The 57,671-nt window shown below is 44.7% G+C and carries 53 protein-coding genes and 1 tRNA gene (1 of these 54 running past the window's edge); 15 read left to right on the top strand and 39 right to left on the bottom strand.

The genetic code is table 11. The features are described from left to right. From V7M78_RS11060 to V7M78_RS11035, 6 genes are all read right to left on the bottom strand, one after another. Window positions 1-254, bottom strand: partial view of an ABC transporter permease gene (locus V7M78_RS11060; RefSeq protein ID WP_333649430.1) — the start only. Its footprint begins 802 nt before the window's first position; 254 of the gene's 1,056 nt are visible here — the first part of the coding sequence; its start codon is at window positions 252-254; its stop codon lies beyond the left edge, outside the window. Window positions 255-278: 24 nt separating this feature from the next. Then, a complete protein-coding gene (locus tag V7M78_RS11055) occupies window positions 279-1,805 on the bottom strand; it encodes a sugar ABC transporter ATP-binding protein (RefSeq protein WP_333649428.1) in 1,527 nt (508 codons plus the stop codon). Between the two features lie 338 nt (window positions 1,806-2,143). Next, a complete protein-coding gene (locus V7M78_RS11050; protein ID WP_333649426.1) occupies window positions 2,144-3,175 on the bottom strand; it encodes a PDDEXK nuclease domain-containing protein in 1,032 nt (343 codons plus the stop codon). Window positions 3,176-3,304: 129 nt separating this feature from the next. Then, window positions 3,305-4,147: a response regulator transcription factor gene (locus tag V7M78_RS11045; protein WP_333649565.1), complete on the bottom strand. Its 843-nt coding sequence runs from the start codon at window positions 4,145-4,147 to the stop codon at window positions 3,305-3,307. Window positions 4,148-4,157: 10 nt separating this feature from the next. Further along, window positions 4,158-5,648 (bottom strand): sensor histidine kinase, encoded by a 1,491-nt coding sequence (locus V7M78_RS11040; protein ID WP_333649424.1) that lies wholly within the window; start codon window positions 5,646-5,648, stop codon window positions 4,158-4,160. Between the two features lie 297 nt (window positions 5,649-5,945). Further along, a complete protein-coding gene (locus tag V7M78_RS11035) occupies window positions 5,946-6,521 on the bottom strand; it encodes a LytTR family DNA-binding domain-containing protein (RefSeq protein ID WP_333649422.1) in 576 nt (191 codons plus the stop codon). 159 nt (window positions 6,522-6,680) lie between these two features. Here V7M78_RS11035 and V7M78_RS11030 point away from each other — a divergent pair, with 159 nt between their 5' ends. Next, window positions 6,681-6,881 (top strand): hypothetical protein, encoded by a 201-nt coding sequence (locus tag V7M78_RS11030; protein WP_333649420.1) that lies wholly within the window; start codon window positions 6,681-6,683, stop codon window positions 6,879-6,881. Window positions 6,882-6,944: 63 nt separating this feature from the next. Here V7M78_RS11030 and V7M78_RS11025 read toward each other — a convergent pair whose 3' ends face one another. From V7M78_RS11025 to uxuA, 3 genes are all read right to left on the bottom strand, one after another. Beyond that, window positions 6,945-8,978: a methyl-accepting chemotaxis protein gene (locus tag V7M78_RS11025; RefSeq protein ID WP_333649418.1), complete on the bottom strand. Its 2,034-nt coding sequence runs from the start codon at window positions 8,976-8,978 to the stop codon at window positions 6,945-6,947. A gap of 227 nt (window positions 8,979-9,205) precedes the next feature. Further along, on the bottom strand, window positions 9,206-10,054 hold the full coding sequence (locus V7M78_RS11020) for an SDR family oxidoreductase (protein WP_333649416.1): 849 nt from the start codon (window positions 10,052-10,054) through the stop codon (window positions 9,206-9,208). Between the two features lie 18 nt (window positions 10,055-10,072). Next, a complete protein-coding gene (gene uxuA, locus V7M78_RS11015) occupies window positions 10,073-11,128 on the bottom strand; it encodes a mannonate dehydratase (protein WP_333649414.1) in 1,056 nt (351 codons plus the stop codon). A 187-nt stretch (window positions 11,129-11,315) separates the two neighbouring features. On the opposite strand from uxuA, the gene V7M78_RS11010 reads away from it, so the two are divergent. After that, entirely contained in the window at window positions 11,316-12,212 is an 897-nt protein-coding gene (locus tag V7M78_RS11010; protein WP_333649412.1) for an AraC family transcriptional regulator, read from the top strand. Here the strand turns inward: V7M78_RS11010 and V7M78_RS11005 are convergent. Next, window positions 12,209-12,544 carry a branched-chain amino acid transporter permease gene (locus tag V7M78_RS11005; RefSeq protein ID WP_333649410.1) on the bottom strand — a complete coding sequence of 112 codons (336 nt, stop codon included), beginning with the start codon at window positions 12,542-12,544 and terminating at the stop codon, window positions 12,209-12,211. The genes V7M78_RS11010 and V7M78_RS11005 overlap by 4 nt on opposite strands. Next, complete coding sequence (locus tag V7M78_RS11000; protein ID WP_333649408.1) at window positions 12,541-13,248, bottom strand: AzlC family ABC transporter permease; 708 nt, start codon at window positions 13,246-13,248, stop codon at window positions 12,541-12,543. The genes V7M78_RS11005 and V7M78_RS11000 overlap by 4 nt, the downstream gene beginning before the upstream one ends. A gap of 102 nt (window positions 13,249-13,350) precedes the next feature. Between V7M78_RS11000 and V7M78_RS10995 the strand changes: the two genes are divergently transcribed. Next, window positions 13,351-14,268 carry a radical SAM protein gene (locus V7M78_RS10995; protein WP_333649406.1) on the top strand — a complete coding sequence of 306 codons (918 nt, stop codon included), beginning with the start codon at window positions 13,351-13,353 and terminating at the stop codon, window positions 14,266-14,268. A gap of 727 nt (window positions 14,269-14,995) precedes the next feature. Here V7M78_RS10995 and V7M78_RS10990 read toward each other — a convergent pair. The 10 genes from V7M78_RS10990 to V7M78_RS10945 all read right to left on the bottom strand — a co-directional run bounded on the left by V7M78_RS10990 (window position 14,996) and on the right by V7M78_RS10945 (window position 24,581). Further along, the gene (locus tag V7M78_RS10990; protein WP_333649404.1) at window positions 14,996-15,649 is read right to left on the bottom strand and encodes a hypothetical protein; all 654 of its coding nucleotides are present in this window, start codon (window positions 15,647-15,649) and stop codon (window positions 14,996-14,998) included. A gap of 112 nt (window positions 15,650-15,761) precedes the next feature. Continuing rightward, window positions 15,762-16,385, bottom strand: coding sequence for an RNA polymerase sigma factor (locus V7M78_RS10985; protein WP_333649402.1), 624 nt, complete (start codon window positions 16,383-16,385; stop codon window positions 15,762-15,764). A 206-nt stretch (window positions 16,386-16,591) separates the two neighbouring features. Continuing rightward, on the bottom strand, window positions 16,592-18,454 hold the full coding sequence (ftsH, locus tag V7M78_RS10980) for an ATP-dependent zinc metalloprotease FtsH (protein ID WP_333649400.1): 1,863 nt from the start codon (window positions 18,452-18,454) through the stop codon (window positions 16,592-16,594). A gap of 24 nt (window positions 18,455-18,478) precedes the next feature. Continuing rightward, complete coding sequence (gene bilS / locus V7M78_RS10975) at window positions 18,479-18,982, bottom strand: flavodoxin family protein BilS (RefSeq protein WP_333649398.1); 504 nt, start codon at window positions 18,980-18,982, stop codon at window positions 18,479-18,481. 131 nt (window positions 18,983-19,113) lie between these two features. Continuing rightward, window positions 19,114-20,637: a uroporphyrinogen-III C-methyltransferase gene (gene cobA, locus V7M78_RS10970; protein ID WP_333649396.1), complete on the bottom strand. Its 1,524-nt coding sequence runs from the start codon at window positions 20,635-20,637 to the stop codon at window positions 19,114-19,116. An 11-nt stretch (window positions 20,638-20,648) separates the two neighbouring features. Further along, window positions 20,649-21,551, bottom strand: coding sequence for a hydroxymethylbilane synthase (gene hemC / locus V7M78_RS10965; protein WP_333649394.1), 903 nt, complete (start codon window positions 21,549-21,551; stop codon window positions 20,649-20,651). Continuing rightward, window positions 21,541-22,182 carry a precorrin-2 dehydrogenase/sirohydrochlorin ferrochelatase family protein gene (locus V7M78_RS10960; RefSeq protein WP_333649392.1) on the bottom strand — a complete coding sequence of 214 codons (642 nt, stop codon included), beginning with the start codon at window positions 22,180-22,182 and terminating at the stop codon, window positions 21,541-21,543. The genes hemC and V7M78_RS10960 overlap by 11 nt, the downstream gene beginning before the upstream one ends. 107 nt (window positions 22,183-22,289) lie before the next feature. Next, the gene (locus V7M78_RS10955) at window positions 22,290-23,039 is read right to left on the bottom strand and encodes an amino acid ABC transporter ATP-binding protein (RefSeq protein ID WP_333649390.1); all 750 of its coding nucleotides are present in this window, start codon (window positions 23,037-23,039) and stop codon (window positions 22,290-22,292) included. Then, a complete protein-coding gene (locus V7M78_RS10950; RefSeq protein WP_333649388.1) occupies window positions 23,029-23,721 on the bottom strand; it encodes an amino acid ABC transporter permease in 693 nt (230 codons plus the stop codon). The genes V7M78_RS10955 and V7M78_RS10950 overlap by 11 nt, the downstream gene beginning before the upstream one ends. A gap of 17 nt (window positions 23,722-23,738) precedes the next feature. Then, window positions 23,739-24,581, bottom strand: a complete 843-nt coding sequence (locus tag V7M78_RS10945; protein WP_333649386.1) for a basic amino acid ABC transporter substrate-binding protein — start codon at window positions 24,579-24,581, stop codon at window positions 23,739-23,741. Between the two features lie 208 nt (window positions 24,582-24,789). On the opposite strand from V7M78_RS10945, the gene V7M78_RS10940 reads away from it, so the two are divergent. Continuing rightward, entirely contained in the window at window positions 24,790-25,545 is a 756-nt protein-coding gene (locus V7M78_RS10940) for a TMEM164 family acyltransferase (RefSeq protein ID WP_333649384.1), read from the top strand. A 19-nt stretch (window positions 25,546-25,564) separates the two neighbouring features. Here the strand turns inward: V7M78_RS10940 and V7M78_RS10935 are convergent, their stop codons facing one another. Beyond that, window positions 25,565-26,290 carry a peptidoglycan recognition protein family protein gene (locus tag V7M78_RS10935; protein ID WP_333649382.1) on the bottom strand — a complete coding sequence of 242 codons (726 nt, stop codon included), beginning with the start codon at window positions 26,288-26,290 and terminating at the stop codon, window positions 25,565-25,567. Window positions 26,291-26,363: 73 nt separating this feature from the next. Then, complete coding sequence (locus V7M78_RS10930; protein ID WP_333649380.1) at window positions 26,364-26,585, bottom strand: HPr family phosphocarrier protein; 222 nt, start codon at window positions 26,583-26,585, stop codon at window positions 26,364-26,366. 205 nt (window positions 26,586-26,790) lie between these two features. Here V7M78_RS10930 and V7M78_RS10925 point away from each other — a divergent pair. Beyond that, window positions 26,791-26,878: transfer RNA gene (locus V7M78_RS10925), tRNA-Ser, on the top strand. Window positions 26,879-27,006: 128 nt separating this feature from the next. Next, window positions 27,007-27,237 (top strand): TnpV protein, encoded by a 231-nt coding sequence (locus tag V7M78_RS10920; protein WP_333649377.1) that lies wholly within the window; start codon window positions 27,007-27,009, stop codon window positions 27,235-27,237. Window positions 27,238-27,321: 84 nt separating this feature from the next. Here V7M78_RS10920 and V7M78_RS10915 read toward each other — a convergent pair whose 3' ends face one another. After that, on the bottom strand, window positions 27,322-32,232 hold the full coding sequence (locus V7M78_RS10915) for an S-layer homology domain-containing protein (protein WP_333649375.1): 4,911 nt from the start codon (window positions 32,230-32,232) through the stop codon (window positions 27,322-27,324). A gap of 189 nt (window positions 32,233-32,421) precedes the next feature. After that, on the bottom strand, window positions 32,422-34,251 hold the full coding sequence (locus tag V7M78_RS10910; protein ID WP_333649373.1) for a sensor histidine kinase: 1,830 nt from the start codon (window positions 34,249-34,251) through the stop codon (window positions 32,422-32,424). Window positions 34,252-34,444: 193 nt separating this feature from the next. Here V7M78_RS10910 and V7M78_RS10905 point away from each other — a divergent pair, with 193 nt between their 5' ends. After that, window positions 34,445-35,155 (top strand): LytR/AlgR family response regulator transcription factor, encoded by a 711-nt coding sequence (locus tag V7M78_RS10905; protein ID WP_333649371.1) that lies wholly within the window; start codon window positions 34,445-34,447, stop codon window positions 35,153-35,155. Between the two features lie 290 nt (window positions 35,156-35,445). Beyond that, window positions 35,446-35,523: a DUF4368 domain-containing protein gene (locus V7M78_RS10900; RefSeq protein ID WP_333649563.1), complete on the top strand. Its 78-nt coding sequence runs from the start codon at window positions 35,446-35,448 to the stop codon at window positions 35,521-35,523. Between the two features lie 178 nt (window positions 35,524-35,701). On the opposite strand, the gene V7M78_RS10895 is transcribed toward V7M78_RS10900, so the two are convergent. Together V7M78_RS10895 and V7M78_RS10890 are read right to left on the bottom strand one after the other, a co-directional pair. After that, a complete protein-coding gene (locus V7M78_RS10895; protein WP_333649369.1) occupies window positions 35,702-36,934 on the bottom strand; it encodes a sensor histidine kinase in 1,233 nt (410 codons plus the stop codon). Further along, window positions 36,931-37,644 (bottom strand): response regulator transcription factor, encoded by a 714-nt coding sequence (locus tag V7M78_RS10890; protein ID WP_333649367.1) that lies wholly within the window; start codon window positions 37,642-37,644, stop codon window positions 36,931-36,933. The genes V7M78_RS10895 and V7M78_RS10890 overlap by 4 nt, the downstream gene beginning before the upstream one ends. Before the next feature lie 156 nt (window positions 37,645-37,800). On the opposite strand from V7M78_RS10890, the gene V7M78_RS10885 reads away from it, so the two are divergent. The 3 genes from V7M78_RS10885 to V7M78_RS10875 are packed head-to-tail and all read left to right on the top strand — an operon-like array spanning window position 37,801 to window position 40,181. Further along, on the top strand, window positions 37,801-38,703 hold the full coding sequence (locus V7M78_RS10885; protein ID WP_333649365.1) for an ABC transporter ATP-binding protein: 903 nt from the start codon (window positions 37,801-37,803) through the stop codon (window positions 38,701-38,703). Beyond that, window positions 38,700-39,449 carry an ABC transporter permease gene (locus tag V7M78_RS10880; protein WP_333649363.1) on the top strand — a complete coding sequence of 250 codons (750 nt, stop codon included), beginning with the start codon at window positions 38,700-38,702 and terminating at the stop codon, window positions 39,447-39,449. Before V7M78_RS10885 ends, V7M78_RS10880 begins: the two co-directional genes overlap by 4 nt. A 3-nt stretch (window positions 39,450-39,452) precedes the next feature. Beyond that, window positions 39,453-40,181 (top strand): ABC transporter permease, encoded by a 729-nt coding sequence (locus V7M78_RS10875; protein ID WP_333649361.1) that lies wholly within the window; start codon window positions 39,453-39,455, stop codon window positions 40,179-40,181. Between the two features lie 249 nt (window positions 40,182-40,430). Here V7M78_RS10875 and V7M78_RS10870 read toward each other — a convergent pair whose 3' ends face one another. Further along, entirely contained in the window at window positions 40,431-41,060 is a 630-nt protein-coding gene (locus V7M78_RS10870) for an HDIG domain-containing metalloprotein (RefSeq protein WP_333649359.1), read from the bottom strand. A gap of 460 nt (window positions 41,061-41,520) precedes the next feature. Here V7M78_RS10870 and V7M78_RS10865 point away from each other — a divergent pair, with 460 nt between their 5' ends. The 4 genes from V7M78_RS10865 (at window position 41,521) to V7M78_RS10850 (ending at window position 45,828) form a co-directional block, all read left to right on the top strand. Beyond that, entirely contained in the window at window positions 41,521-42,186 is a 666-nt protein-coding gene (locus V7M78_RS10865; RefSeq protein ID WP_333649357.1) for a response regulator transcription factor, read from the top strand. Further along, the gene (locus V7M78_RS10860) at window positions 42,183-43,517 is read left to right on the top strand and encodes a sensor histidine kinase (RefSeq protein ID WP_333649355.1); all 1,335 of its coding nucleotides are present in this window, start codon (window positions 42,183-42,185) and stop codon (window positions 43,515-43,517) included. Before V7M78_RS10865 ends, V7M78_RS10860 begins: the two co-directional genes overlap by 4 nt. Before the next feature lie 176 nt (window positions 43,518-43,693). After that, window positions 43,694-44,497, top strand: coding sequence for a M15 family metallopeptidase (locus V7M78_RS10855; protein WP_333649352.1), 804 nt, complete (start codon window positions 43,694-43,696; stop codon window positions 44,495-44,497). A gap of 341 nt (window positions 44,498-44,838) precedes the next feature. Continuing rightward, window positions 44,839-45,828, top strand: a complete 990-nt coding sequence (locus V7M78_RS10850; protein WP_333649350.1) for a YhdH/YhfP family quinone oxidoreductase — start codon at window positions 44,839-44,841, stop codon at window positions 45,826-45,828. A gap of 558 nt (window positions 45,829-46,386) precedes the next feature. Here the strand turns inward: V7M78_RS10850 and V7M78_RS10845 are convergent. The 11 genes from V7M78_RS10845 to V7M78_RS10795 form a co-directional block, all read right to left on the bottom strand. Then, on the bottom strand, window positions 46,387-46,701 hold the full coding sequence (locus V7M78_RS10845; protein WP_333649348.1) for a PTS fructose-like transporter subunit IIB: 315 nt from the start codon (window positions 46,699-46,701) through the stop codon (window positions 46,387-46,389). Window positions 46,702-46,715: 14 nt separating this feature from the next. Next, complete coding sequence (locus V7M78_RS10840) at window positions 46,716-47,774, bottom strand: PTS fructose transporter subunit IIC (protein WP_333649346.1); 1,059 nt, start codon at window positions 47,772-47,774, stop codon at window positions 46,716-46,718. Window positions 47,775-47,784: 10 nt separating this feature from the next. Continuing rightward, window positions 47,785-48,231, bottom strand: a complete 447-nt coding sequence (locus V7M78_RS10835; protein WP_333649344.1) for a PTS sugar transporter subunit IIA — start codon at window positions 48,229-48,231, stop codon at window positions 47,785-47,787. A 176-nt stretch (window positions 48,232-48,407) separates the two neighbouring features. Next, window positions 48,408-50,360 (bottom strand): BglG family transcription antiterminator, encoded by a 1,953-nt coding sequence (locus tag V7M78_RS10830; protein WP_333649342.1) that lies wholly within the window; start codon window positions 50,358-50,360, stop codon window positions 48,408-48,410. A gap of 9 nt (window positions 50,361-50,369) precedes the next feature. Beyond that, window positions 50,370-51,050: a fructose-6-phosphate aldolase gene (locus V7M78_RS10825; protein WP_333649340.1), complete on the bottom strand. Its 681-nt coding sequence runs from the start codon at window positions 51,048-51,050 to the stop codon at window positions 50,370-50,372. 17 nt (window positions 51,051-51,067) lie between these two features. After that, window positions 51,068-51,991 carry a glycyl-radical enzyme activating protein gene (locus tag V7M78_RS10820; RefSeq protein WP_333649338.1) on the bottom strand — a complete coding sequence of 308 codons (924 nt, stop codon included), beginning with the start codon at window positions 51,989-51,991 and terminating at the stop codon, window positions 51,068-51,070. A 17-nt stretch (window positions 51,992-52,008) separates the two neighbouring features. Next, the gene (locus V7M78_RS10815; protein WP_333649336.1) at window positions 52,009-54,360 is read right to left on the bottom strand and encodes a glycyl radical protein; all 2,352 of its coding nucleotides are present in this window, start codon (window positions 54,358-54,360) and stop codon (window positions 52,009-52,011) included. Between the two features lie 264 nt (window positions 54,361-54,624). Then, window positions 54,625-55,389 carry a DeoR/GlpR family DNA-binding transcription regulator gene (locus tag V7M78_RS10810; protein ID WP_333649334.1) on the bottom strand — a complete coding sequence of 255 codons (765 nt, stop codon included), beginning with the start codon at window positions 55,387-55,389 and terminating at the stop codon, window positions 54,625-54,627. Window positions 55,390-55,581: 192 nt separating this feature from the next. Further along, complete coding sequence (locus tag V7M78_RS10805) at window positions 55,582-56,076, bottom strand: heme-degrading domain-containing protein (RefSeq protein ID WP_333649332.1); 495 nt, start codon at window positions 56,074-56,076, stop codon at window positions 55,582-55,584. Beyond that, window positions 56,061-57,059 carry a Gfo/Idh/MocA family protein gene (locus V7M78_RS10800; RefSeq protein ID WP_333649329.1) on the bottom strand — a complete coding sequence of 333 codons (999 nt, stop codon included), beginning with the start codon at window positions 57,057-57,059 and terminating at the stop codon, window positions 56,061-56,063. Before V7M78_RS10800 ends, V7M78_RS10805 begins: the two co-directional genes overlap by 16 nt. A 322-nt stretch (window positions 57,060-57,381) precedes the next feature. Then, on the bottom strand, window positions 57,382-57,671 hold a 290-nt coding region (locus V7M78_RS10795; protein ID WP_333649327.1), incomplete at its 5' end, for a putative PEP-binding protein.

Genomic DNA, 57,671 nt, shown 5'->3' with positions numbered 1-57,671 from the left:
GATAAATCGTTTCCGCCGCAGACAAGACAGAAGGTCAATCCGCATCCGATGATGGTATAAGTAACAATCTGCTGCAGAAGGTTCTGCAAGTTGGCAGCCGCCAGAAATTTATCCGGTTTGAGAAGGGAAAACAGGACAAACAGTCCAATGAGAATTCCCATGGAATAAATCGCTCTTCTGGTAGCGGCATCTAATTTTCCAAAAGAACTGCCGCTCTTTGCTTTCTTTTCTATTTTTGTATTTAACTCAGCCATTATTCTTCTTTTCCTTTCATGCTCTTAGTTCAACTGAAGCTTGGGAGCCGGTTTTCCCTCCAGCTTGTTATAGCCTGCCGCCAGATAGAGAATCTGTTCCTGAGTGGCTGTCTTCGCATCCAGCTCTCCGTTGATCTCTCCCTGATGGATTACCAGAATCCTGTCACTCATTCCAAGTACCTCAGGAAGCTCTGAGGAAATCATGATAATGGCTACTCCCTGGTCACTCAGCTTGTTAAAAAGCTCGTACACTTCAAACTTCGCTCCTACGTCAATTCCGCGGGTGGGTTCATCGACTATGAGGACTTTTACATCATTGCAGAGCCATTTTGCCAGTACCACCTTCTGCTGGTTTCCTCCTGATAAGTTTCTGCAAAGCTGATGAATGCTGGGAGTCTTGGTGCGGAGAAGATCTACATACTTCTGGGCATTTTCCGCTCCCGCCTTGTCATCAAGGAATCCAAAATGGGTGAGGTTTGGCAAGTGAGCCATGTTAGTGTTATATTTAATATCAAGACCTAAAGCCAGACCGTCTCTCTTACGATCCTCCGTAGCATAGCCGATACCGTGACTGATGGCCTGAATAACGGAATTGATTTTCACCTGTTTTCCGTCAATCCAAAGGTCCATGGTGTCCGGTCTGTCTGCACCAAAGATACAGCGCATAAGCTCTGTCCGTCCCGCTCCTACCAGACCGGCAATTCCAAGGATTTCTCCTTTTCTTACAAAGAAATGGTCTGCGTTTACCTTATTGCCGCGGCGTACATTCTTCGCCTCTAAAACCACTTCTTTTATGGTTCTTTTATGCTTTGGATATTTATCTTCAAGGGATCGTCCTACAATCATATTTACCAGCTCATCCATGGAGATTTCGGACAAGTTCCTGGTTCCTATATACTGGCCGTCACGGATAACAGTAACGCGCTGGCATATCTGGTTTAACTCGGCCATACGGTGAGAGATATAAACCATTCCCACGCCTTTTTCCTTCAGCCTGCGGATAATTCCAAAGAGCTGCTCCACTTCCCTCTCTGTCAGGGTAGCCGACGGCTCGTCTAAAACCAGGATTTTAGAATTAAAACTGATTGCTTTTGCAATTTCCACCATCTGCTGCTGGGCAATGCTTAAGCTTCCCACACGGGAATAAGTATTCAGCTCGATTCCCAGGTCGTCCAGTATTTTCTTCGCTTCTTCATGCATGAACTTATCATCAATGAAAATACCTTTTGTATGGGCTCTTCCAATAAATATATTATCAGCCACACTCAAATGGCCGCACATGTTCAGCTCCTGCATGATAATGCTGATACCCAGGTCATGGGCCTTGGCAACGGAATCGATGGTCACCTTTTCCCCTTCAATGAATATCTCACCCTCATCTGCACGGTGTACTCCTGACAGGATCTTCATAAGTGTGGACTTTCCTGCGCCGTTCTCTCCAACAAGCCCAAGAACTTCCCCTTTATTTACAGTAAGGGAGACTTTATCGAGAGCCTTTACTCCGGGAAAGCTTTTGCTGATCCCTTCCATTCGAAACAGCTCCTGTTCCATATCCCGTCCTCCTTCCTTTTTCACGATCATGTCTTGGGGACATGATTACTGACTTATTGACTTTACTATCTGATTATATCTGTTATGGGAATGGAATTCTATCGTAACATTTTATCATTCCTAGTAAATTCTTAGCTTTTTGTATTGTAAAAAAAACTTGGTATAAAAAGACAGTATGTGTAGGATTGGAGATGAATTTTACTGCAAATCGCAGACGGAAACAGCGGCTGCACAAGATAAATCCTGTACTGCCGCCGCATATTATATATTTTTTATTCTCTCATTACATTGGTGCATACCTTCTCTTTTTCCCGCCAATATCCGCAAAAACAAATAAATCATTCAAATTCTCCCTCGTCATCCTCTAAGCCTTCTGCCAATTCACGCAGTTCACGCAGTTTATTTTCCAACAATGACTTCTGTGGCAGATGGGTTTGATATTCTGCAATCAATGCCGGTGACATACTGCGGCTTAAAGCATACTCCACAACCTCATCGTCCTTTCTGGCACAGAGTATCAGCCCAACACTTGGATTTTCATTCGGTTTCCTCACATCCCGATCAAGGGCTTCCAGATAAAATTCAAGCTGCCCAAGATGTTCCGGTTTAAAGCGGCCAATTTTTAATTCAATTGCAACCAAGCAGGAAAGTTCACGGTTATAGAAAAGCAGGTCTATGTTAAAGTCTGTGTTACCAACTTGCACTCGGTATTCCTCACCAACAAACGTAAAGTCCCGGCCAAATTCAAGAATAAAATCACGCAGATTGGAAATGATGGCTTTTCGCAATTCCTTTTCTTTATGATGTTCCGGAACATCAAGAAATTCAAGCACATAACTATCACGCAATGCAGTCAATCCGGTATTACGCGACAGAAACATCTGATTCTTCTCTACAGAAATCATCGTCCGCTCATATAGGCCGCTGTCAATTTGCCGTTCCAATTCCCGTTTGGAGTAATTGTTTTTTGATGAGAGAAGTAAATAAAACTCTCGTTCCTCATCACTTTTTGCAGCCATCATTATCAAGATATTATTCGTCCAGCTAATTTCTCTCACCAGTGGTGAGAGTTTTTCATTTCCCTCATATGTTTCATAAAACTGCTTCATACGCCAGATATTTTGCGGTGAAAATCCCTTGATTCCTTCAAAGTGTGACTGAACAAATCTGGAAAATTCCTGAACCACTGATTTCCCCCAACTGCCAGAAGTTACCTTTTCGCTGATATAATGACCGATTTCCCAGTACATTGAGATTAGCTCCCTGTTTACTGCCCGGAAAGCATTTTCACGAGCATGCTTGATGATAGAAACAATCTCCTCAAAAGCGAATGTGTTATCTGGAACCTGTTTTTTAACATCGGATTTCATGTTTAAGCCCCCCATCCCTTTGTTGATTTCTAATACTATTTCATTATTTTCCAATAATTATAGCATGTCTATCATAGAAAAACATGTTTAATCAGAATTTAATCTGCTTTAGCAAAAGAAGTTAATGTATCAGGTGATTTTATTCAGCACATCCATCCGGTACTCCGAAGGATTCATCCCCGTAAGCCTCCGGAACACCTTAGTAAAATAATTGGAATCAGGATAGCCTACTCTGGTTCCCACATCCTTCACGTTCACATTTGGCTGGCAGAGGAGTTTTTTCGCCTCATTGATCCGGTACTCCGCCAGATAGGAGGTAAAGCTCTGTCCGAACTGCAGCTTGAACATCTTACAAAAATAAGGCTCTGAATAGCCCACTGCCCTGGCGGCATCGTGCATAGATATTTCCTGCATGTAGTGACTGCGCACATACTCTTCCACCATAGAGGTCATGACCGACAGACGGGTATTGGTTCCATCTTCTTCCCTTTCCTCCAGGACCTCCTCCTGCCAAACCTTTTCCTCTTCAAGAAAAAACCGGAAATTCCTCTTTATGATTTCTTCATCCACAGCAGCCCCTGACCGCCACTTCCGGTATTGTTCCGCCAGCCTTAAGGCCTCCCCCGCCACATTGATGATCTCCATTCTGGAGTAAGGCTTCAAAAGATATTCCATGGCACCTACAGAAATGGCCTTCTTAGCATAATCAAACCGGTCATATGCCGTGAGAAAGATGATACAGCACTCCGGACTTTCTTTCCGTATGGCCTCTGCAGCCTGAATTCCATTGAGCCCAGGCATCCCGATATCCAAAATAACGATCTGGATATCCTCTTTTAAAAACACCTCCACAGCTTCATTTCCATTCTCCGCTTCCCATATCACGCACTGGCCCTCAAATTTCTTTTGAAGTGTTTTTTTCAGGACCTGCCTCTCAATCAATTCATCTTCTGCAATGAGCAAACCAAACATCTGCCGCACCCTATCCCTTCCTCTTCCCAAATTCCATCTGAACTACAGTTCCGCACCCTTTTCTGCTGTCCAGCAGCACATTTCCATTCTCGTAATAGGCCATAATCCTCCTGTAAATATTTCCCAGACCGATTCCAAGCCCCTTCCCCCTTGCCGTCAGAGCCTTTTGTATTTCCTTAAGATGCTCCTCATCCATTCCCTGTCCCGTATCAGCAACCGAAATCCACATTCCCTCATCCTTCTTTTTGATACGGATATAGATAGCCCCGCCCTTTTCCTTCTCTGAAATTCCGTGGATCACCGCATTCTCAACTAAAGGCTGGAGAATAAACACCGGAACCTCTTCCTCCCACAGTTCAGGGTCACAGTCCACATGCCACCGGATTCTGGCTCCAAAACGCATTCGCTGGAGATACATATAATCCTCCACCACCTTAAGCTCCTGCCCAAGAGGGGTAAATGCATTGGAGGTCCGGATGCTGTACCGCAATAGATTGCTCATGGACACCAGCATCTCCTCTGTCACAGGTGCCTCTTCTGCCTGAGCCATGCGGGTTATCATATTCAAGGTATTAAACAGGAAATGAGGATTTAACTGGCTTTTGATCAACTGAAGCTGAGCCATGGAAAACCTCTGCTCCAGTTCAGAGCGCTCCAGCTCCTGCCGGTGCAGGCGGTCTTCCATGATCCGCTTCTCCTCCGCTGCCGCCAGATAATCTTCCGTGGCATGTCTCATTTTATTAAATGCGCTGACCAGGTGTCCAATCTCATCCTTGCCATCCCATTTTACATCAGCACCGGTAAAATCATTTTTTTCAATCCTCCGGGAGGATACTGCCAGCTCCATCAGAACCTTTACAATGCTTCCGGTAATAAACCGCAGCTCTACCACCAGGAGGAAAAAAGCTGCTACGCTGATTACAAACAGCAGATAGGGCATCCGCCTAAGGCCGGGAACCTGGGATTCATAATAATCATTGCCTTCTGTAAGGACTGCCCTGGTCAGGCGGGCGGCATAGGTATCCAAATATTCCTGCATGCTGTAGGCCTTGTAAAGCTCCCTGATATAGCCGTCGTCTCCCGCTCTCATGGAAAGAATCTTTTCCTTCTGCTTTTCATATTCCCCATAGGAGTTAAATATATTCCAGGTGATGCCGTACCGCACCTCTCCCACTTGGTCATAGTCATAAGGCAGCTTTTTTAAATGCCCCTCCACCTCTTTGCGGGAACTCTCATAAGCCGCTTCATTTTCCGGAGTCCTGTTCATGGCAAATTTGGCAAATTGATCGGCCTCACTTCCCAGGGAATCCTGGAATTTATAACAGGATAAATTATCATCCATGATCATCTGCACATTATCAATAAAGAAATAAACCACCTGTAAATTAATATAAATAGAAGCTGCCATCATAAGCGCCACGCTGCCGATTATGACATACAGCTTTTTTCTAAGTGTCATGTGATACCAGATATCAAGTATTCTTTTCTTCGCCTTCTCCACTGTATTCCCCTTTCTTAAAATCTGGTCCTGCTGGGGTTACTATAAGAAAAAGGGAAATAGGTGTCAAGAAAGGAAATTAAATATTAAGAAAATCTTAATATTTGCAGCAGCAGAACCGGCTGATTTCTGCTGCCTGCCCCGAACTTTACAGAATAAAAGATGTGATTTCAGATATGCTCTGCCGACAATTCAAAAATATTTCACTTTTCGGGCAGATACAACCATATCACCGGATTGAAACAACGACAATCCCCGTTGCCTATTTTAACTGTATTATTGCACTTTTTCATCTTTTTTCTACAATATCATACTATTTTCCTCAATAAACTTCCCGTAATTCCGTTCAAACATCTTCCTTCGTCCATCATTTATGTATAAAACTTCTCCATTTACCATTTCAACCGTCTCTCCCTCCACGTTCCTGATATGCTGCATATTTATGATGTTATGGCGGTTGATCCGGATAAAAAGATTCTTCGGAAGCTTTCCCTCTTCCTCATCAAGCCTTGCCTTGATCCGCAGTCTGCCTCTTCCCACCACAATGCTGGTTTTCCGCTGATAGGACTCCAGATAAAAAATGTCCCTGGTATCGAAAACCCGTATTTTCCCGTTAAAGAATGCAGTATATTTTATTACGCTGCGGCTGACCACTCTCCTTCTCACAGCACTTTCCCGTCTGGTGATTTCCCTCCAGGAAACAGCCTTTTTCTTCCGGTAAATCACGATCACATCATATGGCGTGTCCTCCATGGCCGCAAAAGGCTCCTCCGTTGAAAAACAGTCAATTTTAAAAAAACTGTTGTCATTATCACGGCAATACCTCATCACCAGGTCCTGCAGTTTTTCCTGATCCGTACAAAAAGCAATTTTCATCTCATCATTTCTCCCATAGCCATATCATTTTTGTAAACCTCAAAATACCCCTTTAAAATAACGTTTTTAAGGTTCTTTTGTAACGCAAAAAAGTTGACTGCAGACAGCGAATAGATTGCTTTGTTTTTTCTCACACTAAGAATGAAAGGAGGATTCGAAATGAAACAGGAAAAAAAGAAGCAAGAAAATAAAAAGCAGGAAACAATATATTCCAAGGATGATTATGAAATCGACATCCAGGCATGCTCTACTACAGACTGTACCGGCCTGATCCCCGCAGCACCGGAAACAGAAGCTGAACTGGAGGCATATGAAGACCTTTACCCATACATTCCCCGGGTAAAGTCCATAAAGGACTGATAAAAAACAGACAACCATCCGCCAATGAATGGTTGTCTGTTTTTATTCTATAATCCCAAATTTTTATCTGGTTTTGAACGTGCTCATAGACTGACGCAGTCCCTCAGCCTGGCTGGAAAGCTCTTCGCTGGCTGCGGCGCTTTGCTCTGCAGTAGCGGAGTTACTCTGAACCACAGAAGATATCTGCTCAATTCCCATGGTCACCTCAGTAACTTTTTCACTTTGCTGCTTTAATTCCTCTGCTGACTGTTCAATAGCCAAAACCATGGTTCTGGTCTCTGAAAGAACTCCGCTTAAGGTATCTCCCGTAGAAGCTGCAATCTGGGTTCCCTTTTTAACAGCCTCAATGGTGTCAGCCACTAAGCTGGAGGTATCCTTGGCTGCATTAGCACTCTTTCCTGCTAAGTTGCGGACTTCGTCAGCAACAACAGCAAAGCCTTTGCCTGCCTCCCCTGCTCTGGCTGCTTCAACAGCCGCATTCAGCGCCAGAATATTGGTCTGGAATGCAATGTCCTCGATAAGCTTGTTCACCTTTTCGATTTCCTTGGATTTCCGGTTAATCCGCTCCATGGATTCCATCATTTCCTGCATCTTCTGGTTGCCGTTTTCCATAGCAGTGCCAACACGTCCAGCCTGTTCATTGACTCCTTCGACAGTCTTTACGGTGCTCATAATGCTGTTTGATATCTCATTGACTGAAGAGGAAAGCTCCTCAATGGAGGCAGCCTGCTCCACAGCTCCCTGACTTAAATTCTGGGCTCCCTGGGATACCTGATAGCTGCTCTTTGCCACTTCCTCAGCAGACCTGTTTATGGATTGCACGGTCTTGGAAAGCAGATCCTCAGTCCTATCAATGGAATCCTGAATCACCTTGAAATCTCCCTGAAATTCCATGGAAACTGATTTGCTGAAATCTCCGGAAGCCACATTTCCCAAAACAGAAGAAATCTCGTCGATATAGGAGCGGACGCTGTGGACGGAATTGGTGATCTCCTGTGCCAGCATACCGATCTCATCCTTATGTTTGATCACTGGAACCTCACTGGATAAATCTCCTTCCGCAAACAATCCCATCCGCTTTGCAATGGCTGATAAAGGACTTGCGATAGAGCCTGCAAACCAGAAAGCAAGGAAACAGCCCACTACAACGGAAACTACTGCAAACAGAGTCATAGCAAAGATTACCGTTTGAATAGAAGTGGTGGTTTCATTAATGGGAGCTACCACGGCCAAAGCCCAGCCATCGCTGCCTTCTACCGGACTATAATAGCAGAACCGGCTTACATCCTTATAATCATACTGTCCGATGCCGCTTCCGCCTCCGATGATTGTCTGATACATACGTCCGGCTGAAGCATAGGATTTATCCGTTTTTGCAAATTCAATAAAATTCTGGCGTTGGGAAACCAGCTCCGGTGTCATATTGGCAATGATGGTTCCTGTATAATCAACCAGGATTGCATTGCCGGTTTTTCCGATTCTGAGATCCTTAATCAACTCGCTTAACGTATATCCGTCATAGGTTGCAAGAAGAATTCCATATTCATAAGGAGTCGCCACCCGGATCACCAGCTCATTGTTGCTGTCAAACTCCGTAGTGGAAATAATGGTCTCTCCGTTTAAGGCTTTAGTTATATATTCTTTATCTATGTAGCTTTCCCCCACGCCTTCTCCGGATGCACTCCGGATCACAGCGCCCTCCCGGTTGAGCACTTCAAGGTTCTTATAACCGTAAAGCTTACACTGATTGGCAAGATACTCAGTCACAACCCTGGAGTTAATGGACTTCAAACTCCCTCCCTGTGCACTGGCTTCAATGCTTGTTTTCATCTGGGTCAGATGATTCTCCACCAGGCTGCTGACCAGGATACCTGTGGATTTTAAGTCACTCTTTACAACATCTGTAATCCCTTTGTAGCTGACAGAAATACTGATTGCCATATTAGCCGCAGCTAATACCAAAATGATAGAAATAATGAACATGGTCATCTTCAGTTTCAATGACTTTAGTTCGAACAGCGCTTTAAATTTTCTCTTTGTCCCCTTTGCTGCTTTTAATGCCTTTCGCTTCTGCTTCTTGTCCACCAATGCTTTCATTGTGCTCTACTCCTAACTTCGTCTTTTGTAAGCAAAAAATATTACATTTTCAAATGATGTTATCTATTATACGACATCTTGTAACTATTTGTCAAGATTGGCAAAAGATGTAAAAATATTTTCTTTAATTTTCAAACAAAAAAAAAATTATAGTAAATTCTAAAAACAAATACAAAAAGAACCCCCTCATATCCGCATCTAAAAAGCAAATAAGAAGGGGCTGAAATTTAAACACCTGAATAGGCTGAAAATCCTCCGTCTACAGGCAATACCACACCCGTAATGAAGCCTGCTGCCTGGTTGTTCAAGAGAAACAGCAGCGCACCGTTAAGCTCATGTGCCTCTCCGAACCGTTCCATAGGAGTCGCAGCCAGGATTTTGTTTGTTCTCGGCGTAGGAGAACCGTCCTCATGAAACAGAAGTTTTTCATTCTGTTTTGTCACAAAGAATCCCGGAGCAATGGCATTTACCCGAATGCCAGCCTTGGAAAAATGAACTGCCAGCCACTGGGTAAAATTACTGATAGCTGCTTTTGCCCCGCTGTAAGCCGGAATCTTGGTCAATGGGGTAAAAGCATTCATGGAAGAGATGTTTAAAATGCTGCATCCCTCCCTGCCGATCATGTCCTTTGCAAAAATCTGGCATGGAAGCAGGGTTCCAAGGAAGTTTAAATTAAAGACAAATTCCACACCGGACTGGTCCAGGTCAAAAAAGGACTTGGTTTCTGCCTCAATGTCTCCCATTTCAAAATATTCCTTATCCGTGTTGGCCTTGGGACTATTTCCCCCTGCCCCGTTTATGAGAATGCTGCAGGGACCCAGCTCTGAAAGAATCCTGGCGTGAACCTCCTCTAAACTTTCCCGCTGCAGCACATTGGCCTTATAGGCAGCTGCCGTATAGCCTGCTTCTGTAATGGAGGAAGCCACCTTCTGTGCAGCCTCTTCATTTAAATCCAGTACTGCCACCTTTGCTCCTGCCTCTGCGAGAGTCTGGGCAAACATGCCGCAGAGAATTCCGCCCGCTCCGGTAACTACTGCCACTTTGCCGCTTAAATCCGTTCCAAATGTCAATGCCATGGCCATAATCCTTCTTTCTTATTTGCTGGTTTTTTCAATAGCTTCCCAAAGACCGTTTAAGTAAGTAGCTCCAAGAGCACGGTCATAAAGTCCGTAGCCTGCACGTCCTGTTTCGCCCCAGATCATACGGCCGTGGTCAGGACGCATATAGCCGGTAAAGCCATTGTCGTGAAGGGCCTTTAAAATGGCAAACATGTCCAAAGAGCCGCAGGAGGATAAATGAGCTCTTTCCTCAAAGCCCTTGTTGTCCTCAAGAACTGCCACATTTCTTGCATGTACAAAGTGAATGCGTCCCATAGCAGCGTATTTTGCAGCCATCTTCACCACGTCATTCTGGTTGGAACAGCCTAAGGAACCGGTGCAGAGAGTAATACCGTTATGCTTGTCATCCACCAGCTTTAAGAAACGGTCTAAGTTCTCCTCGCAGGTAATGATTCTGGGAAGTCCAAAAATGCTCCAGCATGGATCGTCCTCGTGGATTGCCATGTTGACATCGTATTCTGCCGCCACCGGAATAATGGCTTCCAGGAAATATTTTATGTTGTCCCAGAGATTATCTTCTGATAAAGCGTTATATTCACTTACGATCTGCTTTAATTCATCTCTGGTATAGCTGGAATCCCAGCCGGGAAGAGTCAAATCGCTTTCACTTTCCAGAGGATTTACCTGATCCACCTGATCCTGATAGTAAACCAGAGTGGTTGAACCATCCTCTAACACGTGGTCTAACTGGGTTCTGGTCCAGTCAAATACAGGCATGAAATTGTAGCAGATGCATTTTACTCCTGCTTCCGCCACCCGTCTGATATTTTCGCAGTAATTGGCAATATACTTGTCTCTGGTGGGCTTTCCAAGCTTAATGTCCTCATGAACCGGAATGCTCTCGATCACATCAAAGCCAAGACCTGCGTCTTCCACTTCTTTTTTTAGGTGGGCAATGGTTTCCCTGCTCCAAATCTCTCCAACCGGAACATCATAAACTGCTGTTACGATGGAGCTCATGCCGGGAATCTGGCGGATGTTCTGCAGTGTAACCTTGTCGTCGTCTCCGTACCATCTGAATGATAATTTCATAGAAATACCTCCTTGTTTTGGAATTAAAATTAATAATCACATTCCTGTCTTATGGATTCAGTATATACAAAGCGGGGCATCATTACCATGGTTTTATTTGCCGTTAACATTGCAAAACTTGCGGTTTTATTTTATAATCTTAGGGAAGCTGAAAAAGAAAATTTCTAACATGAAAGAGGAATTTCCATTGAAAAAAGAATTGTCCACCGGCTTTAATGAACGGCAATATATGAATTCAGGAGAATTTGAAGTGTTTTTCTATAAAGATATGGATTTAAGCCGGATCGTAAATCACAGCCATCCTTATTATGAAATGTTTTTTTTCATGAGCGGGGATGTGAGCTATGAGGTGGAGGGCATTCAGTACGACTTGCAGTACGGCGATTATCTGCTGATTCCTCCCGGAGTAAAGCACCATCCCATCTTCCGTTCCAACAGGGAAACGTACCAGCGCTTCGTGCTTTGGATCAGTGACCCGTATTATCAGTCCATGTGCTCCTGGTCTGAGGACTTTTCCTATGGTTTCAATTATGCCTTGGAACATAAGCATTACCATTTCAGCATGGATTTTGTGGTATTTCAGGATATACAGAGCCGCCTTCTGGACTTATTGGAAGAAATACACGGAAACAAGCCTTTTCAAAGGCTGAGTGCAGAGCTTCAGGTTCATTCCTTCCTGCTGTTTTTAAACCGGATTACCTATGAAAATCTTCACCGGATTCCCGCTGTTTATGAAAATGTGCTTTATTTAAACCTCTGCGATTACATCAACAACCACCTGGGAGAGGATTTATCCCTAGACCGTCTGGCCGCCTTTTTCTATGCCAGCAAGTACCATATTTCTCATGTGTTTAAAGATAACATGGGAATTTCCCTCCACCAGTACATCATAAAAAAGCGGCTTCAAGCCAGCAAAAATGCCATTTTATCCGGAATTCCCTTGGGAGAGCTGTGCCACCAGTACGGTTTTTCCGATTACACCAGCTTTTACCGGGCCTTTAAAAAGGAATTCGGCCTCTCTCCAAAGGAATTCAAGGAACAGAAATTCCTGCCTGAAGGATATGAGAACTATTCAGGAAACTAACGGAATACGGTCTGGGTCAGCACCATATAAAGGGCTGTACCGGCTCCAATGCTTAACAGGGAATTTCCTTTATAAAGGTGAAGGGCCGTAATGACAAGGATGGAGATAATCTCAGGAAGCCCGTAAGGAAAGGCAAAAACATCCATTCCCCTTAAGCAGTAAACCACCAAAAGTCCGATGGTGGCATAAGGAAGGGTAAGACTTAGATAATGAATGTACCTTGGAGTCTTTTTCCCCGCGGGAAACAGGAAAAAGGGAAGAAAACGGGTGATAACCGTAGCCAGCATCATAACTGCCGCAATCATAAGATATTTTATAGTATCCTGGTTCATAGCCGCTTCTCCTCTCTCTTTTCCTTAAAATACCAGGCCGTAATAATGGTCAGAATCAAAATCATGGCAGGTATAATAAAAACACTTTGACCAAAGACTGCCACACACAAGGCCGAGGCACCCACTCCTGCAAGAGCCGCCTTATGCCCCTGTCCCGACTTCCATTGATCTACAAAGATTACCACAAAAAGAGCGGTCAGGGCAAAATCCATTCCTGCAGTATCAAAACGGATCAGCCCGCCTGCCAGGCTGCCGATGAGGGCCCCCGTCACCCAATATAAATGATCCAAAAGAGAGGCAAAAAAGTAGACATGATACTTATTAATGCCCTCGGGAACCTCTTCATTACAGAGAACGGAAAATGTTTCATCGGTCAGGGCAAATATCAGATATGGCTTTAACTTTCCCCCATCCTTATACTTATCCAGCATGGAAAGGCCGTAAAACAAATGTCTGGCATTTAGCATTAAGGACATAAAAAAAGCGTACCAGGGATTGACCACTGCCGCAAAAAATGTGATTCCAAGATACTGGAGGCTTCCGGCGTATACAAATATGCTGATCAAAACAGCCCACCAGATTCCGTACCCATTGACATTCATCAAAATTCCATAGGCCGTTCCCAGAACCAGGTAACCGGCCATGACCGGAACCGTCTTTGGAAACGCATAACGCAAAGCAGCCATTGATTTCGTTTCTCCCATTTTTATCACTCACCTGTACTTAATATTTTGCATGAACCTAAAAAACGTTTTCCCACTATATTAATGCACAAATTTCACTTTGTCAATATCAGGAGATATTTCATGAACCGAAAAAAACCATACCAGTCCTGCAGCTTATGTCCCAGAAGCTGCAAGGCAGACCGCCGGGTGACCACCGGCTTCTGCGGCTGCAAGGACACCGTAAAGGCGGCCAGGGCCGCACTCCACCACTGGGAAGAGCCCTGCATCAGCGGAAGTCAGGGAAGCGGAACCGTGTTTTTTTCCGGCTGTACCTTAGGATGCTGCTTCTGCCAGAACCACTCTATCAGTCAGGAGCATTTCGGAAAAGAGCTGACAGTCCCCCAGCTGGCCCGGATCTTCCTGGACCTTCAGGAAAAAGGAGCCCATAACCTAAATCTGGTCACCGGAACCCAGTACATTCCTTCTATTATGGAAGCCTTAGATCTCATCAAACCCAGGCTTTCTATCCCAGTGGTTTATAACTGCGGAGGGTATGAATCAACAGAACTCATCAGGGAGCTGGAGGAATATGTGGATATCTGGCTTCCCGACTTAAAATATTACAGCTCCAGCCTTTCCTCACGCTACAGCAAGGCAGCCGATTACTTTGATATAGCTTCTAAGGCCATTAAGCAGATGATCAGCCAGACCGGAGCCCCGGAATTCGATGCCTCTGAAACCCTGATGAAAAAAGGTGTTATCATACGCCATATGGTTCTTCCCGGCGCAAGAGAGGATTCCATCCGCCTCCTTCACTGGCTGAAGGAAGAGCTTCCCCAGGGAATGTATTACATCAGCCTTTTAAGCCAGTACACCCCATTTTACCGCAGCAAGGACTTTCCGGAAATCAACCGCAGGATCACTTCTTATGAATACAATAAGGTTCTGGAGGAGGCAATCCGCCTCGGCCTGACCCAGGGCTTTATGCAGGAAAAAAGCAGCGCAAAAGAAGAATACACGCCGCCCTTTGATCTGGAAGGAATCCAGCCATATATATAAACGCAAATAGAAACGGATAACGACTGCCAATATTCCAAGCATTCGTTATCCGTTCTTCGTCATTATGTCATCCAATGGTCTTGATACCTCTTTTCCTTCTCATGTTTCTCTGTATTGGTATACATTAACATGATCTATATTAAATTTTTTTCCGCTCCCCGTCGTTATACACCAGCTTCATGGATTATCGTTTCTTCTCCTTCTATATTCATTCGCACATACAACAAATTATATGATATCTTTCGTTTTCGTCCAAAATCTTATACGGTTTCTCCATGAATTCTATCTTTTTAATCAATGATTTTATACTGCAAAGATTGGCTTTTAACATCGGTAGATTGGGATTTTCCTATTGTTCCATTTATAAAATTATAAATGAAACGAAGCTAAACTTTTTGGTGGACTGTACCTCCTTCCATAAATTTTCACTTCTTACTTCCTATAACTGTGGGGTCCCCTTTGTTATGGCTTTATTATATCGTACAAGTTTCTATTTGTCAATACTATTTTAAAATTATTTTTATATAATTTGTTAAATTTCAAATTGTATATAACTTTTTAGATATTATATTCAATTTATTCAGATAAATAAAAAACATATTTTTGCTTTTATTTGAACATTTCAGGTTTTTCTATCATGTATATACAAAAGAAACAGTGTCAAATGTTTCTGCACCTGGCACTGCTTCTTTTCTTTCTATAAATAAAATATCACTTATTTAAAGAATCATGATTCTGCATTTATTATTTCCTTTGCCATATTCACCAAAACATCAGATTCTAAATGATCAAAGGTAGACAGCAGATAATCCACGCCGTTCTCATTCCAGCCCACCCATTTGAAAGTCTTGCGCTCCACTTTGCTGCTGCCATAGCTGATCATCAACTTTCCTTCTTCTTCAAGTTTTAAATCTTCCTCAGATGGTTCTGCGTCAGGAGGTAAAAACAGATAATTACTCTCAGAAATATTCAGACTGATATCCTGATAAATCTCTTGTACTCCTTTTGGTTCCTCTAAAATCCAGCTCTGCTGCTCATGGATGCTAAGTGATACACTGCCATTTTCCCCTTCATACATGGCATAGATTTCAGGAAACGCAGACAATGGATTGCCGTTTTCATCCATTCCTGTCACCTCTGTCATATTCCCCTCTTTGAAGATCATTCCATTAGAAAATTCCGCCACCATCTTAGGAGAAGCCTTTATTTGCTTTTTTGCTGACTGAAGCAGCGCTTCTTTGGAATAAACGATTTGATTTCTATCTGATACGCTCAGTGTTCCTGTAATCTTGCCTGCCGCCACTGCCGTAACCGTTCCGATTACCATGACTGCTGCCACTGCAGCTGCCGTTGCCACTGCATTTTTCCTTTTAAATTTCATAACACCACTCCTCTGCCTTATTTTTTGATGGATTTCTGCAAGACATTGACCGCCTTTTCCTGTCTCCGGATTTATCCCATCTATTTCAGCTTTTATAATATGCCTTAATTGATCATCCAAAATCCTGTCCATGGTAAAATCCCCTTTCCTTTTCCCTGATTTTTTCCGTCTCCAATAAACCTTTTAACAGCTTTCTCGCCTTATATAGGCGGGATTTTACTGTTCCTTCCAAGGTTCCGGTAATGTCTGCAATCTCTCTGATACTCAATTCATTGTAATAATAAAGAAGAATAACCGTACGGTATTTGATGTCCAGACGTCCCAGGGCCATCCTGATTTCTTCGGCTGTCTCTGATTTCAAAACAGTTTCCAGGGGTCCGGCAGCCTTTCCATCTATACGGATGCCTTCCGCACTCCCGGTACCTTTTTCATAATCCAGTATACCTTCAAACGAGACCTCTGACCTCCCCCTTTTTCTTCGTTCAAACCGCCAGGCTGTTCTGACCATAATCTGATACAGCCAAGGCTCAAACCGCTCCGCCTGTTTCAGCTTTGACCTGTAAAGAAAGCATTTCACAAATGTTTCCTGTAAAATATCTTCGCTGTCGTTCCGGTTGCCGGTGATAAAATATGCCATACGGTACAGCTTTGGAGAACAGGAACGGTACAATTGGTCAAACGCCTCTTCACTTCCGCTTATCATACTTTCTACCAAAGCTTTGTTTTGTTCATCCATGGCCTGTGTCCTTTCATTTTATAGATGCGCATCTGTTTATTAGAGCCACCCAGTTCCCATTTGGTTCATATTTTCCCGAAATTATTTTAATTCCAGCATTTTAATACACAAAAAAATCGGAGACAGAAACCTCTTCCGTTTCTGTCTCCGATCCTTTTCAATAAAATCCGGGCAGTGTTTCTTCCAGCTTTCATTAAAAATAAATGTTATATCTCTTCTCTCTTAAATATTTCCATAAATTCCTCTCCGGTAATAGTCTCCCGCTCCAGTAAATACTCTGCGATTTCATGAAGCTTCTTCTCATTATCCTTCAATATCTTAAGAGCCTTCTGATGCTGTTCCCTGATAATCCGGATCACCTCATCATCGATCTTTTTAGCTGTTTTGGAAGAACAGGAAAGAGAAGTATCCCCGCCTAAATATTGGTTGGTCACTGTTTCCAAAGCCACCATATCAAATTCATCACTCATGCCGTAACGGGTTACCATGGCCCTGGCAATTCTGGTTGCCTGCTCAATGTCATTGGCAGCTCCGCTGGTAACGGTGTTAAAAACCAGTTCCTCAGCGGCTCTTCCGCCCGTAAAGGTGGCGATCTTGCTCAGCGCCGCATCCTTTGTCAACAGATGGCGTTCCTCTTCATCTACCTGCATGGTGTAGCCTAAAGCTCCAGAAGTTCTTGGGATAATGGTGATCTTATGGACCGGAGCCGAATCGTTCTGGGAAGCTGCAACGAGAGCATGGCCCACCTCATGATAGGCGATGATCTTTCTCTCACTGACATTGATGGAAGCATCCTTTCTCTGATATCCGGCGATGACCACTTCCACACTTTCCTCTAAATCTCTCTGACCCACCGTATGTCTGCCCAGCCGGACTGCCCTTAGAGCAGCTTCGTTGACAATATTGGCAAGCTCTGCTCCGCTGGCTCCTGCTGTTGCCAGAGCAATTCCGCGGAAGTCCACATCATCAGACAGCTTCACATTTTTGCCGTGAACCTTTAAGATGGCTTCCCTGCCGTTTAAATCCGGCAGCTCCACCGGAATCCGGCGGTCAAAACGGCCTGGCCTTAAGAGGGCCTTGTCCAGAGAATCAGGACGGTTGGTAGCCGCCAATATAACAACGCCTTTTTTGCCGTCAAATCCATCCATTTCAGCTAAAAGCTGATTTAAGGTCTGTTCTCTCTCATCGTTTCCTGAAAATCCGTGACCGTCACGCTTCTTTCCGATGGTGTCGATCTCGTCAATGAACACGATACAGGGAGCCTTGTCAGTGGCCTGCTTAAATAAATCCCGGACCTTTGCAGCTCCCATTCCCACAAACATTTCCACAAATTCAGAACCTGAAATGGAGAAAAACGGCACGTGGGCCTCTCCTGCCACTGCCCTTGCAAGCAAGGTCTTACCCGTTCCCGGAGGCCCTACCAAAAGGGCTCCCTTGGGAAGAGTGGCTCCGATGTCGGCATATTTTTTAGGATTGTGAAGGAAATCCACGATTTCCTTTAAAGCCTCCTTGGCTTCCTCCTGACCGGCCACGTCCCGGAAGGTCTTTCCGGTTTCAGATTCCGCATAAATTTTAGCATTGGACTTTCCAAAGGTCATGGCGTTGCCGCCGCCCATCCTCTTTTGCATCTGCCCCGATAAGAAATTTCCCAAAAACACAAAAATCAGAATAGGAAAAATCCAGGTCAGCAAAAAGGAAATCATGGGAGACATCTGTTTGACAATGGTCTTTTCAAACTGGACATTTTTTTCACGCAACAGCCCCGTCAGCTCTTCATCAGGCCATGGCCCCGTTTTATAAACCTCATACTCCGGCTTACCCTCCCAGTCCGTTTTTCCCGTATCCGATTTAAACTGGATTTCCGTATCAGTCCTTGCAACAGACTGAACCTTTCCCTGCTCCACCATTTCTAAAAACGTGCTGTAAGGCACCTCTGTCACGGATTTAGACTGAAGCCAGGGCACTGCCATGGAATTGAATATAATCATCAGTATGAGAACAATGCTGTAATAAAATATAAATGGTTTTCTTGGACCTTTCTTCAAACCACCATCATCTTTTAATCCCATAAAACCCACCTCCTTTTTCTTCCGTCATTTTTTCAGAACCCCTTCTGCAAACTCACAGGCATTTTGAAAATCCTGTTCATCGGGATGAAGCATGGCATCCTCGTATGCGGCAATCAGATTTCTGATCTGAGGGGTATCGCATACCGCCTGCATCTGTCTGTATTTTTCTAAAACTCTGGGCGCCATCTTTCCTCCGCAGAGAAAACAGCCCAGATATTCATTGTCATCAGGGATAAAAACAGAAACCTGTTTTTCCACCTGCTTAAAATACTCTTTATTTCCGGAAAGCCCGCAGGTGCCGAATAATGCCACCCGCTTACCGTGCAGTCCTGAGAGAAAATCGATTACTTCTGTCGTACAGATTCCCCGGTTGTTCCAGAACCCTACAAAATAAGTATCTGCTTCCTCTCCTCCCAATTCCTCCAGACTGACAATGTCCTTGGATTTTCCCGGGAGCGCTTCAAAAATCTTTACGGCTACTTTCTGAGTGTTTCCGGTTTTACTCGTATACACAACCAAATAATCCATATATTCAGCCTCCTCTATTCAATAAAGTATACCAAATTGGCTTATTTATCAATAGAAAACCGGAAATGTTAATACAATTTATGTAACTTTTAGAATTTATGATGCAAAATTCATAACTATAAATAATAAAATTATGAGTCTTTTCTCCCCTCGTTCCAATTCCGGCATATGGCCTCTGAAAGCCCCAAAGCAGTGTAAACATCAGCGACCACATCGGCCTTTTTCCCGTATTCCATAAGTGCCCTTGCAGTCATATCCCCGATGCAGGCCACTTTCTTTCCCTCCAGAACTTGCCTTCCTGCCTGCTCTGACCCCTGGAAAAATGCTTCCACACCAGAAGCGCTGGCAAAGGCAACATAGTCCAAATCCTTCAAAGCTTCTCTTCTCTTTTCCTCCCCGGTTCCATCCCATTCCACATCATATAAAACCACGTCCTCATAAAAAATTCCGGCCACATCAAGAACCTGATTCAGCTCCTTGGAACCGCCCGAAGACCTGGGAATCAAAATCCTGTCCTTTTCCGATATCAGACTTTTAAGCCCGTCTGCCAGATCCTTCACCTGATATCTGTCTGGAATGTAATCTGCAATAAAGCCATGATTTCGCAGTTCTTCCGCTGTTCCCTTTCCCACAGCGGCAAATTTCACATGACCCACTGATCGGAAGTCATAACCCTGTTCCAAAAGACCCAGGAAAAATTCCTTCACCCCGTTGGCACTGGTAAATACAATCCAGCTATAGGAAGAAAGCTGCTCATATGCTTTTTTCATGGCTTCCTCCCCCCGCCGGGATTTCAAAGAAAGCCTTAAAATATAAGCCCCCGTCCCTCCAAGAGATTCCAAAGCCTTCAAAAGCCTGAGTCCAAAGCTTTCCGTTCCGGTCACTCCGATCCGGCACCCTTCTAAAGGCTGACGGTAGGTAGAAGAAAAATCAAGGGCGGCCGTTTCTCCCACCACAATGATGGCAGGACTTCCAATCCCTGCCTCTTTTACCTTTTCTCTGATATTCTTTAAGGTTCCCCGGACCACTTTCTGCTCCAAAAGGGTTCCATTCTGGATGACCGCAGCGGGCGTTTCCTCTGATTTCCCCTGCTTTAAAAGACCATCTGCAATGAGAGGTAAATTTCCAAGGCCCATAAGAAATACAAGAGTTCCATTTAGCCTGGCAAATGCTTCAAAATCTTCAGGCAATGTGCCCTCTTCGGAAAGAGTATGTCCTGTCATCACATGAAAGCTTCTGCTTACGGCCCGGTGTGTGACCGGAATCCCCGCAGAGGCCAGGGCTGCAACAGCAGAGGTGACTCCTGAAACCACTTCATAAAGTATTTTCGCCCGGGAAAGAGCTAGAATTTCCTCTCCGCCCCGGCCAAACACAAAGGGATCTCCTCCTTTTAACCGAACCACGGAAAGACCTTCTTCCGCCAGCTCCACCAACAGCCTGTTGATCTCCTCCTGTTTCATGGAATGGGCTCCAGCCCTTTTTCCCACATAGATTTTCCTGCACTCCGGCCGCACCTCGTCAAGAAGTCGCTCCGAGGCGAGAGAATCGTAAACCACTGCATCGCATATCCGCAGTTTCCACAAACCTTTTTCTGTAATGAGGCCAGGATCTCCGGGACCGGCTCCCACCAGATAGACCACTCCTGTTTTCTTCATCACATTCTCCTTTATGAAAGCCCTTTGGCCGCCTGCCATGCCAGCCTGTCCAGGTCATCAAGTTCTCCCCACAGGTGAATCCGTTTTGTCTGTTCTCCTCTTCTGCTTATGCCAAGAACTTCCATCTTTCCCTCCCTCAGCCGGGAATAGATTCCAATGGGTTCATGACATCCTGCATCAAGAAACTTCAATATTCGGCGTTCCAGAGCCAGGCACATCCTGGCCTCCTCATTTTCAATGGGTTTTATGATTTCACCTATTCCGGAATCCAGCCTGCCTTCTACGGCAAGAATCCCTTGTCCTCCGGCTGGAATAAAGGTTTCGCTGTCAAAGTAATGGTATTGATACTGGCTGTCCTCTGTCATTCCCAGCCTTTTTAATCCGGCTGCTGCCAGAAGGATGCCGTCATAAGACCCTTCCATCAGCTTTGCAAGTCTGGTCTGTACATTGCCCCTTAAATTCTCACACCGCACTAGGGAATCCGGCCACATTGTTTTTCCAATTTCTTCTATCTGAAGCTTTCTTCTCAAACTGGAGGTGCCGATGACAATTTCCTTTTTACAGGAAATGTCACTGGAAGCAGGAGTTACCAGCACATCTCTGGGGTCCTCCCGTTCAGGAACCGCCACGATTCCAAGCCCTTCCTCCAGCTCCATGGGAAGGTCCTTTGCACTGTGTACGGCAATATCGATCTCTCCCTTTAGAATAGCCTGCTCAAATTCCGTTACAAATACTCCCTTTCCTCCAAATTCCAAAAGAGGCTTGTGGAGATTTCTATCCCCTTCCGTCTGCTTTAAGACCAGCTCTGTGGACAGTCCAGCCCCGGTCTTTTCCAAAGCCTCTGCCACCAGCTTTGCCTGAGCCACGGCCAGAGCGCTCCTTCTCGTTCCAATCCGAATGGTTTTACTTCTCATTCTCAGCCAGCTTCCTTTCTATCAGCTCTTTTGCCTGTTCTCTGGTAAAGATTCCGCCCTGACGGATTCCTTCTTCTGCCATCTCCTTAAAAATAGACATCCGAAGAGCAGAGGAGTCCACCTCTTCCTTTACCATGCTCCGGTAAGAGCCAAGCTGCCGGGCCAGTTCTCCAAGCCCGGAGGGAATGACCTCCTTCAGTTTCTGTTTTAAATACTGCGCAATAGACGGCGCACTGCCTGCCGTAGAAATTCCCACAGTAATATCTCCTTCTTTGATCAGCGCAGGAAAGATAAAGCTGCATTTTTCCTGATCATCCACCACGTTTACGGGAATCTTTCTTTCCTTGCATAAAAGGGAAATCCTTTTGTTTAGCAGCTCATCAGAGGTTCCTGCCACCACAAAATCCGCCTGATCCAGGTCTGATTCCTCAAAATCACGGCACATCCATATCAGTTTTTCTCCCTCTTCCTCCATAAGCTGTCTCAGTTCAGGAATCACCTGGGGAGCCGCCACATAAATGACAGGACCGTAATCCTTTAACACCAGAACCTTCCGGTAAGCCACATTTCCTCCGCCCACAATGAGACAGTGTTTCCCTTCAATATCCACAAAAAACGGAAAATATGCCATGGTTATCCCCCTCCCTTAAAAACTCTTTCTATTCTATCACCACATAGAAGAAAGGGCAATGAAAAATGCCCCCCCGGAAATAAGTCCTCACCGGGAGAGCGTTAATTTTATAATACCTTGCTTAAAAATAACTTTAATCTGTCATTTTTCGGGTTTGCAAAGAATTCCTTCGGTTCATTTTCCTCCAGGAAATAGCCGCCATCCATGAACATAACCCTGGTTGCCACCTCTCTGGCAAAGCCCATTTCATGAGTGACCACCACCATGGTCATCTTTTCCTCGGCCAGCTCCCGCATAACGTTTAACACCTCTCCCACCATCTCAGGATCAAGAGCGGAGGTTGGCTCGTCAAACAGCATCACATCCGGATTCATGCACAAGGCCCGGACAATGGCAATTCTCTGCTTCTGTCCGCCGGATAACTGGCTGGGATAAGACTCTGCCCTGTCTCCAAGCCCTACCTTATGAAGAAGCTTAAAAGCCTGCTCCTCTGCTTCTTCTTTACTGCGTCCCTGCAATTTCATAGGCGCAATGGTCAGATTTTTTAAAATTGTCATATGAGGAAATAAATTAAACTGCTGGAATACCATTCCCATTTTCTGGCGGTGTCTGTCAATGTCCGTCTTCTTATCTACAATGTCCACGCCTTCAAACAGGATGTGGCCGCCCGTAGGCTCCTCCAAACGGTTTAAACAGCGCAGAAATGTGCTCTTTCCTGAACCTGACGGCCCGATGACGCAAACCACATCGCCTTTATAAATATCCACTGAAATGTCCTTAAGGACTTCTGTATCGCCGAATTTCTTACCCAGATTCCTTACCTGAATCAGAGGTTCGTTCCTATTGTCAATGCTCACTCTTATGCAGCCTCCTCTCCAGTAATTTTACAAGGTAGGAAAACACCGTAACCATGATCAGATAGATAATGGCAACTGCTACCAGGGGCATAAATGCAGAGTAGGTGCGGCTCTTAATAATATCCCCGCCCTTTGTCAGATCCTGCAGGCCGATATAACCGGCTACAGAGGTTTCCTTTAAAAGAACGATGAACTCATTTGCAAGAGTGGGAATTACGTTCTTAAAAGCCTGAGGCATGATGATGAACCACATCGTCTGGAAGTAGTTAAAGCCCAGGCTTCGTCCGGCCTCAAACTGCCCCTTTTCAATGGCACTGATGCCGCTTCGGAAGATTTCCGCCACATAGGCGCCGGAGTTGATTCCAAACGCAAGAACCGCCGTAAACACCTGACCCGGATTGGTAGTAGAAAAAATAACAAAATACATGATCAGGAGCTGAACAACAACCGGCGTTCCCCGGATTACCGCAAGATAAAGGCTGCAAATGGCGTTCAAAACCTTCAGCTTACCGGTATTTTCATAGGTAGAACGAATGATTGCAACCAGAAATCCCAGTACAATACCGATCAGTACTGCAAAAAATGTAATGATCAGCGTGTTCTGCAATCCATCGGTGATGTATTTCCAACGGTCGTCTGCGATAAAATTCTGATAGAAATCATCTCTTAGTTTTTCCCACATGGCACTCTTCCTTTTTCTTATTCTGCAGTAATATACTTATCTACGATCTTCTGGAATTCACCGGATTCCTTTAATTCCTTGATAGCAGTGTTAAACTTATCCACTAATTCCGTATTGCCCTTCTTGATGGCAATGGCGTATTCTTCTTCTGTAAATGCCTCATCTAAAATCTTTAAGCCTTCATTTTCTTTTACAAATACCTTTGCCGGTTCACGGTCAATGATAACTGCGTCGATTTTTCCCTGAGTGAGGGACATAACAGCTTCCATTCCCTTGTTAAAACGCTGAATGTCTCCATTTTCAATATCGTCTGCATAAATATCTCCGGTAGTTCCTGTCTGAACACCGATCTTCTTGCCTGTTAAATCATCAGGAGAAGCGATATCGCTGTCTTCTTTTACGATGATAACCTGAGCAGCTTCTGCATAAGTATCAGTAAAATCCACATTTTTCTTACGGTCTTCATTAACGGTCATGCCTGCTGCTGCAAAGTCAGCCTTGCCGGACTGGATAGCCGGAATCAGGGAATCAAAAGCCATGTCCTGAATCTCCAGTTCCATACCTAATTTTTCTGCAATAGCTCTTGCAATATCTGCGTCAATTCCTACGATATCATTGTTTTCACGGAATTCATATGGCGGGAACTCTGCATTGGTTACCATAACCAGCTTTCCGCCGGCTGCTTCTGTAGCTGCTTCTGAACCTTCTGCTGAAGTTTCTCCTGAGGCTGCCTCTGTTCCTGCTTTTTCCGTAGCTGCTGCAGTTGTCTCTGTCTTTGTCTTTGTCTGGGAACCGCCGCAGGCAGTCAGCACTGCTGCCATACAAACAGCCGCTGCGATTGTAATAATACTCTTTTTCATAATGTTTCCTCCTCGATATATGCACAAACTTGCATAATTATAAAACTTGCGTCAGTTATACATTATATAGTATTTTCAAAATTAATCAAGTACCTGTGCAAATAAGATTCTTATTTTTTAGGAGATTTGTATTTATATTGCATGTTTTCAGGCAATCCTATATACTATGGTTTAACCGGATATAAAGCGGAAATGAAGGTAATGGTTTATGAAAGATATTCTTGAAAAAATGGCATGGCCCATGGTGGCCCCGTCACCTTATTCTCTTTTTCATATTTTGTTCCTTGTAACAGGGCTTTTGTTTGTGGTTTTTCTGGCTCATTATATAGCAGGAAGAATAAAAAATGACAAGCTTCCCAGCCTGCTTTTTTTCTGCGGTCTTTTTCTGACAGCCTTCGAGATCTGGAAGCAGCTCTTTTTGTTTTACGTGGTAAATAACCAGACCTATAACTGGTGGTACTTTCCATTTCAGCTATGCAGTCTTCCCATGTACTTCTGCCTGGCTCTCCCCGCCTTCTCTTCTCCCCGAAACAGGAAAGTCCTTTATACATTTATGCAGGACTTTAACCTTTTGGGAGGTGTCATGGCGCTTGCTGAGCCGTCGGGACTGTTTCACGACTACTGGCTTTTGACCCTTCACGGGCTGATCTGGCATTTACTGCTGATCTTTATCGGGCTTGTCATCGCATTTTCCCGCGTTGCCGATTCTTCTCTTATGGGCTTTGTCAAAATACTGCCTTTGTTTGCTGCCTGCTGTATCATCGCTTCTATTATAAATGTAACTGCAAGACCCTTGGGACAGGCGGATATGTTCTATATATCCCCCTACTATCCCTCTGCCCAGATTGTTTTTCATGAAATTGCGCTGAAATACGGCATCCTTGTTGGAAATGCCGTTTATCTGCTTGCCACCTGCCTGGGCGGCTTTTTATTTCATTTTCTGTTCAGCCGTTCAAAAACATGACGGAAAGAAACCGGCAATGTTACTCCTGCTGTTTTCTTTCCGTCTTCACATCTTTTAAAAACTGCTTCCACTCATCCTCATGAGCTACGTAATACCGAGGGCAGTCCTTTCCTGTTGCATCGTAATGGCGGATGACATCCTTTTCCGTTAATCCCAGATTATTGCAAAGCCAGGAAGTCAGCTTTACCAGGGAATCATAGGTTTCATCATTGAACTTTCCTGTTTCATCAGGATGGCAGCATTCAATGGAAACTGTATTGGTGTTCTTTTCCTTTGATGTGGAGTAGGCCACCTCATAGATGGGAATTCCCTGAAGAATCTCTCCTTCTAAGCCGATGATAAAATGACTGCTGGCTGAGATTTTCTTAATCCCGGTCTGGGCTTTTAGATTGTTGAAATAGTTCATGTTCTGCTTGGCCGTAGTTCCCGGATTGGCTACATAGTGAATGACAATTTCATTGACCTTGTCCATTTCTTCACCGGGTCTTGAGTAGGGATTGATCTGGATAAAATCCGCTTCTATCCACTCCGGCATCTGGATTTCTTTTAAATATATGTAATTCCTGTTAAATAACAGGCTCATAAGCCACAATACCCCCGCCAATACGGCAGCCAGTATAAGAATTGCGGCTCCTATGAAAAGTACGCGCTTCTTTTTCTGTTTTCTTTTATTCTTCTTCCGCCGGATTCTGGCCCGGCGGCGGCGTTCCAGCTCATCCAAGCTTTCTTTTCTCCTCTGGTCCATACCCAAAACTCCTGGTTTTCCCTTTTCTTCCGTTTATACTGTTTCTTTCAGACTGTCTCCCGTTTGCTCCATCTTAAGCCGCATGGCTTACCAGCTTTTCAGGGAGGGCATCTGCACTGTGACACACGATCTTTACCTGTTTTCCAATTCCAATGCTCATAACGCCCATCAGTGACTTTCCGTCAATCACCGTTTGCCCGCAAATAACCTCAATGCTGAAATCACACTTTTCTGCCCTTACAACAAATTCCACCAGCTCCTCTACTGTGGAAAATGTATGTTCCATATGTCTCATTCCTACCCCTCCTTTTCCCCCTTATTTGATTATTTTATCTCTTTTTTCAACGAAAAGATATAGATTTTTTCTTACAAATATAGGTATTTTATAGATATTTCTATTGTTTACAATATTTTGGAGGTATAAACAGGAAAAAAACAAAATTTTTATAAACTACTACACAAAATTGGGTTTATCATGTATAATCTTATTGCTGTGTAATGGAGACGTATCGAAGTGGTCATAACGAGCCTGACTCGAAATCAGGTTGTCGAGCAATCGGCACGTGGGTTCGAATCCCACCGTCTCCGGTAAAAAAAAGAAAAGACAAAGCTTTAGCAGTCCTCCAATAAGGATGTTTACGAAAATCATAGTTGTTTGGCACACAGCCAAACGATTACCGATGAATTGTAAATAATCTTTATTGGAGGATTTGCTTATGGCAAGGTTTGAAATTGAATACACAGAGATTGATGGGTTATTATATCCCAACATTGAAATCGACGGAAAAGCCAAACTTGATCATTTAGGGAAGTACGTACGGGTCCGTCTGAACTACTTACATGGACAAAAGCCGGGGAAGTACCGTGAACTGCTCCTTACAGGCCAGCTGACAGAGCATTGCACTGCGATGGACAAAACAGCCCTTGAGATGGCGAAGCGTATTTGAGCCGACTATCAGAAAGTGCACTCCATGTGAAACATTGCAGGCTGAAGTTATGGATTTGGAGAAACTCACCTCTTTTTTATTATCTTATTTTGTTTTTCTCACACCGTTTTCATCGACCTCGCAACCGTCGATTTTCGTATTTTGGGCAAGAGTACCGTCGGCGTTCAAGTAATACCACTTGCCATCAATCTCCAGCCATTTTCCGGCTACCATAATGCCGTCTTTATTGAAGTAGTAGGTCTTGTTATCACCATTTGCACCTAAAGTCGAAAAGCCTACCAACATGGTCTTGCCGGAATAAAAACGCCAGTTTTCATCATTGTCCTTCACCCAACCGGTCTGTAAAACGCCGGTAGAGTAGAAGTGGTATTTTACGCCGTCGATGGTCTGCCAGCCGGTCACGGCAGCTCCGCCTCTGTAATATAGATACTGGCCGTCATCATTCAGCGTCCAGTCCTGCGCAGTGGCGGGGTCCATGGCCAGCTTGATATAGCGGTGGAGCATGGCACTGGCTTCCGCACGGGTGGCATTGGATTTCGGATTGAACTTGTTGCCTGTGCCGCCCATCATGATGCCTGCCTGCTGCATAGCTGTTACCGCCGTTTCGTAGCCACTACCGATACTGGAAGCGTCCGTAAAACTAACCGCATTGCGTGTTACGGGCAGGGTGTATCCGGTGGCCTTAGCGTAATTTTGCAGGATTACCGCAATTTCCTCACGGGTGATGGGGCGGTCAGGAGCAAACCGGCTGCCGCTAATGCCCTGAATGATGCCTTTCTTGTATGTCCATTCAATATAAGGCATAGAATAGGCGTCCGCTTTTACATCCGTGAAGCTGCTGCTGGTGTAGCCGCTCGTATTCGCCCCAGAAAGCCTGCCGAGGGCTGTTACGAAATCTCCCCGTGTAATTGCGGTATCCGGCTGGAATTTCTCACTCGTGCCACCGCCAAACAGTCCACGGCCTACCACATAATCAATGCTGTCCTTTGCCCAATGGCTGCCGATGTCAGCCAGCTTGTCGCTGGGAGCCGTATAGCCTACACCATACACGGAAAAGTGGTTGGTAGAGAAAATCATGCGTCTGCTGTTTGAATCATAGGCAGAATTGGCAATGCGGTTGATTTTTTTGTCTGCTCCTACATAGGCACCGTAGAGGTAGCCGCCAAATTCATTCTCGCCGGGTTCTGCAGAAATATTGAGTGTGGAAGTACCGTTTCCCAGCGAGGTGATATTGACTACCTTACCGTCCTTTGTTGAGTTGAGGGTAATATCAAAAGCATTCCGCAGGCCGGTTACTGTCGTCGGTTTTACGGTGATGGCAAGGTTGCCGCCGCTCTGTGACTGAATCTGTTTCAGTGCCAACCTATCAAAGCTCATATTCACCGGCAGGCTGGAAATGCTGAAGGATGTTACACCCGCTTCAAGCAGACGGTTCAAGGCGGAGCGTTCCAGATTGATGGAAAACCCGGCAGCACCGATGGCAGTCACCGAAATATTCACACTGATACCGTTTGCGGTGTTGCCTTTGGCTTTGGCGTCCTCCAGCGCTTTATCAATCGCCACCTTTACCATGCTGTCGGTGATGGTCGTATCCCTTGAATCGCTTCTGTCATTGTCGTTGCTTTCGTCGTTAGAGTAGTTGACAGCATTAAAAGTAACATTGATCCCGGACACCTGTGCGTAAAGGATGCTATCCTCCGGCACAAATCGAACTTCAAAGGTATTGGAACCATATGTGGCGGTTGCCGATGGGTTTACCCATTCAAAGTATCCGCTGACAGTAGCCACACCACCTGTCAGTGAGATTTGTGACAAGGCTGTTCCGGTGTAAACCGTACCGCTGACGGATGGGGGGGTAGTAATACCCGGAACACTCCCACCGATGGTAAAGGTTGTGTAACCGGTACTTCCAGCATAGGAGCCGATACCAATGATATTGATTGTTGCATTAACTCCCCCATCGATATTGTTGCTGTAAGAGTAGTTGAAATGCACACCTTCGGTCAGAACCGTGGTGCCGTCCTTTACTTCCGGTGTGGGAGTGACGGGGTTGCCCGTATGGGCCTGCGTTCCGACCGTAGCCACCATGAAAGTGATTGCACGTGGATTGACTGTCACCTTAAAGGCGGCAGACTTGACATTGTAATCATGATCTGCCGCTTTTGCCACGATGATATTCACATCGCCTGCACCGGTGGGCGTCAGTGTCGCACCGCCTATTTCACCGGGGCCGTCGATTTTACTGAAACTGAGAGCACCTGTGCCGGAGCCGCCGCTGACAAGAGTAGATAAATCCAGCGTTTCGCCGTAGTTCACCGAACCGTCCGAGACAATTACATTCGCCTGTTCGGACTTTATAAAGCTGTATTCCAGCGTTGTGCTGATTTTGCTCTCGTAGTTGCTATCCCCGCTGTATTCCACGGTAAAGCTATATGAATTTTCCGCACCTACCGGGGTAAAGGTTGCGGTATTGACCGGCAGGGTTACAACCGCTATTGTGCTTGCCCCAGCCTTAAAAGTTAGGGTTCCAGTCGCATCGGCAGGAAGTGTAGCTGTCAGCTCCACACTGCCGGGGCGGGACTGTGTGTTTGTAGGGTTGGCCCCCAGCGTCAGGGATGGCGTTACTTTTGCCACATTCACCGTGATATTACCGTTAGCGGGTTCGTAGTTGCCGCTGGGGTCGGTGTAGGTAGCGGGGAAAGTCTGTCCGCTGCCTGCCGATGTGATTGATGTTGACGAATTCGTCCACGCATAGTTTGCGGGCAGAGTAACCTCCGCAAGGGTCAGCGTGTTTGTGTAGGTGATATTCAGCGCAGACGGACTACCAAAACTCCCGGCCGCCTTGAGCACCGTTACCGCCACGTTTGCTGTAAGCGTTACGCTTGTATAATCGTAATTCGCCGGGTCGGTCGGCGTGTAGGTTACTTCAAAGGGGCTTCCGCTCTGTGCAACGGTAGGTGCGGTGGACGGAGCAGTCCATGCGAATGTGCCGTTTACATCCGAGGTACTATTGAGTGTTGCGCTCGCCAGCGTCTGCCCATAGGTAATCGCCGTTGCCGAGGTCGGGAACGTGATAGATGGAGCCACCGCCTTTGTGATAATCACACCGCCGGAGGATAATTCTCCGTCATAATTCGTCGCTGTAATGCTTACGGTGATTGTGTGCCCGATGTCGGCGGTCGTTAATGTATATGTGCTGTCCGTGCCTATAATGGTTGTGCCGTTGCGTTTCCATTGATACGCAAACGCTCCCGGCTCGGATGAGGTTATACCGCCTGTGTTTGCCGTCAGCATTGCGCCGTAGACAGGTGTGCCTGTGATTGATACCGAGCCTGCTAATGATGGGAGCACTGCATCTGCTCCGCTGATTGTTCCTGTAATCGTACCTTTTTTTACGATTGTATTATTATTGATGAGTGTACCGCTGATAGTAAGCACGCCGCCGCTTTCAACAAGGATCGTACCGCTGTTTGTCAGCGTTTTTCCATCAGGTATGGTCAATTCTGCGCCATCCGATATCGTCAGCTTGACACCGCTTGGAATCTCCGCATCATCAGTGAGAGTAACCATGCCATAGACCGCTCCGATATTTCCCTCAATAACCACGCCGCTCCAATTGGTTTGGTCGTTCTTTGCGATTCCGCCATACGCTGTGCTGGTACATACAACAAACGCATTTCCGCTTATGGTTATGGACGCAGATGCGTCATAGCCACCCGTGCCGATTCCGTTAGCTGTGACTGTACCGCCGGAGATTTCGATAGTGCCTCCTGACCTTTCTGCACCGCTGCCAATTCCTTTTTGACTTCCGTTTGCGATTACAGTCCCGCCGGTAATTTTAATTGTTCCCGCATTACCATATCCGCCCCCGCCAATACCGGCGGGGTCACCCAATGAAGGGGAAGCTGTGGCTGTAACTATGCCTCCGTTGATCGTGATGGTACCTCCATCTCCGCCATAAGGGTAATTCCCACCTCCGCCAATACCCGCAGCGCAGGGGCCGCCAGTGGCTGTGACTGTGCCGCCGTTAATTGTGATGGTACCGCCTGTCTGTTTTGTCTTTCCGCCGATACCCGCACAGTCATGGCTACCGCTTATCACTGTCAGCGCACCCATATCATTTCCTGTGGACTGTGCATAGATGGTAAGGCTATTGCTGCCTGAAACATTGATACCGGCATCGACATTGCCACCATTCACCGTCAGGTCACAGTCATCCGTCAGGATAATATTTACATCGCCGTTAATGGTGAGAGAGTTATTGATGATCAGCGAACCTTCCGCATAATACCAGCCGTCTGACAGCGATGCAGCGGTTCCCTCAATCAGCGTTGCCGTTACAGGGTCTTGTGCCACACCATTTTCATCCGCATAATCAATCGTTGAAGTGCTCATTAGCCCCATCATCAACTTTGCGGGAGCCTCTACCCAAACTGTAACCGAAATCTCCGGCAGGCTCACGCCATCGGCCAGAGCATAGCCCTCAGGCAATGTCGGGGTGAAAATGTAAGTATCCTCCTCTTCCGGGTCATAGAACCGTTCGGAAGTCCATATGACGGAAAGTTCCTCCGATACGGTATCCTCCACATCCTTCGAGAATGTTTCTTCCGGATCATCAACGGGTTTGCTGTCGGACGGGGTAGCTTCGGACAGTACTCCCTCTGTTTCCGGCGCTTCCATTTCTTCCTCTGATTGTTCCTCTATGTCGGAAACATCACCCGAATCCAGCTCGACCGTCAGAGTTGATTCGGTCATTACCGTGACACAGAGCGTTTCCGGCAGATTTAATTTCTCCTGAGGCGTGCCGAGCTCTACCGTCTGTGATGTGACATCCTCCGGCAGTTCTTCAAAACTGGTAATGGTATTACTGCTTGTCCCCACCGATACGGTTTCTGCGGAAGCCGGTATTGTCATACCGCCAAATGCTACTGCCGTAGACAGCAACAGTGCCAGCACCCGCTTGCCAAATACTTTGTTGCTTTGTGACTGTATCATTGTCATTCCTCCTTGTATTCTGCCCGGAAACGACTGTTCCGTAATTGATAAAGCAATGTTCCACCATTTACTTTATCCTCCATTGCCCTCTATAACAAGATAGGATACAAAACTGGTAAAAAAAACGACGTAACTTGCAAGAAAAAAGCCTGACGCGGGAATGGCCGCTCCGTCAAGCTGATTTTTTGTCTATTTATCCTTTAGCGCCACTGTAATGGTAAAGGTGCCTTCATCATAATCCATGTCAACCAGCCCATCGTAGGTGTCTGCGATACGCCGGATTGTCCATAAACCGTAGCCGTGTCCGTCACCGCCTTTGGTGGTTTGAAGCTCACCGTTCTCGCTCTGGATATCTCCCGCCCTGCTGTTGACACAGGTGATGCTCAGGTATGGCTCCCGCCGAACCATTGACAAACGGATAAAGCGTTTTTCTTCATCGGGAATTGCTTCGCATGCTTCCAGTGAATTGTCTATCAGATTGGAAAGCAGACTGTACAAATCCGGATCAGCGATGTGCAAAGGCCCTGCTTTCAGGCTAAGTTCTACCGTTATGCCAAGGGCCTTCGCCCTTTGCATCAAGTTCCCTATCACTGCGTTTACAAGGAAATGATTATGGAAAACCGCTTGGGATACCGTCTCCGCCTGCCCGGAACAGCGTTCCAGATACCGCATCGCTTCCTCGTGACGCCCATCCGTCAGATAAGTGTGCAGGGCGGCAAGGTGATTTCCTATCTCATGCTTCAATCCTCCCACCTCTTTCAGATGGGATTTGATCTGCTCGTAGCTGTCCTTTGCCAGCCGGTTCTGCAAGGTCAGCATGGCGCTTTCCCGCTGTACTCGGTAGTATATTCTGAAAAACTGCCGGACATTGTAAACCAGCACGCATAGAATCAACAGGAAATAGGTGTCCCTGTAGGTGTACGGCACAACGCCATGCCGTGTGTAGAACACGGTAAAATTATACAGCATCGAGCCGTAGGCTACCATCAAAAAGGGCGCTGCCAGCAGCATCATACGATTATTCTTCAACGCCTCCAGCACCGCCAGTACGATGGTGTAGACAAGACCGGCCAGAAAAATATTGTTCACAGTAACCAGCTGCGGCAAGTTTACAATACCGGTAAGCTGGAGCAGGATTGCCGCCGCCGCGAATCCGTTGTGAAGAATGACGGCGGGCAGCATCCACTTTTTGTAATGTTCAAAGGAAAAATAAAAGTAGAGTGACAGCGGCGCCTGAAAGGTGAAGTAAAGCCCCAGGCTGAGTGTGGACACCCAAAATGGTGCAAAGAACTGGTATACAATGTATTCGGTACAGACGTAGTACAATGCCCAAATGACTGCGAACACACCGATGGCCAAATTCTGCGGCTGGGGAGAGCTGCCGTGAAGTGTCTGCACCAGCGTCAGTGCAATGATGCCAAGCCCAATCAGCAGGCACATCGCCATGAGAATGACCGAGCGCATCGAAAGGGAGAGCGCATAGGCTTCTAAAGATGGAATCGTCCCCATAAGGATGGGGCTGGTGCGCCCGGAATAAAGGGTGTAGGGAGATGTCAGTTCGATTTCCAGCATCTTATTCAAATAATCCTCCGGCAGCAGGAGCAGATGCAACGCCATACCAGGATTCTTTCCCGGCTCAAATGCCGAGTCGGTATGAAGCGGGCTGCCGTCCAGATACACATTGACGGCCTGATGGTTCGTGCGGATGAGGATGGCGGCTTCCTGCACCTCTTTGTCAAGCACCCGTCGCAAGGTCATGGTTTCATTGGGAGCAAGCAGGGGGCCGGTGCGCAACGTGGCAAGCTCCGCCTGATTAATCCCCTCCACAGAATACTGCCAGCTCTCGGATAGGTCAATGACCTCTTTCATCCGATACGGCTGGCGGTACCCTTTGAAATAGAAGCTTAAAAAAACAATAACAGCTGCGGCACTGAGCAGAAGCAGTGCGGTAAATACCACGCTGTCACGCTCCACCAATTGTGCTCTTTTCATAAAACCCTTTACAGGTGAATTCTTCATAGCCATAGCTCCTTCCCACAGCACTCATAACAGTAACATTCGTTATTCATCCATTATAATGCAAGTCTCTCAAATGTGAAGCGCAGATACAAAACTGGTTAAAAAAACAGCGTAGCCCGCGGCTTTTGACAAACAGGCTTCCGTAATCGGTCAAAAAATGGTATCATAATCATAGGAAAGGCGGTGAACCCCTATGTACGAAGTTGCCTTATGCGAAGATGAGAACGTCTTTTTTGAAGCACATAAAAAAATCTGCCAGAATATACTTGACAGGCTAAATATAGAATACCATATTTCCGGGTTCCGAAACAGCAATGATTTTCTGAAAGCCTTTATGGAAGAGGGAAAACGCTACGATCTGCTCCTTTTAGACATCCTCATGAACGGGACGGATGGCATGGCTCTGGCCCACAGGATAAGAAAATCAGATAGAGAGGCGACAATTATTTTCATCACCTCCAGCCCGGATTTTGCCCTGCAAGGCTATGATGTGGGTGCCCTGCACTATTTAATGAAGCCCCTTGACGGTAAAAAGCTGGAGCAGCTTATTCATGCGGATTACCATAGTCGATTTTCAAATCAGTTCTTTCTTTTTGAAACCCACGAAGGGAAGCGGCGCATAGCAATCAAGGATATCATCTGCCTTGAAACCGCAGGACGTCGTGTGGAGGTCACCGTGCGGGAGGGTTCCATCTATGTATCAGGCAAGCTCACCGACTTATTGAATGAACTCCCGAAGGAGCAGTTTACCCGCTGCCATCAGGCGTATGCCGTCAATATCCAAAGCATCCGAGAGCTTACAAAGCAGGATGCTATCGCCGTAAACGGGAAAGAAATCCCTGTTAGCCGCACCTATATGAAAGATGTACAGAGGGCATTTGTACGGCAGATGCGGAGTAATTGAAGTGGTTTGTCTCTGTTTGCATAAACCGCCTCTATAGCCCTGTTTTCCGCTATTTATACCAGTTAATCTGAGTAGTTCCAGGGGGCTGCAAAAAAAATTTTCCTTATTACTTTTTTAACATATATAAGTGCAAGATAACAACTTTCTGCTTTTGATATTCACGCACCAGCTTGACAACCCTCACCAGGCCTGCTGAAAAGCAGGAGTTACTTACCCTGTCCGGCAAGCTGGAGTAGGAAATCTCCGCTGGGAAGGACACCATTCTGAATACTGACCGCTTCACGGCTGTTGTGGATAGGTGCACCGATATTCAGGAATTGACTCCTGAAATTGTGCGGGAGTTTATCGAGAAGATTGGTGGTGCATGAGAAAACATCCTTATTAGCAGGAGGCATTATGCTTCCTCTTTTCTTTTTTAATTATATAGAGATTCTAACCCGAAAGGACGAAAGCAGCCGCTAAAAGGAGCAGATGTATAAATTCCACCGTTTCCGCACCTGAATATACAGCTTGTTTTCTTAATTTATCGCAATAAAATAATAAGGGCTATCGCTTGTCTCCCGCTTTCAGCCATACCGTACAACTGCAGCCGCCTTCCAGTATATTTCGAAAGCAGATTTGCCCCCCATGAACCTCCACAATGCGTTTCACGATGCGAAGGCCCAGCCCGCTGCCCGAAGATGTTTCATGCTTTGTGCCCTTGCGCAGCAGGGTCAGCTGTTCGTCCGTAAAGCCTGCCCCATTATCTTGAATAGTTAAATGGAACAGTTTTCTTTCAGCCCCCAGTTCTATTCGAATGGAACAGCCCTGTGGGTTATGGCGAATGCTGTTGCCAATCAGATTGCCTAACATACGAACCAGCAGTGCCCGGTCACCGTATGTCTGTAAAGCTGCGGCAGTTGGATGGATTTCCACCTCAATGGGATATTTTTCGTCAAGGTCTGCATTGAGAAAATTCGCCGCTGTTTCACGGACAAGGGCTGCCATTGATAAGCTTTCTTTTTTCAGGGGTTCCATTGCATATTCCAGCCGATTCACAAGATTTAAATCAGCAACCAGGGACCGCATTTCTTCACCTTTCTGACGGATAACCCCAGCCTGCTGCCGTTTCTTTTCCGGTATTTCACCATCATTTTCCAGGCTTGCAGCATAGCCAAGGACCATGGAGAGAGGTGTACGGATATCGTGAGAAACCCCTGCTATCCATTCAATCCGTGCGGCGTCCCGCTCTTTATAGCGGCGTCCGGACATCCATACGGATACGCCGAAAATAACAAGAAAATTGCACACCAGCGCAACCACAATCCAAACAGGCCAAAAATTAAGTTGATCCATGGACATTTCAACAGGGTTTTTCCATATCGAATCCTTGGGCGCACCCAGCACAAATAATCCATCCTCCACAGTCCACACCTTGACAGGATAATCGGTCAAATACCAGCGTGAGAACGCAGCAATATCAGAAAAGTTATACTGTTCCGGTACTTCCGGAGGTTTGTCATATGACCACAGGACCTCTCCGTTTGTATCAGAAATGAGCATGGCCCAATAATGATTTTCTGTTAGCTTGTCCGCTGCTTCTGCGGGAAGCAGATAGCCGCTGTTTGTATGCTCCAGCATCTCAGCGTACATGGAAACCTTTGGCTCTCTGCCCTTTCCCGAAAAGGAAATCACCGCATAAAAAAATAACCCAAGATTCACGATTATCCCCACTGCAAAAATGACTGCCAACAAGGCAGACAGCCACAGTGCACTGTATCTGATACCTTTGGATTTCACAGTTTCGCCTCCTTGAGCAGCCGATATCCCAGCCCCCGCACCGTAATGAGCCAGCAGGGATGGGAAGGATCGATCTCAATCTTTTCCCGCAGACGGCGCATATGTACCATCAGCGTGTTATCATATCCTATATTCTCCTCATTCCACGCCGCCATACACAGGCTGTCCACCGTTACGATGCGGCCCCGGTTTTCATTCAGCTTGGAAAGCAGTGCGTATTCCTTTGCGGTCAGCATCTTTTCACCGCCGTTTCCCATCACCGTGCCGCTGCCCATATCCACGGTCATCTCTCCAAGAAAGATTTTCTCCGTCACAGCAGGCTCCTCCACAGAATAGGTGCGGCGTAAAACAGCGCACAAGCGAAGTGTCAGTTCCTGAGGCAGAAATGGTTTTGTAATGTAATCATCTGCGCCAAGGCCCAGCCCCCGCAGACGAGCCTCATCCTCATCCCGGGCAGAAAGGAACAGCACCGGAATGTCTGCCTGCCGCCGCAGTTGAGAGAAGAGTGTAAAGCCGTCACCGTCCGGCAGCATCACATCCAGCAGCACCGCTTGGGGCATAAAATCCCGAGCAGTCCTTAGAGCTTCTGCCGCAGTGGAGGCCGTCCTGATCTGCACAAACCCTTCCTGCCGCAGCAAGATTTCCACCATGGCCAGAAGTTCCGGCTCGTCGTCCACCAAAAGCAGCCGTGTCTCGTGGATATTTTGCATTGCACCATCTCCTTTCCGTTTTTGTTCTTCTATTATAACCCTTTGTTGCCATAACATCTCGAAAAATTGAAAAATTTAAGGTAAAAGTAAGGCTGACGTCAGCGGCGTGTAAGGCGTGTACGGTATCCTGTGGGAGAAATAGAAAGGAGATCCGCTATGGACTATTGTATTACCACCGAGAATCTTACCAAGCGCTACGGGCAGGAAATTTCCGTAAACCATATCCATCTTAACGTTCCCACTGGGGCAGTATACGGTTTTCTTGGACCAAATGGCGCCGGAAAAACCACGACAATGAAAATGCTGCTAGGGCTTGTACATCCCACTGAAGGGAGTATTTCTGTACTGGGGCAGAAACTAAATGATAAAAACCGTTTGTCCATCCTGCGAAAGGTTGGTTCTCTCATCGAATCACCCAGCTATTACGGTCATCTTACGGCCCGGGAAAACCTGGAGATTGTGCGTTCACTGCGCAGCCTTCCCAAAGGAGAGATCGATGCGGCGCTGGACGCAGTGCGATTGACTGGAACAGGCAATAAACAGGTTGGGAAGTTTTCTCTTGGGATGAAGCAGCGTCTTGGGATTGCAGCCGCCTTGATGGGCAGGCCAAAGCTGATGATTCTGGATGAACCCACCAACGGTCTTGACCCTGCAGGGATACAGGAAATGAGAAAACTGGTTAAATCCTTGCCTGCCCAATACGGGATGACGGTGATGGTATCGAGTCATCTCCTATCTGAGATTGATCAAATTGCTGATCATGTAGGTGTCATCCGAAAGGGCAAACTCGTATTTCAAGATACACTTGCTGCCTTGCACGCCAAAAGCAGCTGCCACCTGGCGCTGCGCACCAGCAATAATGAAAAAGCCGCTGCACTTCTGCCAAAGGCAAAACATGCCGATGGATGGCTGATGCTGCCGCAGCCTACAGATGAAAAGGCCGCTGCGGTAAGCCTTTTGCTGGCACAGAATGAGATTGGAATTGTGCGTATGGAAGGGCGCGAAAAAAGCCTTGAAGATATCTTTTTGGAGATGACCGGAACGGAGGCTGTATTATGAACGTGTTGAAGCTTGAATTCTATAAGGCCCGGCGTAAGCGTTACTGGCTTATTGTTGGAGCTATCAGTGCTGTGCAGGCGCTGTGGCTGATCTGGGGCCTCAGAAACATGGATGCTTCCAAGCTTGCCGGAGGGTATCTGAACAGCTTGTATCAATTTGCTGTTTTAAATTCCATTGTGCTGCCCGTGATGATTTCAGTACTTGTCTCCAGAATGTGTGACATCGAACATAAGGGCAGCAATCTGAAAACATTGTTTACGATGCAGCCCCCCGGCAGTTTGTTCGATGCAAAATTTTTCTGTGCGGGCATTCACATTGCGGCAGTGGTTGGGCTGCAGATTGGGGTCATTTTGTTAGTGGGGCAGATCAAAGGCTTTGTTCCTCCCAGGCCGGATTCAGCCCTGATCTGGTATTTTGGCTCGCAGCTGCTATGCAGTCTGTTTCTGGTGCTGTTTCTGCAAATAATCGCATTGAGGCATATCAATCAGTTTATTCCAATGTCTGTAGGACTTATCACAGGTTTTCTCGGCTTGATGGCCATGTTCTTCCCGGAATGGGTCATGCGTCTGGTGCCCAGCGCTTATTATGGGCTGCTCTCTCCGGTGCATATGGACTGGAATCGGGCTGCCAGGACCGTGTCATACTATCAGGCTCCATTTCCGGTTATTGACGGTGCATTGCTCACCGCTGCCCTTGTGATTTTATATTGGTTTGGTCGAAAACAGTTTGTGAAAAGGGAGGTGTAAGCTATGTTGTTTGCTGTTGTAAAAACGGAAATCATAAAACTGCGCCGTGCACCGGTGTGGATAGCCTTTTTCACATTGCCGCTGCTGGCGTCTGTTATGGGAACATTCAACTATCTTCAGAACATCGGTATTCTTACGAAAGAATGGTATAGCCTGTGGACACAGCACACCATTTTTTCCAGCTTCTTCTTCCTGCCGTCGCTGATTGGTGTACTGTGCGCCTATCAATGGCGGCTGGAACATCGGGAAAACAATTGGAACAGCCTGCTGACTTTCCCGATTTCAGCTCAGACAATCTTCGATGGGAAGCTTATTGTTTCAGCAGGGCTGGTCATTTTGACGCAGCTGCTAACGGGCGTGCTCTTCATGATCTGCGGGAAATATGCCGGATTATCAGGGGAGGTGCCTTCCGACTTGCCCCACTGGCTTCTTCTTGGCGCGTTTGCGGGCATCTCCATCGCGTCAGTGCAATTGACTTTCTCTATGACCATTAAGAGCTTTGCCATCCCCGTGGGGATCTCGCTCATTGGCGGCATCATAGGACTTGCCATGGTAAATTCGGGTCGGGGACTTTTCTTTCCCTATTCCTTGCTGGCTCTTGGAATGGACGCCAATGGCATGGGATATCTAACCGTCCAGGACACTCTTCCATTTTTGGCTTCCTGTGTTGTGTTTACAGGATTGCCCATGGTCTTCGCCGTGCAGTGGCTGAAGAAGAAAGATGTCGCATAATTTTGCGCCAACATCTGAAAAAATAGAAGTATTTCGAAAAGAGTTTGATGAAACACGCCTGCCTTAGTGCAGTTGATTTGATTGCTGAAATCTTTTTTCCACCATTGCTTATAAAGAAACACATGGCTTCCACAAAGGAAAAGCTATGTGTTTCTTTATGAGCAATAGTCTGGTTGAAACTTTCATACAAAGGAAAACATGTGAAAAGAATCAGCCATATTCGATTTGTGGGAGTTCCATAAGTTCTAATTATTTTCTATATTTTTTCTCCATGGTTTCCAGTATCGAATGAAATCTGCTATATTCCTCCATAACCTTATTACGGTCAGCAGCCTTCCGTCCTAATCGGTCACAACGCCCTAATAAGGCTATATCATTCATATTAACACTTGAAACCAACCCTTTTTTATCGCTAAACGGGAGATCTTTTAAAATATAAAGCATATGCATATGATATTTAACCAACATACTTACCTTTACAATAAAATCTTGTTCAGATGTAACCGCCTCCAGAAATTCTTTTGCTAAGTCAGCTCCTACACTATCGTGATTGTAGGCAGTAATCTTTTCTCCTTTTATTCTGGTGGTATCTGGTTTCCCTATATCATGCAGCAAAGCCGCCCACATGAATGCCTTTGGATCACTGCTTTTTTCTCTCACTGCGGCAGCTTCATCCAATACCAGCATCGTATGATTCCAGACATTTCCCTCGGGATGGTGGATTTTTGATTGCTCTGTGGCCTTTAACCTCCCTAACATGGAAAAAGGCCTTTGCTTGAAACTCTCTAAATTAGATAACCAATTTAGATAATCAGAAGGTTTTTCGTTAAGCATCAAGTGTTCCGTTATTGTATTAAATAATTCACTTTCCATTTCCATAATTTCTTGTCCTCATTTTTTATTTTTAACACATTCTTCTATAATAAGTGATCGATATAGCTTCCTTGGTGCAATGCAGTATATATATTTATAAAAATATAAAGCATGTTCCTGCCATTATAAGTAATGCCCCAAATACCCTATTCTTACTTATTCTCCATAAGAAAACGTCAATATTAATACAATATTGGCGAACTGAAAAACCCGTGTTTACTGGGTTTTGGCATTTTAGGAGAAAAAATGGGCGGGCTTGATATTATTCATTTGAGCACATATAATAATGTCAGCAATGGAGGGATCTATATGGACTATATCATGCCTAAAAAGCTGCAAAAAATCGAGGTATTTCCCTGCCCGATAACCCCTCCGACGAACAAATAAAATCTGAACGAAAAAACTCTTAAAACTACAGGAAAAATACAGATTACTGTGTTATCATTTTTTGCGGAGGGAAGTATTTATGTCTATACGAATCTTGCTTGTCGATGATGACGAGCACATATGCAATACCGTCAAAACCTTTTTGTCCGAAGCAGGATATAAAGTAGATGCCTGCTTAGATGGGAACGAAGCCCATAGGAAATTCTACGAAAATATATATCAGCTTGTCATTCTCGATATTATGCTGCCCGGCATGGATGGGCATGAACTTTTGCGGGAATTTCGCAAGCTGAATAATACGCCTGTTCTGATGATGACTGCGCTTTCTGATGACAAAAATCAAGTCATGGCGTTTGACGCAGAAGCGGATGACTATGTGACGAAACCGTTTAAAATTCAGCTTTTGCTCAAACGTGTGGAGGCCCTGCTCCGGCGCAGCGGTGCACTGGCAAAAGAAGTCCGCTATGGTAATCTGACGCTCCTGCCGGAGAATTTTGCGGCAAGTTATAATGGTAAAGAACTTCCATTGACACGGAAAGAATTTGAACTTCTGTTGCTGCTGGTTCAAAGCAAAGGCCGGACGCTGTCTCACGAAATCATATTATCCCGGGTGTGGGGATATGACTTTGATGGCGACGGCAGTACCGTGCATACCCACATCAAAAATCTGCGGGCAAAGCTGCCGGAGAATATTATTAAGACAGTTCGTGGCGTGGGCTACCGGTTAGAGGGGAAATTTGAATGAAAAAACATGGAATTTTCATTAAGGTATTTACCTACACTGTAATTGCCATATTGCTGCTTGTCAGCGTGATGGCGGTATTGTTTTCGGGGCAATTTATGTTGTTCTACAGAACATTGCAGAACCGGGAAATAGTAGCTTCTTACCAACCTTTAATACGGCGGATTCAGACCAGCAAAAACAATGACATTGCTTCAATAGCACAACGCTTTCATGAAAACAACCAGTCGTTTGAGTTCCTCGTTGTGGATAATAACAGAAAACCCATATATACCACACCCAACGCAACTACATCAGACAATTTCAACGGTGACTTTTTCTATGTTGTGCATAATGATATGGACTTCTCCATTATTGCCCAAAACAGGACAGGGTTAGAATCTCTTTATCGTGATTTAGCTATTAGGGTATTTGCTGTATTCTCTGCAATGCTTGCGCTCAGCCTTTTTTGCGCATACATTTTTGCAAAGCAAATAACAAAACCAATCAAGCAGCTTGTAAATAGTGCCGGGAGAATGGCAAATCTCAAAGAGGTCCCTCCGCCGGAAGAACGTAAAGACGAGCTTGGTGTATTGGCTCATGACATTTATTTCATGTACGAAAAACTGAAAGAAACCATATCCCAATTGGAAGATGAAATCTTACGTGTGCGTGAGTTGGAAGAAACCCAGCGGTATTTCTTTTCAGCAGTCTCCCATGAGCTAAAAACGCCTATCGCGGCTACAAGTGTTTTGTTAGAAGGGATGCTTGAAAATATAGGTGATTACAAAGACCACCCTAAATATCTACGCGAATGTGTAAGAATGATGGACGTACAGGGCAAAACCATTTCTGAAATACTTGAAATCGTAAGCCTGAACAATGGGAAAATTACGCCTGTTCCTGAAAAACTAGACATCGGAGATATGGTTTTGGGTATGCTGCCTGATTATCAGCTTTTAGCGGAAGCAAACGACTTGCACATTATTACGGATATTCCTGCTGGGCTTAATTGCCTTATAGATCCAAAAATGTTCCAAAAGGCACTTTCCAATATCATATTAAATGCGGTTCAGAATACGCCTAAAGGGGGCCAGGTTCGGATATGGAGTGAACCGGCAGCAGAGCAATTTCGCCTTTGCATATTGAATACGGGAGCGAGGATTGACGATGGGGTTCTGCCGAAGCTGTTTGACCCATTCTACCGCACAGACCGGGCACGGAAAAGAGAAGGCGGCCGGAGCGGCTTAGGGCTGACCATCGTGCGGAAAACCCTGGAAGCCATGAACATCAATTTTGCTTTAGAAAATACTCCGGAGGGAATTCTATTTTGGATAGACTTGCCAAGAACATGAGCCACTATAAGGATAAAATGAATTAAAACGATCCACCGCTTTGACCGACAGGGTTATTCCTGCCGGTCTTTTTTATTTCTTGCCGCTACAGACAAACTACAGTTTCACTACAGGGGAAATACAGACTGCTCTGCCATAATAGCACCGTCGGTAAATAAATCAGGAGGACTGCCATAATGAAAGAATATTGGAATGACAATGATTTCAGCAGAAATACGAGGCATAAAAAGCGGAAGCGTCACACGCCCCACGGGTTTACTTTAATATTGTGCTGCTGCCTTACTGCGGTAATATTGGCTTTTGGCCTGACTGTGAACCATATTCCGCCTGCCGCAGATACGCAGCCTGATGCCCATCTTTCCGAGAATATTGTAACCAATACTGATTTTGACACCAGTTTAGCCGCTGATGAACAAAGCATTACTGATGAAACAGCTTGGTGTTTGATTTTAGTAAATAAATGGAATCACATTCCGGAGGATTATGAAGCGGACTTTACAGAATTGGCAAACGGACAGTTGGTAGATACGCGAATATACCCTGCGCTCCAGGAAATGTTGGATGCCGCAAGGAGCGATAACGTTTATCCTGTTGTTGTTTCCGGATATAGAACTGTGGAAAAGCAACAGAGCCTGATGTCCGAAAAAATTGCTGCTTATAAAGCAGAGGGCTACTCCGACGCAGCAGCGGTATTCAAAGCTGAAACATGGGTAGCTGTTCCCGGAACAAGTGAACACCAATTGGGGATTGCTGTTGACATCAACGCTGACGGTATCCGCTCCACCGGGGAAGAAGTTTATAAATGGCTCGATCAAAACAGTTATAAGTTTGGATTCATCCGCCGTTATCCAGCCGACAAAACAGAAATAACAGGAGTCATTGACGAGCCGTGGCATTACCGCTATGTAGGTATTGACGCAGCTACCGAAATTTATAATCAGGGCATTTGCCTTGAAGAATATCTCAACAAAATAAACTGAGGGGAAATTGATATGAATAGAAAAAGAGTAACGCAGCTATTCCCTTTTCTGATTTTAAAAGTAAGAATTTAACCTTTGTGTGGATAAACTATATGCGAGTTGCTTCTACTGTTTTTTCATTTGCAAACCGCTACTGCTGCCGGGATCTCCTTAAATTTAATAGGATCTTTATAGAACCTTACGGAACCTGCTCTGTTCATTTAATGGTTTTCCTGCCTCCTTTAAAGCAGGAAATAATATGTGTCATGGTTATTTGTGTTCATTACATTCTAAATCCAGGTTAAAGCCGCTTTTAAGTTCTCCATTTCTGTGATATTCTATCAGCAAAGGAGGGATGAAAAATGGAAACTTTCAAAGCAATTGTAGTAGAAGAAAAAAATGATAATATTGAGTTTTCCCTCAAAGAGACGGCCCTGGATCAATTGTCTGAAGGGGAAGTAGTCATCAAGGTACACTATTCATCTGTAAATTATAAGGATATGTTAGCTGTACAGAAAAAAGGGGGAGTTATTCGCAATTATCCCATGATTCCAGGGATTGATCTTAGCGGAACGGTGATTTCTTCTGCAGATAAACGGTTCAAAGAAGGCGATGAAGTCATTGTGACAGGATTTGATATGGGAATGACCCATACGGGTGGTTTCTCTGAAGTAGCACGAGTTAAGGCAGATTGGATTGTTAAGCTTCCTCATAATTTATCATTGAAAGAGGCAATGATTTTTGGAACTGCCGGATTCACTGCTGCCTTGTCCATTGCTGAGTTAGAGAAAAATGGGATGAAGCCTGAAAACAACCCTAGGCTGCTGGTCACTGGGGCAACGGGCGGAGTAGGGAGCATAGCCCTTCAGATTCTCAAGAAAACAGGATATAATAATATCACTGCTCTGATTAGAAAAGACTATCAGCACCATATTGCACTGGAACTTGGGGCAACAAAAACCTTTCATGTTGATGAACTCGGTGATGGGGCAAAACCTCTGGCGAAGCAAAACTTCGACTATGTTTTAGATACTGTTGGCGGTGATGTGGCTTCTAAACTTATTTCGCAAATCTCTTATCGAGGGTGTATGAGTTTATGCGGCAATGCCGGTGGGATAAAAATCGATACCACTGTGTTACCGCTTATCTTAAGAGGCGTTAAACTGCTTGGCATTGATTCGGTGAATGTACCTCCATTAGAAAGACCTGAACTTTGGGAGAAAATGGCTAAGGAGTGGAATGTTACTCAATCTGTACGAATGAATGAAATCACCTTAGAACAATTGCCTGAAATCATCAGCAAACTTAAAGAAGGCACTCACATAGGCCGGACTATTATTAAAATAGCTTAGACAATATAAAACCAAAGTTAATCACAAGCCTATGACTTCAGGGTAGATTCCATTATTGCCACTGTATTAAAGTGAAAAGACATATATCCATTTCTTGCTTGCACATTCCTTAATCTTCATGGATAGAGCCTTTATTACTTTGACTTTTAGATTGTGCAAATAAATTTTTAAAGTTATTTTTAAACTTCTTTAAATCTTCCAAAAGTTTGGATATATTTTCAGCTTCTGCTGCCCAACTGGTACAAAATCCTGAACAATGTAGTTATGGCCTCTTTTTTCCGGAATATCGTAACTATACTGTTTGCTGATTTTTCCAATATGTCATTACGAAACAACACAAATAACTGGTTAATAGAGGAGGTAATAAAAGAGCCATAGTCTCATTGGATTCCGGGACTATGGCTTTTAAGGCTATGATATTAGGTTACATTTGCAAGGTCTCTTCTGCCAGGCATCTTTTCTTCTATAAATATATACTCCTTCCTGCTTCTCTCTATTAAATATTCTCCCCTATTTAAAGAAACAGGCCCTTGAATAAAGACATTATTTCTATAAGAACTACTGTTTATTAACCATTGCCTCTATTTTATTAAGTATGGCATCTGTTTTCTTAATTGCATCGCTGATAGCGACTCTGGCAATCAGCTTCCCCTGAAACCGTTCTTCATTTTTAATGGGCATGTCCTTTGTGAGAATAACTGCATTGGCATCTTTAATATCATCTGCCGTAATGGCATTTTCTACTCCAATGGATCCCTGTGTTTCTACTTTTACTTCCCAGCCGCGGTCTTTGCACTTTTTAGCAATTGCTTCTGCAGACATATAAGTATGGGCAACTCCTGACGGACACGCTGTTACTGCTAAAATTTTCATGAAACTTTTCTCCTTTATTCAAATGAAATATCTACATCGTCATCATCGGCTGTCTGGGCAGCCTCTGAGGCGTTTTTCTTAAATACCGCACATAAAGCCACATAAACGCCAACCCCTGCTGCCATAGAGATTACATATCCAATCCGATTTCCAACCACCGGAAGAACAATGAGTCCTCCCCACGCTGCTTTGCTGCTTACGTTGATGGCATATGCAAGAGCAGAAGCAATGGCACTGCTTACCATATTAATAGGAATCATATGAATGGGGTCAGCACTGGTATAGGAAATCGCTCCCTCGGAAATACCCACAGCTCCCATGGCTATGGCACCGATTCCGGCTTCCCTTTCTTCTTTTGTGAATTTCTTCTTTAAGATCAAGGAAGCTGTTCCTGCTCCCAGAGGGGGTACTGCGATGGCGATGGCGCAAGGACCGGCATAAGTATAAATTCCCATACCAATGGTCGCCACCATAAAGCCGAATGCAACTTTGTTAACCGGTCCTCCAAGATCAAAGGCAATCATGGCCCCAACAATCAGGCCCAGAAGGATCTTATTGCCTTCATTCATGGTTGTAAGAAATACTGTCATGGTATCCATAAGGCCTGCAATAGGAGTTCCGATGACATACAGCATCATAACACCTGTCAGGAAAACTCCGGCAACCGGTATAATGATAATGGATTTTAATGACTGCACTGCTTTTGGTAAGGGTATTTTCTTTAAATAGTAGCAGAGAATTCCGGCAAATAACCCGGATACAATACCGCCCAGGAAACCTGCACCAACTGCATTGGCGAGGACACCTCCTGCAAGTCCGGGAGCAATTCCCGGCCTGTCGCAAATAGATACCGCTATAAATGCGGATAGTACGGGTACCATAAGCCCCAGGGCGCTTACACCGATCTGCCACAATTCTGCTGTAAAGCCTGTTTCAGGTACAGCTCCCTCTCCTGCCAGCATGACGGCCAGTGCCATCAGAATTCCTCCCCCTACAACCACCGGAAGCATGTAAGATACACCGTTCATTAAATGAGTTCTCGTATTCTTTAATATTCCTGCTAATTCTTTCATCTTCTCCTCCTTATAGCTCTCCTATCAGCACTGAAATCTCTTCCTTCGTATCCGCATTCAACAGCTCTTCCCGGAATTCATCATAAATCAATTTACGAAACAGACCGGCCAGAATCTCCAGATGGCGGTCCCCCTGCCCCTCCAACGGAACAGCCACCTGAAATACCAGGCTTACCTCTTCTTCAGTACCATCCCATTTAATTGGCTGGCACAGCCTTGCAAATGCCAGGGAAGGGCACTTTACATGAGCTGACTTTGCGTGAGGCGTGGCCGTCAGGAAACCTACGGATGTAGATGCCTGTCCTTCCCTTATCAATACATCCTGCTCATACCCATTTCTGTCCAACAGGCGCTCGTCTGCCTCCAGAAGACAGGACATCTGGGAGATCACCTCCTCCTTCGTTTTTGCGGCCATGTCAAACATAATTAATGCCGGTGACATTAATTCTTTTTCCATGAAAATCCTCCTTGTTATTTTTCTTTATTTATTGACACTATTTTATTCCAACTTTTTATTATTTTCAATATAGCGATCATTGTGTTTTTGCATTAGGACAACTGCATTTTTTTAAACAAACAGAAAAAAGAGATAACCTTGGGATTTCCTCCTTAGTTTATCTCTTTTAATTCCTGTCATTGGAGTATGGAAAGAACCTTTTCCTTCGTTTTAGCAGTTCTGATTAGTTCCACGGTTTCCTCATTTCCTGCTTTTTCATAAAACAAATTAAAAAACTTCCTGGTAACACCAATATCGTTGAAATTCAACGCCAAAATAAAAATAATATCCACCAGACCATTTCCCCAATCCATTTTGTTCTTGAGGCGTATAATAAAAACCGCCGGCTTACGGATTGTATTTTCTATTCCATGGGGAATGGCGACTCCATTGCCTATTTCTGTTGAACTGATCGATTCCCGGCGCAGGACCTCCTTGCAGTATTCGCTAGTGACGTAATGTTCTCGTTCCAGAATGCTGCACCCCATTTGGATCAGCCGCTCCTTAGGGGCAGATTCCACATCCAACAGGATGAATTCAGGCTTAAAATAATCTGCTAAAGAAAAGGGATCTGTATGCCCCAGTCTGTCCGCATAAAGCTGGTTGACCGCCTTTTGCAGTTTCAGCACGTCCCGGTCACTGATGACCGGTGTCGCATAGACCGTAGGCAGTTCCAGTTCATAACCAGGTATGGTAGTAATAACCAGATTGCAGTCCAACTGTTTCACCTGGCAGGCACAGTCCATGGGGAGAACAGCAATAACGCTGATCCAGGGCACCCTCTGCTCAATTTTCTTTGCGGTCATTTCTGCTAAAAGAAGACTTCCTGCCCCAATGAGTACAGCCCTTGTCTTTTTATCCATTCGTATGATAGATCCGCCGATTAAGAGCGTTAAAAATGCGATTTCATGTTCTGACGGCATGTTCCCTGCATCTTCCCGGATATAGCTCCCCAGGCTGAAGCAGGTTGTAAAAATTGCACTGTAACTTTTCTTGATCTCTTCTAAAAATGGATTGCATATTTCCAATCCGAATTTTGTCCGTATCATACAGCGGTGAACAAAAAATTCCAGGCCGCTGCACAAGCATTCATCCTGGTATAGTTTTAATCCTGATACACCTGATAAATACATCAAAATGCGCCCGCTTATCTCATGTACACTTTGACGGGAAACCAGTAGAAATTCCCGCTTTTTCTCCTCCTCATCCTGTTGAAATTCTGCTCCTGCCAGAAGAATATACAAGTAATCACGTTCTCCTGAACCAAGGGTCACTCCCAAGGCTGATTCCAAATTACTTATGAGTATTCCCATGTGGCCGGAGGCAGATTCCCCAGGATAGGAACCCCCTAATTCCTGATCCGATATATGCTTTCCAGTGCGAATTCGTTCATATTGGACACACAAATATTCTACCAACATTATAAAGCTGTAATCTACAAAGCGGCCCCCCGCCTTATCTTCAAACCCTCCGATTGCCTGGCAGATACGTTTGCATATCTCTGATCCGCAATAATTTTCCAGCATTGCAGCACTTAAACCATCCAATCGTTTGTCATATTCGGTTTGACTCACCGCTTTGATCCTATTCTTTTTTGAACGTTCATTGCTTATGATGGCACGACGGCGGTTCCATTCATTTCCTTCAATAGAAAGTTTCCTTTTTGACTTTCTTATAAAGGTCAGACCATACTCTTTAAACCAGGCTTCCGCTAAATCCAGATCGCTTCCTATTATATATTTAGAAGTAAACAGTTCCTCCGATAATAGAGAAATAGTGTAATTCTCCCATCCTTCCAGAAGAATCTGTTTGATGTAGCTGATCCGGTATTCCGCATCATAGTAGGAGGGTTCCGAAAAATTTCTTAATGCGCAGGACTCTGCCTCCGAAAGTTCCAGGTAAACGCCGCTTCCTCGTTTACTGACATAAGTGATATGATGCTTTTCGCAAAAATCACTAACCTCTTTTAAGTACGTACTTACAGAGCGTTCTGACATATCCAGGCAAATCCCCAGCATTTTTACTGTAATCGGCTCATTATTATTTAAAACCAGAATTTTTAAAATGCGGTTCGCCTTATCAGATAACATGAGAACCTCCTATCTGCAATTCTTCATAGTCACTCCGGGCCCGCACAAGTTTTCAAAGTCTTTTGTGAAAGCGGTCACAGCCATGGTAACGGAATCATTTTTAATCAATCCCTCTATTACATCAGGTGAAATGGTGGATGCCCCGATTCCATATTCACAGAGTTCCAGCACCTGCTGGGAATTTTTGAAACTTGCGGCCAATACTTCTGTCATTAAGCCGTTTTTCTTAAAAATGTCATGAATGCTCTTCGCTGTTTTCACACCGTTTGCCCCCAAATTATCAATCCGGTTTACATATGGGGCCGCATAATGGGCTCCAGCCTTACCTGCCAGAAAAGCCTGCATCTGAGTATAAATTGCAGTTGCTGTAATATTGGCTCCTTCTGCACTTAAAACCTTCATTGCCTTTAATCCTTCTGTTGTAGCGGGTACTTTTACATAAGTATTCTTCCCCAGCTCCTCCTGGATTCTGTGAGCATCCTCCAGCATCTCTTCTGCAGTCTCAGCCGTCACCTGGACATGAAGCTCTGCCTCCGCTCCTATAAATTCGCGGATTTCCCGTAAGGTTTCAAATGGCTGTTTTCCATTTTTGGCCAGTATAGACGGATTGGTAGTCACCCCGTCTATAGCAAATATGCTGTAAAGTTCCTTGATTTTTTTGATATCCGCATCGTCAATAATAAGTTTCATAATTCATATCCTTTCCATTATTCCCTGATTATATTTTTCACTCCATTTAAAAAGGCAATTTCAGTAAATACTTTCATTTCTTCATCAGAATACCGTTTGGGGTTTTCTTTAAAATAATATTCTTTGTCGATTAAGTGGTATTTGGATTCTGCCAGAGGGTTGTAATTTAAAAGTTCATAGGAAACCTGAGGGTAGATTCCAGATATGTAGCAGCTAATAGAAGCAATATTTCCGGGGCTGTCTGTCAATCCTGGTATCATAGGCGTTCTTATGATTACAGATTCCTTTTTATCAGATTCCAACAAAAAACGGATGTTACTTTTTATTAATTCATTGGATACGCCCGTATATCTTTGATGTTCTCCCGGATCAGAAATTTTATAATCCGCATAAATCAAATCCAAAAATGGAAGCGTTTTTTCTATAATCTCCTGCTTCACATGAAGGGCAGTTTCAATGGCAGTATGGATTTCCCGTGATTTCAACTCCTCAAGAAGGGCTGCTGCAAATTCAGCCTGTAAAAGAGGTTCTCCACCTGATAATGTAACACCTCCGCCATGCTTAAAAAAAGGCTCATCCCGCATCAGTTCCTCTACCGCTTCACGGACTGTCACCTGCCTGGAGTCCCATGCCAAGGCCCCTGAAGGACAGGCATCGATAATCTGATGCCAGTCCTCGTCTTTTTCTGGATGAAGCTTCACCCCATCTTCTTTCATTACTACACCGCCAATTTGAGACAGACCGGCACATATTCCGCACCGGATACATTTATTAGGGAAATAGAGGGGCCTTGGCCTTACCGATATTCCTTCCGGATTATGACACCACACGCAAGAGAGAGGGCATCCCTTTAAAAAAACCGTAGTCCGTATTCCACTGCCGTCATGGGTAGAAAATCTTCTGATGTCAAATATAGTTCCCTGTATGTTTTTACGATCCATGTGCCGTCTCCCGTTCCTTATATATCCCCATAGCTGGTTCTTTCAATAATCTCATTCTGCAGTTCACCTGCCAGCTCTGTAAAGTAGGCCGTGTATCCTGCCACACGGATTGTCAGACTCCTGTATTGCTCCGGATCGTTCTTCGCTGCAATCAGGTCTTCCTTTCGTACAACATTGAACTGGATGTGGGGAATTTCCAGGTCCACAAATGCCCTCAAAAACTTTGCAAATTTGTCGATTCCCGTATCAGTCCTAAAGAATTCCGGCAAAAACTTCATGTTTAACAGCCCGCCGTTGGTGGTTAAATTCTTATCTAACTTTGATACGGATTTCAATACGGCCGTTGGTCCTGCAATGTCTCTTCCGTATACTGGTGACATACCGCCATCAGCCAGGGGCTGCCCTGCGCGGCGTCCATCGGGGGAAGCTCCTATATTCTCTCCCATAGGAACATGGGCTGATACCGTGTACATTCCCGTGTGATATTTTCCGCCCCTGTAATTGGTATAATGGGACAGGCGGTTTTTGAAATACTCCGCCCACTTGGCTCCTAACTCATCTACCCAATCCACATCATTGCCGTATTTAGGACTTTTGTTCAAAAGCATGGTTCTCTGTATCTCGTATCCCTTAAAATCAGATCGAAGAGCATCTAAAAGCTCCTGCTTTCCAATCTTTCCTTCCTCAAACACCAGCTTTTTCACTGCTGCCATGCTGTCAGCCAGGTTAGCTATCTGAATCATCTGAATTCCGGAAAAGTTATAGTGAGCACCCCCGGCAGTCACATCTGTTCCCTTTACCATGCAGTTATCAATGACTGCTGATAAGAATGGAGACGGGAGCAGATCAATATGAGCCTTTTCTACCTCTTCACAGGCTCTTATCATCTTATCCATGTATTCTTCCAGGTATCTCCGGAAAACAGCTTCCAGCTCTTCAAAGGTCTGATATGTAGTAATATCCCCATAATCTTCCGCCAGCTGCTCACCGGTAATCAGACATTTTCCCCCGTTTAAGGTCAGCTCCAGAACCTTATTAAAGTTAAACATGGCCGCATCGCTCCAGCCTAAGTTATTTCCCTGAGTAGTCAATTCCACGCAGCCTACAATAGCATAATCCCTGGCATCTGCTTTGGAAATCCCCAGCTTCTCCATAGAGGGAACCACTGCATTGTCATTAAAGAACTGAGGCATACCGCTTCCCTTTGCCACAACACGGATTGCCTGTTTTAACAGTTCATCACTGGTATGTTCATGAAGACGGACAGATAAGTTGGGCTGAGGAAGGCCAAGATGCTCCTGGGCTTTTAAAAGAAGGAATGATAAATCATTGACAAAATCATTTCCGTCTTTATCCTGCCCTCCTATGGCTATATTAAAGCCAATGGGAAATCCTGCGAAAAACTTGGCGCTGTGGGCATTTCTCAAATATATGATCTGGTTAAATTTCAACCATAAGCATTCTAAAATCTCCAATGCACCCTGCTGGTCTAAAACACCTTTTTGCAGATCTCTTTCGTAATACTCCCATAAGTAATCATCCATACGTCCAGGAGAAAAAGAGGAAGCATTGGATTCCATGTGAAGAATGACGAATAAAAACCAAAGAGACTGGACTGCCTCATGAAAAGTCTCCGGAGCCTGTTCTGACAGCTTATGGCAGATTTTTGAAACATGGATCATACTGCTTTTCTTGTCTTCATCTGACTCCTGTTCTGCCATTTCAGTCAAAAGCCTTGCATACCGGACCATAAAATCCTGAGTGCCTGACATGACGATTGACACGCTTTCATAAAAGTCTTTCTTTTCCCCATAGGTCAGCCTCATCTTAGCCTCTGCTTCTGCTCTGATGGCTGCCGGTCCTTTGTGAAGCCATTCCGCACAATTAGGACAAATATGTCCTTGAGCGTGATCTTTCTGGTTGATCTTCACCACCTTTGCAATTTCATCAATCTCTTTTCCATACCGGCTTCGAAGTACATCTTCCAGGGATTTTCCCTGCCAGTATGGCTTGATTTCTTTACGGAAATAGAAAATATCTTCCTCTTTGATCTGAAACTTATCTTGTGGGCGTGTTGGGAGGGTCTCAAACTCCTTATCCACCCATGTGCTGCCGCTCTCAGGAAATACCACTCCATACCGGACGCCTGCAGTACGGTTCCCTACAATCAATTCCTCCGGTTCCGCACTGATTTCCAGTTTTTTCAATGAAGCCTTTAGAGCCAGAGCCCTCTGAATAATCCTGGGTTTTGTTTCATTGGCCTTATAGGCATCTGTAATAATTTTTGCCTGCTCAATGGATGCATAGCGGGGTTCGGAAAGCATTTTTTCTTTTAACCGTACAATTTTATCAGTCATAATCAGGTTCATTTACATTCCTCCTTTTTATTAATATGTATTACTATTTATTATTTACCCTTGTTTATTACCATTATAATATTATTATTTATTCTCATTGTCAATATATTTATTATTTATTGTTATCATTTTATCCATATTTCCATTTTGTTACAAGAATAAAAAAGGATAATCCTATGTCTGGCCTTAGCCAGTACTTAAGATTATCCATTCTGCATCCATATGCTGATACATTAAGGTTGAAAGACATTTTCCTTTCAAGATTATATCATATCATCAATAAATCCACTCCAGGTCATATTCTTTCATCTGCTCCTCAATGTCTTCCTGAGGCTTTTCATCCATAACCGCCCCAGTAAAACTGTCTACCTTAGCGTATTTGTATGTTCCATCCATATTAAACTTTCTGGTCTCCAGCATCATATATGCCTTTTTACTGGCCTCAATGACTGCACTTTTGGTTAAGCCATCCTCAACCATATAGGTGGCAACACTATTATCAATCAGATCCACACCCACTACCCCTATAAAGGCGATGTCAAACCGGTAATTAACGATCTGGTTAATGGTAATACTGCCTACAAACCCATAATTTCCCCGGATAAAGGTCCCGCCTAAGAATATCACTTTTACTGTTACTGCCTCAGCCAGTACCTGCATCACATCAATCATATTAGTAACAACCGTGATTGGAATCATAGATTTTGCCAACAGCTTGGCCAGCTCTAAATTTGCAGTTGATATATCCAAAAAAACCATATCTCCGTTTTTGATCAGCTCCATAGCTTTTTTAGCTATTTTCTGTTTCATATCAATATTTTTGTCTTTCCTCTGAGCTACATCCAAGTCATGGACATTGATCCTGATTTTCATAGCCCCGCCGTAGGTTTTCTTTAACAGCCCTCTCTTCTCCAACTGGGTCAAATCCTTTCGGATGCTGTCTTCTGTTACGTCATATTTTTCGCTTAACTCCTTTACGCGGACTGATCCATTTTTATTCACTAACGAAACAATGTCATTCTGGCGTTCTTCTGCAAACATTGTATTTCCTCCTATTATTCAGCTATGAACCAATGTGATAGCTATGATCTAATAACTTGATTTTTTATTATTATATCATATTCATTATTGTTTTTCATTAAATTCATATAAAATGAACTCCTCTGTCGCTCATTAATGAAAGAAAAACAGCTGATTAATAAGAAAAAAGCTTGACTCTTTCTGTTAAGTATTTTATTTATCAGGTTTTAACACTGCTCTGGCAGATAAGTAATCTTTTATTACTCCCACAACCAAATCATGATCCTCATTTTCCGCCAGCCCCGATACAGTAACAGCCCCTACCACTCCACTATTTTTTAATATCAAAGGTACTGCCCCTCCTGCGGCTGCATACTCAGCACAATCAAGCCCGTACCTTCGGCCAATTTCATCTTGTTTCAACTGCATATACAGAGACATTTCGTAAGAACTCTTGTGGAATTTGTATACTGTATTTTCTTTTCTCCTAATCCAGTCATCGTTAATAGGAGCTGTTCCAGGCATAGAACAATAAAATAAGCGCCTCCGGCCCAAGGTTATACTGATCGTAACCGGATAATTCTTTTCTACTGCTTGTTCCCGAATCCTGGAACCAATCACCCAGGCAGTCTCTTCTTGAAAATCCTGAAATACCAATTGTTCCTGCTGCTTTTTTAAATCTTCAATTTTTTCTAGTATTTCTTCCATTGTTCCTCCTCATCCGCCGGAAAATTTATAGAAAGCTGCCTCCTGACTTCATCCATAACTTGAAGTTCCATGAGTGAGGCTTTCATCGGTTCATGCCAGTCCTGGTGGCCCTTAATCTGCTCAATCCATTCCTGAATTTCATAAATCAGATTTAACTCTGGCTCATGAGAGACCAGAACTTCACATTCTCCATTCCTTCCATAAAAGGTTACGTTCCGGGGATTCGGTATATCTTCAATAACAAGGGTTCCTTCTTCCCCTTGAATCTGACTGGGAATATGGCTGTCTGATATTTTAGAGTAGATGAGTTCTGCCTGCATTTCCTCATATCTGGCTAAAATAGTTCCTGCTCCATCCACTCCGTTATGCAGTAAGATGGCATCAGATATGATTTTCTGCGGCAGGCCAAAAAGCTTAACCAGGGGATGGATACAGTACACCCCAATATCCATCAAAGCCCCATTGGAAAAAGAGGGATCAAACGCATTCTCAATAATACCATTTTTAAATTTATCATATCTGGAAGAATACTGACAATACTGGAAGCTGACTCTGCGAATTTTTCCCAATCGTTTCAGATTTTCTTGTATCACAGCAAATCCAGGGTCAAAAATGGAACGCATGGCTTCTAACAGGACCACGTGGTTTCTGTCAGCAGCCTCTATCAGCTTATGGAGTTCCTGACTGTTGGATGTAATTGTTTTTTCACACATCACATGCTTTCCGTGAGAAAGCATTAAAATTGACTGCTCAAAATGCAGGCTGTTGGGACTGGCAATGTATACCGCATCCACATCCTTTGACTCCGCAAGTTCCTGTAAATCGGTACAATATCTGGCTGCACCATATTCCGCTGCAAATGCTTTTGCTTTCTCCTCTTCTCTTGAATACGAAGCTGCATATAAGAGTTCATTGCTCATGGCTGCGGCTTCAAGAAACCATCTGACAATAAAATTTGTTCCTATTGTGGCAAAACGAATCATTATTTTCCCAATATCATGTATTTGGAAACAAATACATGATATTTCTCCTTTTTAGATTTGTATTTTGGTTCATTCAGGCTCTCCTGAAATTAGCCATATAATATCACTACTTTCAAACTCTTACAATAGGTCACTGATTTAAATTTTGCAGAAACACAAGTGCAATTTGATAGAAATATATTTTCCTAAAACCGGATTTCATGGTATTAATAAACCATAGTCCGCCGCTTTTCATTGAAGGAAGATGACTCTTTTTGCTATCCTTTCCTTCATAACATTTGTCCATAAACAGCAATATCAAATGATGATACATGGGGAAGGATTATGAATGGTGAATAAACTCCTTCATATAATCTTCCACTTCTTTGGTTGTAGCAAAGGACATGGCCTTGTCAGCCACTGCCTGAAGTTCTCTGGTGCTGTAGCCGGTGATCAGCTTTCTGGCATTTAAAATGGCGGAGGCACTCATGCTGAATTCATTTAGGCCAAAGGCCAGCAGCAAAGGAATAAGCAGCGGATCGCTTGCCGCTTCCCCGCACATGCCTACCATGATGCCTTCCTTGCGTCCGCATTCGATCACGTGGCGGATGCTTCTTAATACTGCCGGATTGA

Origin of the sequence: Lacrimispora sp. (genome assembly GCF_036758025.1) — a bacterium.
GTDB lineage: Bacteria > Bacillota > Clostridia > Lachnospirales > Lachnospiraceae > Lacrimispora.
The sequence above is the reverse complement of the archived record's forward strand: the minus strand, read 5'-3'. Positions and strand labels throughout refer to the sequence as shown.

Bases quoted from the DNA above. Each gene is read 5' to 3' on its own strand.
- V7M78_RS10930 (WP_333649380.1), bottom strand. From the start codon at position 26,585: ATGAGACATATGGAACATACATTTTCCACAGTAGAGGAGCTGGTGGAA.
- V7M78_RS10950 (WP_333649388.1), bottom strand. From the start codon at position 23,721: ATGTGGGAAAAACTAAGAGATGATTTCTATCAGAATTTTATCGCAGAC.
- V7M78_RS10805 (WP_333649332.1), bottom strand. From the start codon at position 56,076: ATGGAAGAAATACTAGAAAAAATTGAAGATTTAAAAAAGCAGCAGGAA.
- V7M78_RS10885 (WP_333649365.1), top strand. From the start codon at position 37,801: ATGGACTATTGTATTACCACCGAGAATCTTACCAAGCGCTACGGGCAG.
- V7M78_RS10830 (WP_333649342.1), bottom strand. From the start codon at position 50,360: ATGTTATCTGATAAGGCGAACCGCATTTTAAAAATTCTGGTTTTAAAT.
- V7M78_RS11035 (WP_333649422.1), bottom strand. From the start codon at position 6,521: ATGAAAATTGCTTTTTGTACGGATCAGGAAAAACTGCAGGACCTGGTG.
- V7M78_RS11020 (WP_333649416.1), bottom strand. From the start codon at position 10,054: ATGGCATTGACATTTGGAACGGATTTAAGCGGCAAAGTGGCAGTAGTT.
- V7M78_RS10905 (WP_333649371.1), top strand. From the start codon at position 34,445: ATGTACGAAGTTGCCTTATGCGAAGATGAGAACGTCTTTTTTGAAGCA.
- V7M78_RS11030 (WP_333649420.1), top strand. From the start codon at position 6,681: ATGAAACAGGAAAAAAAGAAGCAAGAAAATAAAAAGCAGGAAACAATA.
- ftsH (WP_333649400.1), bottom strand. From the start codon at position 18,454: ATGGGATTAAAAGATGATGGTGGTTTGAAGAAAGGTCCAAGAAAACCA.
- V7M78_RS11055 (WP_333649428.1), bottom strand. From the start codon at position 1,805: ATGGAACAGGAGCTGTTTCGAATGGAAGGGATCAGCAAAAGCTTTCCC.
- V7M78_RS11000 (WP_333649408.1), bottom strand. From the start codon at position 13,248: ATGGGAGAAACGAAATCAATGGCTGCTTTGCGTTATGCGTTTCCAAAG.
- V7M78_RS10960 (WP_333649392.1), bottom strand. From the start codon at position 22,182: ATGGCATATTTTCCGTTTTTTGTGGATATTGAAGGGAAACACTGTCTC.
- V7M78_RS10840 (WP_333649346.1), bottom strand. From the start codon at position 47,774: ATGAAAGAATTAGCAGGAATATTAAAGAATACGAGAACTCATTTAATG.
- V7M78_RS10825 (WP_333649340.1), bottom strand. From the start codon at position 51,050: ATGAAACTTATTATTGACGATGCGGATATCAAAAAAATCAAGGAACTT.
- V7M78_RS10995 (WP_333649406.1), top strand. From the start codon at position 13,351: ATGAACCGAAAAAAACCATACCAGTCCTGCAGCTTATGTCCCAGAAGC.
- V7M78_RS10860 (WP_333649355.1), top strand. From the start codon at position 42,183: ATGAAAAAACATGGAATTTTCATTAAGGTATTTACCTACACTGTAATT.
- V7M78_RS10850 (WP_333649350.1), top strand. From the start codon at position 44,839: ATGGAAACTTTCAAAGCAATTGTAGTAGAAGAAAAAAATGATAATATT.
- V7M78_RS10865 (WP_333649357.1), top strand. From the start codon at position 41,521: ATGTCTATACGAATCTTGCTTGTCGATGATGACGAGCACATATGCAAT.
- V7M78_RS10820 (WP_333649338.1), bottom strand. From the start codon at position 51,991: ATGGATCGTAAAAACATACAGGGAACTATATTTGACATCAGAAGATTT.
- V7M78_RS10855 (WP_333649352.1), top strand. From the start codon at position 43,694: ATGAAAGAATATTGGAATGACAATGATTTCAGCAGAAATACGAGGCAT.
- V7M78_RS11005 (WP_333649410.1), bottom strand. From the start codon at position 12,544: ATGAACCAGGATACTATAAAATATCTTATGATTGCGGCAGTTATGATG.
- V7M78_RS11045 (WP_333649565.1), bottom strand. From the start codon at position 4,147: ATGTTTGGTTTGCTCATTGCAGAAGATGAATTGATTGAGAGGCAGGTC.
- V7M78_RS10990 (WP_333649404.1), bottom strand. From the start codon at position 15,649: ATGAAATTTAAAAGGAAAAATGCAGTGGCAACGGCAGCTGCAGTGGCA.
- V7M78_RS10910 (WP_333649373.1), bottom strand. From the start codon at position 34,251: ATGAAGAATTCACCTGTAAAGGGTTTTATGAAAAGAGCACAATTGGTG.
- V7M78_RS10810 (WP_333649334.1), bottom strand. From the start codon at position 55,389: ATGTTTGCAGAAGAACGCCAGAATGACATTGTTTCGTTAGTGAATAAA.
- V7M78_RS10935 (WP_333649382.1), bottom strand. From the start codon at position 26,290: ATGGACCAGAGGAGAAAAGAAAGCTTGGATGAGCTGGAACGCCGCCGC.
- V7M78_RS10815 (WP_333649336.1), bottom strand. From the start codon at position 54,360: ATGAACCTGATTATGACTGATAAAATTGTACGGTTAAAAGAAAAAATG.
- V7M78_RS10835 (WP_333649344.1), bottom strand. From the start codon at position 48,231: ATGGAAAAAGAATTAATGTCACCGGCATTAATTATGTTTGACATGGCC.
- V7M78_RS11050 (WP_333649426.1), bottom strand. From the start codon at position 3,175: ATGAAATCCGATGTTAAAAAACAGGTTCCAGATAACACATTCGCTTTT.
- hemC (WP_333649394.1), bottom strand. From the start codon at position 21,551: ATGAGAAGTAAAACCATTCGGATTGGAACGAGAAGGAGCGCTCTGGCC.
- V7M78_RS10945 (WP_333649386.1), bottom strand. From the start codon at position 24,581: ATGAAAAAGAGTATTATTACAATCGCAGCGGCTGTTTGTATGGCAGCA.
- uxuA (WP_333649414.1), bottom strand. From the start codon at position 11,128: ATGAAATTATCATTCAGATGGTACGGAGACGACGACAAGGTTACACTG.
- V7M78_RS10845 (WP_333649348.1), bottom strand. From the start codon at position 46,701: ATGAAAATTTTAGCAGTAACAGCGTGTCCGTCAGGAGTTGCCCATACT.
- V7M78_RS10985 (WP_333649402.1), bottom strand. From the start codon at position 16,385: ATGGATGAACAAAACAAAGCTTTGGTAGAAAGTATGATAAGCGGAAGT.
- V7M78_RS10890 (WP_333649367.1), bottom strand. From the start codon at position 37,644: ATGCAAAATATCCACGAGACACGGCTGCTTTTGGTGGACGACGAGCCG.
- V7M78_RS10880 (WP_333649363.1), top strand. From the start codon at position 38,700: ATGAACGTGTTGAAGCTTGAATTCTATAAGGCCCGGCGTAAGCGTTAC.
- V7M78_RS10870 (WP_333649359.1), bottom strand. From the start codon at position 41,060: ATGGAAATGGAAAGTGAATTATTTAATACAATAACGGAACACTTGATG.
- V7M78_RS10875 (WP_333649361.1), top strand. From the start codon at position 39,453: ATGTTGTTTGCTGTTGTAAAAACGGAAATCATAAAACTGCGCCGTGCA.
- V7M78_RS10920 (WP_333649377.1), top strand. From the start codon at position 27,007: ATGGCAAGGTTTGAAATTGAATACACAGAGATTGATGGGTTATTATAT.
- cobA (WP_333649396.1), bottom strand. From the start codon at position 20,637: ATGAAGAAAACAGGAGTGGTCTATCTGGTGGGAGCCGGTCCCGGAGAT.
- V7M78_RS10940 (WP_333649384.1), top strand. From the start codon at position 24,790: ATGAAAGATATTCTTGAAAAAATGGCATGGCCCATGGTGGCCCCGTCA.
- V7M78_RS10800 (WP_333649329.1), bottom strand. From the start codon at position 57,059: ATGATTCGTTTTGCCACAATAGGAACAAATTTTATTGTCAGATGGTTT.
- V7M78_RS11025 (WP_333649418.1), bottom strand. From the start codon at position 8,978: ATGAAAGCATTGGTGGACAAGAAGCAGAAGCGAAAGGCATTAAAAGCA.
- bilS (WP_333649398.1), bottom strand. From the start codon at position 18,982: ATGGATTATTTGGTTGTGTATACGAGTAAAACCGGAAACACTCAGAAA.
- V7M78_RS10915 (WP_333649375.1), bottom strand. From the start codon at position 32,232: ATGATACAGTCACAAAGCAACAAAGTATTTGGCAAGCGGGTGCTGGCA.